Consider the following 50,359-nt stretch of genomic DNA (forward strand, 5'->3'; position numbering starts at 1 on the left):
GCCTGTGGTCCGGCTCGTACTTCGCCGGGTCGGTGGGCGGGGCTCCGCTGTCGATCGTCCGTCAGTACATCGAGCAGCAGAACCGTCCGCTCTAGCCCGCCGTCAGAGCACCGTTCAGAATCGCTTCACCACCGGGCTGAAGCCCGGTGCACTGCGATTAATCCCGGTAGCCGCCTTGAACTCCGGCCCCGGGTCGGTCCTCTTGTGCAGCGTGTAGGTGAAGTAGACGCTCGGAGGCGAGTCCTCGAGGCCCCCGTCCTTCGGCGACGCCGTGGGCGACTCCACAGTGGCCCGGCAGGACGCCAGGTCGAGGGTCGTGTGCTCGCGCGCCGCCTGCATCCGGGACTGCACCTTGCCGGGCACGGTGGACAGCGACTTCAGCCCGGTTTCGGCGCAGAGGTCGCGGCTCGCCCGGTACCCGCCGACGTCCGGGTCCTGCCTCTCGCACACGTACAGGCCGCCCGCCCACACTGCGGACGCGGCCAGTACACCTCCGACCGCCCACACCCAGGCCGGGCGTGGCCGACGGGCGGATACACCGTCGCCGGCCGCGACCGTCCCGGCCCCGGACGCGTCCGCCTCACCCGTCCGCAGCCGAAGGGGCGCGCGGGTGCCGAAAGGGAGAACGCGCGGAGGCCGCGAGGAACGAGCGGTCGAGCACGATCGACCGTCGGCAGACGCTCAAGGCGCCCCGGAGGGGAACCGAGCCGCAAACAGCCCGGCAGGCTCGGCCTCGCCGAACGGCTCGTCCTCCCCCACCAGTTCCGGCTCGGATATCACACCTGTGCCTCTCCGGCCCCGGCGGACGCCGGCGCCGGGGTCAGCCCGGGGGCCGGCGTCGGCGCGGACTCGACCGCCGCAGCGCCGTGCGGCGGGGGCGGTGAGTCCCGCCGAGCCTGCTCCCTGCCGTACGCGCGCAGATAGCCGACCACCGTGTTGGTCACCGCCACCAGCGGGACCGCCACCACGGCGCCGCCGATCCCGGCGGTCAGTCCACCGGCCGCGACCGCGAGGACGACGGCGAGCGGGTGCACACGGACGGCGCGGCCCAGGATGAAGGGCTGCAGCACATGGCCCTCGAGCTGCTGTACGGCGAGGACGACGATCAGCACCATCAGCGCGGTGAACACGCCCTGGGTGACCAGTGCGACGACCACCGCGAGCGCGCCGGAGACGACCGCGCCGACGAGCGGGATGAAGGCGAACAGGAAGATGAAGACGGCCAGCGGTACGGCCATCGGGACATCGAGGAAGTAGATGCCGAGGCCGATGAAGATCGCGTCGATCAGCGCCACGATCACCGTGCCGCGCACATACGCGGTCAACGTGCGCCAGGCGCGCGGCCCTGCTCCGGCGACTCCCTCGCGCGCCTGCGCCGGGACCAGTTTGAGCACCCAGTGCCAGATGCGCTTGCCGTCGTACAGCAGGAAAAGCGTCGAGAACATCGCCAGCAGGATGCCGGTCAGTATCTCGACCATCACCGTCACACCCTGCAGGCCCGCGGAGGTGATCTCCTGGGTGTTGGTGCCGATGGTGTCGCTGAGGTTCTTGGCGACGTCGCTGATCTGCTGCTCGGTGACATGGAACGGGCTGTCGAGCAGCCAGCGCTTGAGTTCCTCGATTCCGTCCCTGACCCGGTCGGAGAGGTTGTCGAGGTTGTCCATCACCTGCCAGACCACGAACCAGCCGACCAGGCCCATGATGATGAAGCCCGCGATCGCGGTGACTGCGGTGGCGAGCCCGCGCGGCAGGCCCAGCTTCTTCAGCCGGGCCACGGTGGGCTGGAGCATCGCGGTGACGAGCAGCGCGGCCACGAAGGCGAGGACCACCAGCTGTACGGCGCTGATGATGCGCATCAACACCCAGAGCGTGCCTGCCAGTACGAGCAGCCGCCAGCCGGCCTCGGCCGCGACACGCATGCCCCAGGGAATCGCGGCGACCGGGTCGGGCCTGGCCGCGACGGCGGGGGCGTAGGCGGGCGGCGGCGGGACGCTGTCCGGAGTGGGCCCAAGGACGACCGGCACATCGTCGTCCGCGTCCTCGCTGCGTTGCTCGTCCAGGCGCTCGCTTATCCGGGTCAGCCCGGCGCCCAGGCCGGCGAGCCATCCTGGCAGTCTCGACATGATCTTCCCTCTTCCCCCCACCACTCCCCCCGGGAGCCCTTTCCGACCGACCGTACACGCACGGAGCCCCCCACCGTAGGACGGTGGGGGGCTCCGAAAAGTTGAGCGCCGGCAGATCCTAGTACCAGCTGTTGGCCTGCCAGAACGACCACGCGCCACAGGGGCTGTCGTAGCGGCTGTTCATGTAGTTCAGGCCCCACTTGATCTGGGTCGCCGGGTTGGTCTGCCAGTCGGCACCGGCAGACGACATCTTGGAGCCCGGCAGCGCCTGGACGAGACCGTAGGCACCGGAGGAGGCGTTCTGCGCCTGGTAGTTCCAGCTGGACTCGTGGTCCACGATGTTGCTGAAGCACTGGAACTGGTCGGCAGGGATCATCTGCCGTGCGATCGCCTGGACCTCGGCGACGGAGTAGGAGCTCTTCGCGGAGAAGGTGGAAGCGTCCCGCACCGAGTCACGGTTGGCGCGTGCTTCCTTGGCCTCGCGATCGCGCTCGGCCTTCTCCTCGGCGGCTTCCTTCTTCGCCTCGGCAGTCTTGGCAGCGGAGATACGGGCCGCTTCCTCGGCGGACTTCTTCGCGGCCGCGTCTGCGGCAGCGGCCTGCGCGTCGGCCTGCTGCGTCAGGGACGAGACCTGAACCTGAGCCTGCTGGCCCATGGGGATGTCTGCGAGGAGCGTCGTGTCGGCGGCGGACGCCTCAAGGTTGTCGTTCGAGGGCAGGGTGTTGCCCGAGGCAACGCCCACGACGGCGCCAACGGTGGTGACCGCAGTAGCTGATGCCACTGCGAACCCCCGGACCGAGATCCGGCTCACACGGTTTCCTTCCAGCAACGCCCGCATGGGTGACCTCGCGAGCGCAATCGTGCCCCTGACGCTGGCCTCCCTACTGCTTGGGTCACGGGAGGCGCGGGCCCGGTGGGCAACCCCCTTGACGGGAGTGCCGCATGATGCTCGCGGGCGGCATACGACGGCAAGTCTTGAGTTGTGTGGTGCTGTGCACCTCTGGAGGTGCGGATGTGCCGTATGCGGGGCCTGACGGAAGCAAGACTCTGCCGGAAGCCGACGCCGCAAGGCAATTCTTCGTTACGTGTGAAAGCTCACACCCCGTTTGCGCCAGGTGTTTTACGGAAACCGGCGGACAGCACGGCGCCGCCCGGCTACGCTCTTGCGCTCTGCCGGGCGGCGCCAACTGCCTTATTCCGTATTAGATCTGGCCTTCCTCCAGCATTTCGGTCACGAGCGCGGCGATCTGCGAACGCTCGGAGCGAGTGAGGGTGACATGCGCGAAGAGCGGATGCCCCTTCAACTTCTCGACCACGGCAACGACTCCGTCGTACCGGCCGACGCGCAGATTGTCCCGCTGTGCCACGTCATGAGTCAGAACGACCCGGGAATTAGCCCCGATACGGGACAGAACGGTCAACAGGACGTTCCGCTCCAGGGACTGGGCCTCGTCGACGATGACGAACGCGTCGTGCAGCGAGCGACCTCGGATATGGGTGAGCGGCAGGACCTCGAGCATGCCGCGTCCGAGCACCTCCTCGATCACTTCACGGCCCGCCACGGCCGAGAGCGTGTCGAAGACCGCCTGGGCCCAGGGGCTCATCTTCTCGGCCTCAGTGCCCGGCAGATAGCCGAGCTCCTGCCCGCCGACCGCGTACAGCGGCCTGAAGACCATCACCTTCTGGTGCTGCCGGCGCTCCAGGACCGCCTCGAGGCCCGCGCAGAGCGCGAGCGCCGACTTGCCGGTGCCGGCCCGGCCGCCCAGCGAGACGATGCCGACGTCCGGGTCGAGAAGCAGATCGAGAGCGATGCGCTGCTCGGCACTGCGGCCGTGGATACCGAAGGCCTCCCGGTCGCCGCGCACCAGCTTCACATTGCCCTCGGCCGAGATCCGGCCCAGCGCCTTGCCGCGCTCGGACTGCAGAACGAGGCCGGTGTGGACGGGCAGTTCCGCCGCTTCGGCGACGTACAGCGTCTCCTCGCTGTACAGCAGATCCACCTGTTCGGCGGAAAGGGGCAGTTCGGCCATTCCGGTCCAGCCGGAGTCGGTGATGGCCAGCTCCGCCCGGTACTCCTCCGCCAGCAAACCGACGGACGAGGCCTTGATACGGAGAGGCAGATCCTTGGATACGACCGTGACGTCGTACCCCTCGGCCTGCAGATTGCGCGCTACCGCCAGAATCCGTGAGTCGTTGTCCCCCAATCGGAAGCCGGCCGGAAGGACGCCGGGATCGGAGTGGTTGAGCTCGACACGGAGCGTGCCGCCGAGGTCGCCCATCGGGATGGGGGCGTCGAGGCGGCCGTACCGGATACGGAAATCGTCCAGAAGGCGCAGCGCCTGGCGGGCGAAGTAACCGAGCTCCGGATGGTGCCTCTTTGCCTCCAGCTCCGTGATCACCACGATCGGGAGCACGACTTCGTGCTCGTCGAAGCGGGTCAGGGCGTTCGGATCGGCCAGCAGGACGCTGGTGTCGAGAACATAGGTGCGCCTGTCGGGCATGCGGCGCTTTGTGCTGTTCACCACGGAAGGACGTACCCCCTCGAATGAGGTCGGCAGTGCGACGGCGTCGCGGGCCATGGGGTCTCCCCCGCCGAAGGCAGGGGACGGGCCGGACTCGGCCACGATGCGCGGGCCGAACTCCGGCCCTCCGCGGTGTCCGCACGAGGAGTGCGGTCCTTCGTGTGCAAAGGGCCTCCCGGGCGAGCGGTCTCGGCCGCTCACTGAGATACGACGTTCGTGGATCGGACGTCGACCTGGAAGGGGTATTCCCTCGAACATGCGCAGCCATGCCATGGCATATGACGACGCGTGGATGAACAGAGGGTGATCCGCGCTACAGGGGACCCGCGGGGGCCTCAGCTGCCGTAGCGGCGGTGGCGCGCGGCGTAGTCGCGCAGCGCACGCAGGAAGTCGACCTTGCGGAAGGCCGGCCAGAAGACTTCACAGAAGTAGTACTCCGAATGGGCACTCTGCCAGAGCATGAATCCGGACAGCCGCTGCTCGCCGCTGGTACGGATGACCAGGTCGGGGTCGGGCTGGCCGCGTGTGTAGAGGTGCTCCGAGATGTGCTCGACATCGACGATCTCGGCGAGCTCCTCGAAACTCGTGCCCTTGTCGGCGTGTTCCAGAAGGAGGGAGCGGACGGCGTCGGCGATCTCCTGGCGGCCGCCGTAACCCACGGCGACGTTCACGAGTATCCCGTCGATGCCGACCGTGGACTGCTCGGCTTCCTTCAGTACGGACTGGGTACGGGCGGGCAGCAGATCCAGCGTGCCGACGTGGTGCACGCGCCAGCGGCCGTCCGCCGCGAGGTCGCGGACCGCGTTCTCGATGATGCCGAGGAGCGGGATCAGCTCGTTCTCGGGGCGGTCCAGGTTGTCCGTGGACAGCAGCCAGAGGGTGACGACCTCGACATCGGTCTCGGCACACCAGCCCAGCAGCTCCTGGATCTTGCTGGCGCCTGCCTTGTGCCCCTGCTCGGCCGTGCCACCGGAAGCCTTGGCCCAGCGACGGTTGCCGTCGAGGATGACTCCGATGTGCTTGGGCACCTGGGCGTGGTCGAGGCGGCCTTCCACCCGGCGCGCGTAGAGCCCGTACACCAGGTCGCGCAGGTTCACTTTTCCAACCCCTCCATGCGGCAGTCCCCGAGGGCGCCACACTACTGCGCGCTGGCCACAGCGGCCCAACCCGGCCTGTCACAAGTCCGTGATAAGGAGGGATGCGTGACTGATTCCCCCTCCTACCGAGCAGCCGCGGACCGCTACGAGTCGATGGAGTACCGGCGTACCGGCCGCTCCGGGCTGAAGCTTCCCGCGCTCTCCCTCGGCCTCTGGCACAACTTCGGCGACGACCGCACCCTCGACTCACAGCGCGCGATCCTGCGGCGCGCCTTCGACCTGGGTGTGACGCACTTCGACCTGGCGAACAACTACGGGCCGCCGCCCGGGTCGGCCGAGCTCAACTTCGGCAAGATCTTTGCGGAGGATTTCGCCCCATATCGTGATGAAATGGTCATTTCGACCAAGGCGGGCTATCTGATGCACCCCGGGCCCTACGGCGAGTGGGGTTCGCGGAAGTACCTGCTGTCCTCGCTCGACGCGTCCCTGAACCGGATGGGTCTGGACTACGTCGACATCTTCTACTCCCACCGCTTCGACCCGGGCACCCCGCTCGAGGAGACGATGGGTGCGCTGGCCTCCGCCGTGCAGCAGGGCAAGGCCCTGTACGCGGGTGTGTCGTCGTACAACGCGGAGCAGACCGCGGAGGCGGCCCAGCTGCTGAAGGAGATGGGTGTACCGGCTCTCATCCACCAGCCCTCGTACTCGATGATCAACCGCTGGATCGAGGCCGACGGACTGCTCGACACGCTGGAGAGCGCCGGCATGGGCTGCATCTCCTTCGTGCCGCTCGCACAGGGACTGCTCACCGGCAAATACCTCAAGGGCATCCCGGAGGGCTCGCGGGCCACGCAGGGCAAGTCCCTGGACCCGAATCTGCTCTCCGACGAGGTCGTACGGCGGCTGAACGGGCTGAACGACATCGCTGTCAGGCGGGGTCAGTCCCTCGCCCAGCTGGCGATCGCCTGGGTGCTGCGGGACGAGCGGATGACCTCCGCCCTGATCGGCGCCTCCAGTGTGAAGCAGCTCGAGGAGAACGTCTCGACGCTGGCCGGACCGGCCCTGAGCGACGAGGAGTTGAAGGAGATCGACACCTTCGCGGTGGACACCGAGGGCACCAACATCTGGGCCGGGCGGAACTGAGCCGCCCCCCGGAGAAACAGCCGGAGAAATAAAACGGGCCGGTCCGTGGGGGGGGATACGGACCGGCCCGAGGGGGGGTTTCCACCATAACCCTTCGTAAGTCTGCCGAGCGCCACGCCATGCCGTAACTACGCTCCGAATCCGGCGTACGGCGGGGAGGCCGTCGCGCGGGCCGGGAAAGTGGCTGGTTCCGGACCGACGCGCACACTCGGGGGCCGTCCCTCCCACGAGGGACCCCCGGTCACAGGCGTGACATTGACGGCGCGTCGGCCCAAGGGCCCGTCAGGCTGCGGGCTCCCTCGACATATTGGCGAGAATCGGCCCCCATGGGAGTTCGTCACTGTGGGGGAGCTGACGACTGGCCAGGGACTGACCCAGGGACTGCCTCAGGACCGTTTCAGAGATTGGCCGAATGCGGACAGAAACTGTCCTATATAAACCCTAGAGTCATCCGTATGACGACGCGACGTGTGACATGGACCCAGGCCAACGCCCGCCGGCTCGCACGACAGGGGCTGACCGCCCCGGCCAAGGCCTCCCCCGCCGAGATCGCCGCCGCGATGCTCGGCGCGCACGCGCAGGTGCTGTCCGCCGCCGAACTGTCCGTCGCGCTGCGCCTGGAGGGCGGTGCGACGCGCACCGACGTGCGCCAGGCGCTCTGGACGGACAGCAGCCTGGTGAAGACATACGGGCCACGCGGCACCATCCATCTGCTGACGGCGGCCGATCTGCCGCTGTGGACCGGCGCACTGTCCGCGATCCCGGCCGGCGCGAGCCCGATGCCCGCCGCCGTACGGATGACGGCGGAGCAGACCGAGCAGGTCGTCGCTGCCGTCGGCGACGCTCTCACCGGCGCGGAGCTGACGATCGACGAGCTGACCGAGGCGATCGTCGAGCGCACCGGGTCCTGGGCCGCGGACCCGGTGATGGAAGCCTTCCAGGGCAAGTGGCCACGCTGGCGGCAGGCGATGCACACGGCCGCGCACCGTGGTGCGCTCCGTTTCGCGCCCAACCGCGGACGCAAGGCCACCTACACCAGCCCCGGCGTCACGCCGATGGACGGTCCCGCCGCGTCGGCGGAGCTCATACACCGCTATCTGTACGCGTACGGGCCCGCCACCCCGGCGCACTTCGCCAAGTGGCTGGCCGCGCCCAAGGGCTGGGCCGCAGAGGTGTTCGCCGCGTCGGCGGGCGAGGGGAGGATCGAGGAGGTGGCGTTCGAGGGCGGCCGGGCGTGGGTGGCGGCCGGCGACACCGAGTTCCCGGAAGAGCCGCCGCGGGGTGTGCGGCTGCTGCCGTACTTCGACGCGTACGCCATCGCCTCGCAACCGCGCGAGCTGCTCTTCCCCGGCCCGGCGTACGAGCGGGCGCTGGCGGGCGGGCAGGCCGGGAACTTCCCGGTGGTGCTCGTCGACGGGATTGTCGCCGGGGTGTGGCACCAGCGGCGGTCCGGGCGTCGGATCGCGGTCACGGTGGAAGCGATCGGCGACGCACTGGGCACCGCCCGGCACCGCGAGCTGGAGCAGCAGGTGGAGCGGGTCGGTGAAGTGCTGGAAGGACAGGCGGAGTTGACGGTCGGGAAGGTCACGGTCGGGCCGCACGCCTGAGTCGTAGCAGAGTGACGCCGTCGCGCTGGGCGATGCGCTCATAGCCGTACTTGTGCTGCGCGGCGTCGAGTTCGGCCGCCTGCTGCTCGAGCGGGTAGGGCCAGTGCCCCGAAGGGTACGGCCAGGCCTCCGGCGCCCTGCTGTCATGGATGATCCACTCGGCGGTGGGGCGGGGCAGCCGCGTCCTGTCGTACTCGTACAGCCGCGCGTCGACCGGGAACGTCGGGAAGAGAACGACCTCGCAGCGTGAAGTGAGCTGCGGAACAAGGCGGTTGGAGGCGGCGACGGTCGCCCCGTCCGGGATCCTTGCGAGCAGCGAGCGGGCCGCCTCGATATGGGGTGTCGAGCGCCACGTGGCCCGCTGGGCCAGCTGGGCGAGCGGGAACGACGGCAGCATGACCAGGGTCACGGCAAGCACAGTGATCAGCGAGGCGCGGACATGGCGGGCGGCGAGCGGATGGTCCGCGCCGCGCCACTGCCGCAGTGTGTCGATCAGACCGACGAAGACGATGGGCATCAGGACGGCGCTGTAGTGGAAGGACGTGCCCCAGTGGAAGCCGATCCGCGACAGCATCCGCCAGGTCAGGGTGGGCACCGCGAGGATCGCGAGTGGTGAGCGCAGCGCAAGCAGCGCGGACGGGGCGAAGACCAGGATCACCGTCATGGCCTTGATGTCCGGGCGCAGCGCGTCGAGCGGGGCGAAGGCGATGGTGGACAGCAGCGAGCTGTGGGCGCCCTCGGTGAGGTTGCCGCCGTGCGCATAGCTGCCCGCCGGATTGAAGGCGGGCAGCAGGAACTTGATCTCGACGGCCGAGGCGAGCAAACCGGCCGCGGCGGTGACGACGCCGAGACGGCGCGGGCCCTTCCAGGCGACATAACAGCCGAGAGTGGCGAGCGTGAAGCCCAGGTCCTCCTTGATCAGGACGAGCGGAGCAGCCCAGGCGACGGCGGGACCCCAGCGGCGGCGGCCGAGGGCCTCCAGGGCGAAGGAGAGCAGCGGTACGGCGAGGACGACCTCATGGAAGTCGAAGGCGGCGGCCGAGGCGATGCCCCAGCTCAGCCCGTAGCCGACGGCGACGGCATGCGCCGAGCGGCGCCCGAGCTCCCGCAGCGCCCAGCGGGCCGGCGGTACGACAGCGAGGGCGAGCAGCGCCGACTGGGCGAGGAGCAGACAGAGGGCCGACGGCCAGAGGCGGTAGAGCGGGGCGAGCACGGCGAGCGCGGGATGGAAATGGTCGCCGAGCAGATTGAAGTGGTCGCCGCGCAGGGGGACGATCGGCGGCCGCAGTTGGGAGTAGGCGCGTACGGCCTGCTCGAAGATGCCGAGGTCGTAGCCGGTGGTGCGGAGCAGCATATGACGGCGTACGGCGACGGTGGCGTAGAGCAGAAAGAGCACCGCCGCCCAGCTCCAGGGGAGGAGGGCGGCGGGGAAACGGGCAGTGGGGCGCGATCGGGGTTTTGGCGCCGGAGCGGGGATGAGGGACCGCAGTACGCCTCGCCGAATCACCGCATTGTCAGAGAATGTCCGCATGCGTCCCGATGCTAGATGGGCATCCTGACGCCGTACGGCTTGACCGCCTCGATGAGCGAGCGCGTCGTCGTGGCGATGAAGGGCCCCTCCGACCGCATCCGCTCAGGAGAAGTCCCAGCCGTCGGCGGAGACGGCTTCCGCGTCGGCGACGAGCTCGTCGAACGTACGCGCTGTCATGACAAGGCGTGCCCGGTGGTGCTGTCGACGTGGTCGGGGATCTCGCCGTCGTGCCGGTCACCCGTCGACTTCGTACCGGAAGGCTCGAACATGAGGATCGAGCCGCCGGGCGACGAGGGCTTGTGCTCGATGCCCTTCGGTACGACGAAGGTGTCGCCCTTGTGGAGCTCGACGGTGGACTCGGTCCCGTCGGCGGCGCGCAGCGCGATGTCGAAACGGCCGTCCAGGACGAGGAAGAACTCGTCGGTGTCCTCATGGACGTGCCAGATGTGCTCTCCGGCGGTGTGGGCGATCCGTACGTCGTAGTCGTTCATCCGGGCCACGATGCGGGGGCTGTAGACATCGTCGAACGTGGCGAGGGCTTCGGTGAGGTTGACCGGCTTCGCGTCAATGGAATCCATGCGAACGATTCTTGCGGGCGGGACGGGTCGTGTCTTGTACGTATGTCGCTCCGCGGCCTTGGGTCCTCTCAGCCCGCCGCGAGGCCGCCGAGCAGCAGCCCGGCCAGCGCGCCCACGATCATGAACGGCCCGAACGGGATCGCGGTCTTACGGTTCGCGCGCCGGAGGACCATCAGTCCGACCCCGTACAGCGAACCCAGCAGAAAGCCGGCGAAGGCTCCGGTGAAGAGGACCGTCCAGCCGTACCAGCCGAGGGCGACGCCGAGCGAGAGGGCGAGTTTGACGTCGCCGAAACCCATGCCGTTCGGGTGGATCAGGAAGAGCACGAAGTAGGCGGCGCCGAGGACGAGTCCGCCGAGCAGCGCGGTCGGCCAGGAGCCGGCGTCGGCGGGGAGCAATGCGGCGAGCCCGAGAAGCACGGCGGCCGCGGCGGCGAGCGGGAGGGTCAGCTGGTCGGGCAGGCGGTGGACGTTGCGGTCGACTTGGGCGAGAAGTACGGCGAAGGGCGCGAGCAGCAGCCAGACGGCCAGTTCGGGGCGGAGGCCGGTGGCGGCGGCGAGGGCGGCGCAGGAGAGAGCGGTGACGAGAGGGACAAGAGGGGCTTGCAGGTGGCGTTGGGTCGTGGCCACCGCGGCGGCGCAGGGCGCGCACCGCGCACCACCGAGCCAGCCCTGCGCGGGCCCGGCGAAGGAGTGCCCGGCGGGGCAGGTGTCGCGCCACGCCTCCTCCGGCTCGACGGAGAGCCGGTATGCGGCGCGCGGGACGAGCAGCCCGGCGGCGGCACCCCAGAAGGCGGCGACGGCGATCAGCGTGGCGTACACGGCAGCGAGCGTAAGGGGCTCGGCGCGTCGGGTCATGGGCCCTGGGGCCCACTCCTGGTGATCCGGGGTTCATGGCCGGGCGCCGGGCGCTACGGTCTAGGGCCATGGGCCGAAGGCGTCAATGGCGGAATGGCACTGGGTCGTTGAGGATCGCCGAGCGGGGCGGTGCGGCGGCGGAGCCGGTGATGCCGCCGGTTTCGGCGAGTCCCGTGATACCGGTGATACCGGTGATACCGGTGGAGATCGCGGCCTCGTACGGGACGCGGCGGCGCGGTCTGCTGGGGCGGGACGGTATCGAGGGCGCGATCCTGCTGACCCCGTGCAACAGCGTGCACACCTTCAGGATGCGCTTCACGATCGATGTGGCGTATCTGGACATGGAGTTGAGGGTCGTGGACGTCCACACGATGAAGCCGGGCAGGCTCGGCAAGCCGCGGTTCGGCGCACGCCATGTGCTGGAGTCGGAGGCAGGAGCCATGGCGGGCTGGGGCGTGCGCCGGGGCGTACAGCTGACGATTGAGCCCTGAAGCCGACCGTTCCGTGCCCTGTGGCTGCTACGGCCGCGTCGGGCGCGTTGGCCGCTACTTGAGCTTGGCGATCTGAGCGGCGAGGAGAGTCGGCGGAATCGTCGGGGTCTGCGGCCCCTCGAGGTTCGCGGTGTAGAAGGTGGCCAGCGTGCCGCCGGAGCGTACGACCTGAAAGACCAGCGGTACGGAGTCGCCCTCGAAGTCGCCCGTCACCTGGTAGGCGAACGCGTCGTCCCCGACCTTGGCGACAGGCAGCGTCTTTACGCTCTTGTACGTCGACGGCCCCTCGCCGCCGCTCGCCTTGAAGCCGCCCTCGCACGCCTCGACGGCGGTCCGCAGCCGACTGAGCACCGTCGCCGCACCCTGCGCCCCATGGGCGGTGAGGAATTCGGAGACGGCGGGCCGGCCGTCCTTGGCGCCGGTGAGCTGCCGGTACACGGAGGCCTGGGCGACGGGCTCCGGCTTGCCGTTGATGACGGCAGTGATCGGGATGCACTCGGTCTTGTCAGCGGTCTCACCCTGGAGCGGCGGAGGGTCCATCGGCCCGACGTTGAAGCCGGACACATCACCCTTGGCGAGTACCGCCTTCTCCAAGTCGGCTTTGGAGAGATCCTTTTGGGGAGCGCGGGGAGCTTCGGGAGGGGGCGTCGCGGAGGCAGTGGTCTTCTGCGTCGGCGACGGTTTCGAGGCGTGGGCGGCGTTGTCTCCGCTGTTCCCGCTCTTTTCGTCGCAGGCCGCCGTAAGCCCCGCCGCAAGGGCGAGGACCGCTGCCGCCGCTGCCGTGCGCTGCCGCCTCATCCGTGTCCCGTCCCGCCGGTGTGAATGGTGCCGTTGACGCACGCTAACAGCGGTGTTCACGCCCTCGCATGGGCCCACGGACCCAATCGGCCACCTCTACTGCCGCCTCTACGGGCGCCGTTCCGGCGCCGCTTTCAGCGCAGGCCAGCGTTCGAGCATGCGCCGCCGCACCTCGGCGCTGAGCCGACCGAGCCCGCCCAGGGATTCGCTCCCGTCGGCCATCCGCGCCACGACCCCGAGCCGGTGCAGCAACCGCTCCCGCGCGCTCACCGTCCCCCACTCCCAGTCCTCGTCCATAACCCGGGCCAACTGGTCGACAGTCCCGCGGTGCGCGCGCTGGACCAGTGCGTCGCCCCGGATCAGCCACCCCGCGCAGGCATCGACGAGCTCGCCCTCGACTTCCGCACCGGTCGCCGCCCGCCAGGCGGTGCGGTACGCCGCCTCGGCTTCGGCCAGCAGCGGTTCGGGAGCGGCGGTCACGCACCAGCAGGTGGGGAAGCCGATGCGGAGATACGCGAGTTCCATGAGGCCATTGCCGAGGCAGGCCTGCTCGAAGTCGATGAAACGTATGCCGTCCGGCGTGTGCAGATCATTGCCGGGGCACGGATCTCCGTGCAGCAGCGCACGCGGCCCGTTCAACGTGCCCAGTCTTGGCAGCAGTTGGTGAAGTTCGTCCTCGACACCGTCCGGAACCCCGGCACCGAGCGCCTGTGCGAAGCCGAGAAACGAGCCGACATCACCCGCATCGGGCCCGACCCAAGCCGGCAGCCCCTCCCCGCCCTCGCTCCCGCTCGCCGCCGCATGCAGGCGGGCGAGCCCAGCCGCGTACTCGACCTCCCACCCCTGGCGCGCCGGCCCGTTCTCCACGTACTCCAGGACGACCACCCGCTCGTCGGCGTCCACGCCGAGCACCCGCGGCACAACGGCCGGCCGGACCCGCGCGGCAAGCCGCAGCGCGGCCACCTCCCGCCCGTACCGCTCATCGGCCTCCGCGCCGGCCACCAGATGCTTCACGACGGCAGGCGTACCGTCGCCCAGCTCGACCTGCCAGACGGCGGAACGCGGGCTGCTGTCGAGCAGCCGGGCCCTGCGCGGCGCACCCAACTCGGCCCGCAGTCGTTTCCCGAACGGCATTCTCACCCTCAACTCCCTTCCGGAGGACGGTCAGCCCTTCCCCCCACGGGACGGCTCCGGCAACTGTTTCAGACCTGTGAGCCTCTTACATCGACCGCGCCAGCGCCTGCTTCTCCTCCCACAGCGACTTCTCCGCCTCGGTCTTCGGCCGGATGACGGTGCCCGTGCGCTCCAGCACCACCAGCGAGGCAAGCAACAGGCCCTTGATCAGGCCGTGTTGAACCGGGTGACGGGTCGAGAAGTAGACCTCGTACAGGCCCTCGACGAAGCCCTGGAACGCCCTTGGGTCGATCTCGCACGTGTCCTGCTCGGACGGCGTGAGACCGGTCGGCACCTGCATCAGCTCCGCCGTGCTCTCGGCGAGGGCGAGGTACCACTTCGCGATGCGCAGGGCCGGATCCCAGACGGTTTCACCGGAGATTTCGAAGTAGTAGCTCATCCGGTGAACTCCAGCCTGATGTCCAGCCCGGGATTCTCGTCCCTGAGCTTCTGAATGCGCTGCTCGAGTGCGGCACGGAATCGAGGGTCGACCTTGGGATTCGTGAACCTGAATCCAACGGGGGCCTGCTCGTAGCCCTCCATATGCTTACGGGCTTCCAGATACTTCGCAAGCTTTCCGTCCACCTGCTTGGTGAGCCACGACTCGTCACCGAAGAGTGCGCTCTTTTCTTCCCACAGGACTCCACCATCGATGTGGTCGATATCGGTAATCCTGTTCTTGGTCTTCGGATCGTACACGTCGTACTCACGCTCACCGTCGAGCGGACCGCAGCCGGTCGGGTCCTCGTTGTGCACCAGAACGGGGGTCCGCCCGGCGAGCACGTAATAGGTGTGTGTCTGAGCGACGGTCAGGTCATGGGTCGTCCGGCGCTGGGTGTAGCGACGAGCGGTGAGCACCTTCAGGTCCGTGCCGTCCAGCGCGCGCAGCCCGTCTCCGGCCCTGATGTCGCCGGCGTCCGCCCAGCGCCGCTGCCCGGTCAGCCAGAAGGGGTGGGTGTCGGTCGCCTCGACCACGGCGGTACCGGACTTCGTACGCACCGTGAGCCGGGTGAAGTCCTTGTCGTCGTAGGTGGTGATGGTGTTCGTCACGAGGCGCGTCGCGGTCTTCCCGGTGTACGGGTCGGTGGCCTCGACCCGGTCGCCGATCCGTACCTTCTCGATGGGCATGCGACGCCCATCGGCGAGCAGCACCGGCGTACCGGGCGGGAAGCTGTGCCGTGGGCACGTCCTCGGCTTGTCGTCCGGCTTCTTCTCGCCGTCCTTGGGTTTCTTCTTCTCCACGTCGAGCTTCTTCTTCGCGTCGGCGAGCTTCTTCTCGGCGTCGCTTACGCGTTTGCGGTTCTTGATGAGCCCCTTCAGCCCGTCGTACAGGTCACCGCCGTGCTTCTTGAGCTTCCTGACGAGCTCGACGGCCTTCTTCCATTTCCATGGCGCGCCGTACTTCGCGGCGAGTTTCCCGACCGCACCGCCGATAAGGCTGAGGAGCACATTGATGAGCGTCTCGGTACAGGCGCCCATGTCGCCCTTGGTGATGCAGTCGAGGGCGTCGGTGATGCCGAGTTCCTCGGCGAGGATCTTCGCGAGCTCCTTCGCGGCCTCGATCGCCTTGTCCTGGTCGGACTTCTCCGCGGTCTGGGCGTCCTGGAGCTCTTTCAGCGCCTTGTCGTAGTCGAGCTGGGTCTGTGTCTTCTGACCGTCGCCGTCGTCGTCGGAAGCGGGCCGACCATCTCCGGGATCCCCCGGGTCGGGATCGTCCTGGTCGCCCTGTGCCTGGGGGTCTCCCCCGCCGTCGACACCACAACTACCGCCGACCGCCTGGCAGATCTTGTTCCCGAGGGCCTTGCCCACCTCGGGCACACCACCGGTCGCCACCAGCGCGCCGATGATCGCGATCACCACTACGACCAGACCGATGTACTCCACCGCGGTCTGCCCCGACTGCGACTTCCGCAGCCCCAATGCCCGGGCATCCGTGCGCGGCAATAACCTACGCACCCGCCGGCGAAGCTGACGCACAACCCCCATACGCGACATGCACACGACGCTAGGGCCGGGTGCGTGTGCAGTCGTGGGCCCCAGGACCCAAAGTCGGGCTCACCTTGCGCGGGCACAAGCAGTGGGCCCCGCCGCAAAGGAGACTGCGACGGGGCCCACTGCGCGCTCACATCAGCGAAGTGATCCAGAACAAGGAAACTACGAAGCCGTGCCGCGCGGGAAGGAGACCTCCACGCGCCGGTTTTTCCTGCGGTTCTCCTCGGAGGTGTTCTCCGCGATCGGGAACTGCTCGCCGTATCCCCGGATCTCATAGGTGATGCCTACAGCGGCAAGTTCCTTGGAGAGAACCCCGTGCACCGCGTCGGCGCGCTGCTTGGAGAGCACATCTCCGTGTGCCGCCGACCCCAGATCGTCCGTGAAGCCGAACACCCGGACCTTCGTGGCGTTCTGTTTCTTGATCTCCTCGGCGATCGCCTTGATACGGGAGTTGGCATCGCTGCTCAGTTCGGCGCTGTCCTTGCCGAAGAGGACTTCGGCCTGCAGGCTGAACTTGACCTCGGAATTCGAATCCTCACGCTGCTGGTCGCCCGCCTCGTCACCGACGACCTGTTTGATCTCCAGAACCTTGCCCGGAGCGAGCGTCGCTCCGTCGACCATCTTGAGGTCGGGGTCGCTGACGTCGATCTTCCCCTTGTACACAGAGGTGGCCTTGGGGCGCGGTCCGTCGTCGGCGCCTGCCGACGGGACGGCAACGACAGTCAGAGCGAGGGCGATGGAGCCGATGAACACGGCCCTGCCACGCACGAAAGCTGAAAGGACTGGCATACCCTCACTCGCTTCCGAGCCGGAGCGTCACGGCCTGGAAGGTAGGCAGCGAGAACGTCACTTGATTAACGGTCTCCGGCGGGGCCGGGAACTGCATGAACACGGGAGTCGACGACTTAGCCTTGACGCTTGCGAGCGTGGTGACCAGTGGCCGGTTCTCGGTGTCGCGCAGGACGTAGTAGCGCTTCTTCTCCTTGGCGTCCACCAGCGTGGCACCGGCCACTGAGCCGCCGCCGACCGCTTGCTTGATCTCGAGCTCGGACCCGGACCAGTCGGAGGTGTGGTTGAAATCTGCATCTGCGGTGTTCCGCATGTTCCCCTGGACCGTCACAAACCCGCCGGAGTCGCGGACCGCAGCGGTGATGTCCAGCTCCATCCCGTTCTGGCCCTTGAGCGTGGTGAGGACCTTGTCCGGCTGTGGATTCGCACTGCCCGGGTTTCCCTTGCCCCCTTGATCGGCCGCGCCCCCGTTGTCCGGAGTCGACGACTGGCCGGCCTTGGATGCCTGGTCGGGTTTGTCACCGTCGCTGCCACATGCGGCCAGCGCGAAAGTGAGCGCCACCGCCGCGGTGACGGCCGCCGCCGCCCTGCGCGCCTGTGAGATCTGCCGCATGCTCATCACTGCATTCCTCTGCTAGTTGTCACTCGGTCAGTTCGCGTCGATCAGACGAACGGTGAAGAGATCAGCCAGGTCCGGCACGCTACCGAGGTCGTCCGGGTCGATCAACGAAGCCATGCCGTCGCAGTCGAGCTTCGCGCCACTCAACGAGCATTCGGGCACAACGACGGCCCTGGCCTTTGCTTCGCCCTTCTTGTCCGCCGTGCCCGGGATCACCGAATCGCCGATGGTTTTCTTCGTTTTGACTCCGACGGTGAACCCCCAGTACTGCCCGTAATAGGGATTGCAGCCGTTACTGTCCGAGTCGTTCTTCTGCGCGTAGTCGTCGGCGATGTCGCATGCGGCGCCGGTTTCGAATCCCCTGCCGAGGATGAGCTCCACCCAGTTCTCCGGCAGCTTCGGTCCGAGCAGCTCGTCCACGATCTGATCCCGTGCGTCCTGGGCTGCGGCCAGCGCGGCGGCGTCGGCAGCACCCTGGGCGCCATTTCGCTGATCGGCGTACTCGCCGACCACGAAATACGCGAACGCGAGGAAGAGCAGGCCCGCCACCACCGTGATGTAGATGGGGAAAGCCTGCCCTGCCTCGCGATGCCGGGTGAGCACTCCAGCGAATGGTCCTACTTGCCGGAGGTGCCGATCACGTCCTTGATCTTGTTGCCGATCGCCTGGCCGATGTCCTGCTTCATCGTCACGATGATCGCGATGATCGCGATGACCGCCACCAGCATGCCGATGTACTCGACCGAGGTCTGACCCTTGTCGGCCCTGCGGCTCATGCGCTCGATCGCCGTGTTCCTCCAGCCGCTCACACGAAGCTGAGTCGCAACGGCGGCCTTGAGCGCGAGGTCCTTCGACATGGTGTTCCCCTCCGGGTCCGGCCGGCCGCACACCGGCCGGTTCGTATGTCTCCTGAGCGCCTTCCGCGTTACCGGCTTCCTCCTGGCCGGTGCCGCTTTCGACACGAGAAACGTACGCCGGACCGATGGCTCCGACAGAGGGTCCCAGGGCCCAATCCAAGGCCCAAAGGAAAGACTGGGCCCGGCCGTTCGGAGGGTGGGTCCGAAGGCCCGAATCGCGCATCGTGGCCCTGTCAGCCATGGCCGACCGCCCCCCTCGGCGCACCGCCGCCGTATCCCCGTGCGGTGCCGAGCCATACCGCGATGGCTTCGCTGCGGCTGGCGCTGTGCAGCTTGGCGAAGATGCGGTTGATGTGGTTCTTGACCGTCTTCTCGCTGATGAAGCAGGTGGCAGCGATCTGCTGATTGGTCATGCCCGACGCGATCAGGTCCATCACCTCCGCCTCCCTCGAGCTCAGCCCGAACTTCGGCCTGGATCCCGCCTGTTGAGGCGAGTCGTGGCCCGTTGCATGCCGCGCTTCCGAAGACTCTCCCACATTCGATTGCATACGCGAAGAGTCATGCAGCGACTGCAATGAGTTTGATACATAGGAGCCGGGCTGGTGGCCGGAGTTGGGACTCCAGTACGGATCCACTCGCGGCGTCTCAGTGTGTGCAGTCGCACCATCGCCTGTCTGCGGAGCGCCCTGACCCCCTGCATACGGAGCACCGGCGGTGAACGCCTGCCCCAGCCCTTCCGGTAACGGATGCGGCTCCGCCGGCGCGGGTTCGCCCCGCATATGGGCCAGCAGGGCGTTGGCGGCAGTGGCCGTGAAGTAGGCCCTGCCCTGCCTTATGTCCCGTACGGCGTCGACGAGTTGGTCCGCGCTGAACTCCCCGTGGACCAGGTAGCCCCCGGCCCCCAGGCGCAGCGCCTCCTGCACGATCTCGCTCTCACGGCTGTACGTCAGCATCATCACCGGCGCGATACGCACCAGGTGAGGCAGCGCGGAGATCCCGTCGACGCCGGGCATCCGCACATCGAGCAGAACCACGTCCGGGCGGTGTTGCTGGGCCATCTCATAGGCCTGCCGTCCGTCGGCGGCCTCGGCGACGACCGCGATGTCCTCGCGGCCGGAGAGCAGTACTTGGAGCCCGGCCCGTACTACGGGGTTGTCATCGGCGACGACGACCCGCAACGGTGCCGGTGCCGCCGGAGTGGGGAGGGCGGGGAACCCTCCGGATGCCGCGGCCGGCGGGGGAAGTGGCACTTGGGCAGGAGTGTGCTCGGAGCGGATGGGTGTGCTGTGCGACGACGTGTGCTGGGACACGTGCGACCTCGGCGTCTGCTGTCCGGATGTGTACGACGAATCGTCCGGCATGGTGCGGCCTCCTTTCAGAGTGTGTGGGGACTGTTGTCGGCCGGGACCGGCCAGCTCGTGGGCGATGGGTGTACGGCGGCCGGCAGGCCGCTGGGCAGTAGGGCATTGACGGGGATCTCGAGGCGGACTTCGGTTCCTCTGGTCGCCCGTCCACGTCCGATGCGGATGCGGGCGCCGATTCCGGCCGCGCGCTCGACCATGCCGACGAGTCCGAAGTGACCCGCCTTTCTGAGGTCTTCGAGCGACGTACCCGGCGGCAGACCGCGCCCGTCGTCGTAGACACTGATCCGTAAGGCTCCGTCCACGACGCCCACGGACACGTCGAGGCAGGTGGGTCGGGCATGGCGATGGGCGTTCTCCATCGCTTCGGACGCGATGGTCAGCAGGTGGCGGGCGACGGCGTGCGGGACATCGGGGACGGGGGCGTCACCGAGGGTGCGCCAGGTGGCCCGCAGTCCGGTCTTCCGGGCGAAATCATCGGTACGGGCGCTGAGCTCGGCGACGACATCCACCCCGGTGGCGCCGAGGTCGGTCTGACGGCGCAGGTCGGAGAGCAGCTCACGGGACTCGGCGGCGGCACGGCGGGCGGATCTGGCGACCATGCCGGCCTGGTGCTTGACGGTGAGCGGGTCCATCCGGTCGGCGGAGGACGCCAGGCCGTCGGCGGCCATCGCGACGCCGTGCAGGGTCTTGGCGACAGAGTCGTGCATCTCCCGCGCCAGTCGGGCACGTTCACCTTCGACGGCCTCGGTCACCGCGAGCCGTGAGCGTACGTCGCTGAGCGCCTGGGTCGCCGAGCCGAAGCGGAGCATCAGCTGGCGCAGGCTGACTCCGACCGCGCCCAGCACGGCGCACAGGCCCGGCAGCAGCGTGGAGCCGGCGATCGAGACCCTGAGCTCGGTGTTGGCTCCATAGGCGGCGAAGATGATCAGGATGGTCAGTGCGGCGAAGACACCGGCGCCTCGCCAGCCGTAGACAAGTCCCGCCAGCAGCGGCGTGCAGATGGTGACGTAGCTCAGCGGGCTGGCCGGGGTCGCGGTGATCAGCAGCAGCGCGCCGAAGAAGGCGTCGATGCCGAGCAGCCACGGGTGCCGCAGCAGCAGCGGGCCGAAGCGCTCCCAGTCGCGGAAGAGGACGTACGACCCCATGAAGGTGACCAGGATCGCGATGCCGACCAGGAGGGTCGGCCAGCCCGATGCCGTACCCATGATGGCGAACGGGGTGGCCAGCGCGATCATCGCCAGCCGGAATCCGAAGACCTGCCGGCACATGGCCTGCAGCGCGCTCAGCTGAATCTTGAGCGCGGGTTCGGCCGGGGCGCCGTCGCCGGTTGCCACGCCGAGCATGCCGTCCGCCGTCACGATGCCGGCCGGTCCGGTGGACACCGGGTGAAGCACCATGTGCCTTTCCCCCTTCCTCGGGATCCGCTGCTCATCCGCCGATGCTCATGCCCGAGCCGAGGAACATGCCGGCTCCGATCAGCAGGATGGTGGCCGGGACCATGAGCATGGTCACGATGCCCGTCGCCTGCGGGACGGCCTTGGACGCTCTGCGGCGGGCGTTCTGGGCGTCCGTACGGCGCATGTCGTTGGCAATGGCGATCAGGGTGTCGACGATGGGCGCGCCGAGCTCCTCGCCCTGCTGGAGCGCGGTGACGAACTGGGCGACCTGCTCGGAGGCGTTGCGCTTGCGCAGCTGCTCGAAGGCGTCGCGACGGCTGACACCCATGTCCATCTGGCGCAGCGTGATCTTGAGTTCATCGGCCCATGGCCCCCGGTACCGTTCCGCCACCCGGTCGAGTGCCTGGCGGAAGCCGAGGCCGGCGGAGACGACGACCGCCAGCACATCGAGGAAGTCCGGGAGCGTGCGCTCGATGGCGGCCTTGCGCGCGCGGGTGGCCGCCCAGATTCCGACCTCCGCCCACCAGATGCCGAAAGCCACGAACAGCAGGGCGAGAAATGGATGGGCGTTGATGAGCAGGGCGAACGCCCCCAACGCACCGATGAATCCGTAGACGGCGCGTCGGGCCGCATAGCGGTCGACGGTCAGACCGCCCGGGTTGCCCGCCTTGTCGAGTCTCTCCCGCAGCTTGTTCACTCGCTTGGGGCCCATCATCCGCAGCACCGCGGGCGCATAGCGCATGCCGAGGCGGTCGATGCCGCTGCCGACGGCGCTGGTGCGGGTGGAGCCCACTTCGAGGGCGAGGGCGAGATCCGTCGGCAGCTTGGCATCGGCGCGGTAGAGCCTGATCCCGTAGAAGATGCCGGTTACGCAGAGCCCTGCGGCGAGTGCGAGCAGCAGTTCCATGGCGCCTCCTCAGACTTCGATCTTGGCCAGGCGACGGACGAGGAAGAAGCCGACGAGATACAGGCCCAGGGCGAGCAGGACGACCGCCTGCCCCATCGTGTTACCGGTGATCTTGTCCAGCGCGCCGTCCCAGACGCTGTCCATGAGCATCAGCATCGCGAGGCCCATCCCGGGGACGATGTAGGCGGTCAGCGTCACTTGAGAGAGCTGGGTCCTGACCTCGCGCCGGGTCTCCTTGCGCTCTTCCAGCGTCTCCGTGAGATTGCGCAGGGAGCTGACGATGGCGCCACCGGAGCGGTTCGAGAGGACAAGGGTCGTGACAAGAACGACCAATTCGCGGGAGGGCAAGCGGTCCGCCAGCTCGCCGAGAGCGTCGTCGATGGAATGGCCCAGAGCGAGGGCGTTGGCGACCTTGGCCAGTTCGTCTCCGGCCGGCTCCTCCAGCTCCTCGGCGGCGAGGCTGATCGCCATCCGCAGGGCGAGGCCCGCCTGAGTGGCGTTGGCGATGATGCGGGAGAGCTCGGGCAGCTGGTTGATGAACTTCTCGATGCGCTTCTGACGCTGCCAGTTGAGGAAGGCGAACGCGGACCAGAGCGCAATCAGTCCCGCGATCGGGCCGAAGAAGGAAGCGAGTATCGAGCTGGCGAGGAGCCAGAACCCGGCGACGGCGGCGACCATGTAGACGAAGAACTCTCCCGGGGTGAGATCCAGGCCCGTGGCGGCGAGCCGTCGCTCGATCTTCTTGCCCAAGCCGGTCTGCTTCAGCCTGCGGTCCAAGCCCCTGAAGCGGCGCCGCCGCCCGGTCGTCGTGATCTGCTGCGTCGACGACAGGCGCTGTTCCAGCGCCGCGCGCTGGGCCTTGCCCGACGCGTAGGTATGGACGCCCGCGATCAGGAGCGCACTGAAGAGCAGTGTGGCGCCGATCGTCAGCTGATCCAGTCGATTCATTTCCTGGCACCTACTCGCTACTTGGCTTCTCTGGAGGCGAGTTGTTCGTCGGACTGTGCGATACCGAAGGCCTGAGGGACGGGCTGGCCGGCCATGTAGAAGCGGTCGGCGACCCGGCGGGTCAGCGGGTAGTACTCGAAGTGCCCGTGGATCTTTCCGTCGGCTTCCATCGGCTGGGCCAGGAAGCGGCACACCGAGACGATCTTGAAGGGTTCGCGACCGTGCGAGTCGAGAATCGCGATCTCGGTGATCTTCCGGGAGCCGTCGGCATGGCGGGTGAGCTGCACGATGACATCGAGGGCGGAGTTGATCTGGTCCTGCAGGGCGGCGAAGGGGACTTCCACCTCGGACATCGAGGCGAGGGTCTGCAGCCGCATCAGCGCGTCCTCGGCACTGTTGGCGTGGACGGTGGCGAGAGAGCCGTCGTGACCGGTCGACATCGCCTGGAGCATGTCAAGTGTTTCGCCGCCGCGGACCTCGCCGACGATGATGCGATCCGGGCGCATACGCAGCGAGTTGCGTACGAGGTCGCGAATGGTGATCCGCCCCTTGCCCTCGACGTTCGGAGGGCGGGACTCCAGACGGATCACATGCGACTGCTGCAGCTGCAGCTCGGCCGAGTCCTCGATGGTGATGACACGCTCGCCCTCGGGAATCAGCCCGGACAGGGCGTTGAGCAGTGTGGTCTTACCGGTACCGGTGGCGCCGGAAACGATGATGTTCATCTTGGACTGCACCAGCGCCGAGAGCAGATAGAGCATCGGCTCGTCGAGCGACTCGAGCCCGATCAGCTCCCGCAGGGTGAAGGCTCTGGGGAAGCGTCGGATGGTGAGGATGGCGCCGGTCAGCGACAGCGGAGGGATGATCACGTTGACGCGCTCGCCGCTGGGAAGGCGGGCGTCGACCATCGGATTCGACTCGTCCACCCGGCGGTTGACGGTGGAGACGATGCGTTCGATGGTCTGCATCAACTGGTCGTTGGAGGCGAACCGCATCGGGAGCTGCTCGACCCGGCCACCGCGCTCCACATAGATCTGGTCCGGGCCGTTGACCATGATCTCGGAGACCGACGCATCCTCCAGAAGGGGTTCGAGGATGCCGAGGCCGAGGGCTTCGTCGACGACCCGCCGGATCAGCTGAGCGCGCTCGACGGTGGAGAGGACGGGACCTTCGCGGCTGATGATGTGGCCGAGTACGCGCTCCAGCCGGACGCGACGCTCCACCGCGGCGAGCGCCGACATCTCCGCGAGGTCGATCTCCTGAAGCAGCTTCGCCCGGTAGGTCGCGACGAGATGACCGTCTTCGCGGTTCCCGCCGTTCTCCTCGGGGGCGCCTCGGCGCTCCAGAAGGCTCATCAGTACTCCCACTCCTTCGCTGTGCGGGTCTGTTCGTCAGTCGCGCGGCATGATGGACGTACGTTTCACCGGGTCGAACGAGAAGCCCGGAATGACCGAGGGAATCCGAACGGTGGCCGTCGCCTTGGCGTCATCGGTGGAACCGCCGCTCATGTCGACGTCGGTGCCCTCGTGGAGGAGGTCGCTGACGGCTGCCTCGCCCGCCGCCTTGGCCGCGGCGTCATTGCTCTGGGATCCGATACGGGCGGCGGTGCGGGCGGCCGTGCCGGCCTGCTGCATGGCGTACGCGGCAAGACCGAACTGCAGCAGGCAGATCCCGATGAGAATCAGGATCGGCAGGAATCCGATGTACTCGACCGCGGTCGCGCCCCTGTCGTCTCTGCGCCTGGTCATCGCTTCAGCCCTCCAGCGGCGAACTGGCTTTGCCGGTCACCGGGCCGAACGAGAAGTCGATCAGACCCGGTATGAGCACCGGGACCTTCACCTCGACGCTCGCCCGCATGGTGTTGTGCGCCAGATCCGGACTGCAGTTCTCCCTGAACTCGTAGTCCGGGTCGGCCACGCCCAGGCGCGCGCCCTCGTTGCACTGTGCTGCCGTGTCCAGCTGCCCGTAGGTGACGCCTGCCTCGTGCGCCGCCCGGTCCGCGCCATTGCCCGCCAGGGTGTACGCGTATCCGAACAGCACGGCCTGCCAGAGCAGCACACACGTCATGAGAATGATCGGCAGCATGCCGATGAACTCGACGGCTATCTGGCCGCGGTCGCCTGCGAGTCCCCGTTTTCGGGCCCGCGCGCCGACCCGTACATGCCTTCCGGGCCAGTTGGTTCTCATCCTCCTGCCCCTCACTTCCCGTCACTCGATGCGTCGCCACGTGAACGGCGTCCGAAAGCGAGCGACCCCCGGTCGTTCGCGGCCCTTCCGCCCCTGGCCCTGCCCTTGCCCTCGTTCTCCGCCGTTTTCACCAGGCCGAGCTCTCCGGCCAGGCCCCACAGCGCCTGTTTGACGGTGCTCTTGGCCTCCAGGTCCTGCATCCGGCCGGCGTCGACCGCGCCCTGGAGCTCCTTGAAGTTCGACGGAACGGCGATGGAGGCCACCCGGGTGCCGGTGATCCGTTCGATCAGCGCCGGCTGGATCTCGGTGTTGCGTATATGCCGGTTGACGAGAGTGACGGTCTCCTCCGCCTTGCGGATCTGGAGCCTGTCCCAGAGCCGGACCATGCGCTTGGCGCCGCGCACCGCGACCACGTCCGGGGTCGTCACCAGCACCGCCCTTTCCGCCATCTCGATGGCGGTCGCATTGGCGCTGCTCATCTGTGAGCCGCAGTCGATGACCACGACCTGGTAGCGCTGGCGCAGCGCGCTGACGACCTGTCGTGTCACCCGGTCGGTGACTTCTTCGCCGCGTTCGCCCTCGCCGGGAGCGAGCAGCAGGCCGAGCCCGGTCTCGTGGTGGAAGACCGCGTCCTGGAGCACGCGGGGCGAGATGTCCTGGATGCCCGCCAGGTCCACGATGGAGCGCCGGAACTGCACATCCAGATAGGAGGCGATGTCACCGGCCTGCAGATCCATGTCGACGAGTGCGGTGTGGTGGCCCGATGCCTGTGCCGCCAGGGCCAGTTGGACCGCGATCAGTGTGGTGCCGACGCCACCCTTGCCGCCCGCGACGGCGACGACTGTGCCACCCGGACCGGAGAAGACCTCCGTGCCCTGCCCGAGGTGGCGGCGTACGCCGACGGACCAGCCGGCCGCCGCCTGGACCCGGGTGACCAGCTCCTCGTAACTCAGTGGCAGTCCGATCAGACCTCGCGCACCCGAATCCATGGCCGCCGAGAACAGCCCGGGGCTGGCATCGGTGGTGATGAGCACGACCCCGACCGCCGGAAAGCGCAGTGCCACTTCCCGGATCACCTCGAGCGCCGGTACCGGTCCGATCCGCTCGTGCACGAGGACGACCTCGGGCAGCTCGTCGATCGACTCGCCGGCCAGTCGGGCCAGTGTGTCGAGGAGCGTGGTCGAGTCGCCCACCGGGCCGGCCGGCTCCGCGTCCGGGAGCTGGCTGAGCAGGGTGGCGATGGATCGGGCGGCATCGGCGTCGCCGACGGCCGGGATGATTCGCGTGGTCATACAGCCCTCACTTGTTCTTGTCTTCGTCGAGGGTGTAGGTGCCGTCTCCCGGGCGCAGCGTGGTGGGGCTGCCATTGCCGAGGAGTGCCAGGCGGACGTGCTCGGCGAAGGACTCGGCGTAGGCCAGACGCTGGGCATCCGTGGTGTTGAGGGCGAAGGTGATCGGCACGGCTTGGGTGAGTCCGCTGCCCCGGTCGTCCTTGTCGGGCTTGAGGGCGGTGATCCGGCCGACGTCGATGACCTTGGCGTTGGGGACGATGATGCGGGACTGGTCCACGTCCCCTTCCTTCTTCCCGGCGAAGGTGGCGAAGATGTTCACCAGCGAACCCGGCGTGATCTTTCCTGCCACACCGGTGGCCGCGTCGATCATGATGGCGATCTCCTGCTCGCCATTGCCGACCGCGGGCTTCCTCACCATCATGTCGTCCTGCAGCAACGAGCCCTTCTTGAGCTGCGTGACAGCGATCTTGTCCTTCACCACCGCAAGATCGGTGACCGCATTCTGCGACAGCCAGCGTTTGGGCATGGAAATCTTCTCGAACTGCCCCGGCTCCAGCACCGTGTAAGGGGCCACGTCGGATTTGATCCGGTACGCCGTGACCTCGGGCCCGACCTTGGAATTCACATCACTGATGACGGACAGAACGCCGGCGAACACACCGAAGGCGCAGAGAACCGACAGGAGCAGAAGTATGACGCCACGGCGCTGACGTGAATTCATGGGCAGGAGAACCTCGTTCAGAAGCGTTGACGGAGTGGACAGAGTCGGAACTGTGCACGTACCTGAGCTGCTGCGGCTGGGCCGTTGAGGTGGAGCGTCCGGGGAGCAGCCCCAGTCGCCGGTTACGGCCTCTGGTGCATGGGAGTCCCTTGGTTCAGGACACCAGGCGTGCGTGTTTGGTTCTCGGCAGGGGCGAGCGGCGCCGAGCAGAAGCCGCAGCGATCACCGATGAGTTCAATTCCGCACCAGGTGCACACCTCTCGCCGTACGGACGAAACCAGTTGGTAGAGCACGGAGATATCGGGCAGGTAGGCGGCGAATTCGATCAGTCTGGACGTGCCCCACCAGCGAGGGGAGTCGGAAAGAAGTGCGGTCTCCTGCACTGCCTGCACCTGCCATGCCGGAGCCAGTGTCGAGGTCACCCACTCGGTCTGCAACTGTCCTTTGGCGAACAGCAGTTGTGTACTGAACTCGGGACCGGCGAGCTGACCCGCGCCAATCCTGATCAGCTGCGGACCGGGGTTGGCGAGTACGGCGAACTGGGAGCCCGGAACCCAGGACTTGGCATGGGACTTCAGGCTCACCGGTACTCGGTCGAGCTTGGTGACGGAGTTGAGCAGCGCACCCGCGTAGATGTAGTGGGAGAGCAGGCGGGCGGCGGAGGCGACGATCCCCGCGCTGAAGTCGCAGATGGATAACTGACGTAGCTGGCGCCCCAGTACAGCCACGCCCAGCGGCGGCAGATCCAGCTTGAGGAGCGCGATCCGGTCGCTCTCCAGGACCGACCGGACGGTGTGCAGCCGGCGTTCGTGGGCGACGGGTATGGACGCGGGATAGAGCGCGATCACATAGCCGTGCTGCTCCAGCAGGACGGTCATGTCGGCAAGGGCGGCACCCAGGGGCTGAGCATCCGGCGCCTGCAGCAGAGCCGCAGTGGGGGTCTGGTGGTCGGTGGGCGGCAGCACAAGATCGGCGCTGGTGACAGCTATTGCGGTCGGCACGCTGGTTCCCCGTTCAGCTCCGGACGCCGGGGTTCCGGCGACCGCAGATACCTACAGCTCCGTGCTTCTGCTCCAGCACTTTATCCACGTCATACGAGGCAGAGAACACCTTTCAGATCTCTGGGCCACAACCCGCACACGCTCCGCACAGGCGAAAACGGGCGAAGGCGTCAGAGGTTAACTCTCGTTTCATGGGAGTGAATTCGTGCCGTAGCAGCTCCGTTTTGGGCCCGCCTTGGGTCTCCGGGCCCAAGCCACCCCGGCGCGCTCCTTCGTACGCTCCACTTCCGATTCCTTGTGCGAGAGGCATGGGGTCACCGAGGGGGACGTCGGATGAGACGGCACCGAGAACGGAACCCGGCACGCGACCGGGGCACCACGGCCGTTGAGTACATCGGAGTGCTGGTGGTCCTCATCGCCGTGATCGCCGCGGTGACGACGCTGGACGTGGGCCGCGTGATCGGCGACAAGATCCGCTGTGTGATCACGGGCGGTTCCTGCAGTTCGGCTCCCGGGCCCGAAGCCGAACCCAAGACCGACGCCGACTACGAGCCCCCTCTCTGCCAGATCTCCTCCATCACCGACAAAGCCGGCGCCAAAGCCAAGATCCTGTTCATCGAGTGGGGCGAGGAATACGGCTTCCAGCAGCAGAGCTTCAAGGCCAACACCGACGTCAACGGCGACGGCGCCGTCGACGATCGTGATCAGCGGGTGATGATGACCTTCACCGACGCCGCCTCCGTCGCCGCCAAGAAGGACTGGAAGCCCGGCGCCAAGATCGGGAAATTCGGCTCGGACAAGGTCGAGCTCGGCGCCGGGATCAAGGTCACCAACGGCGACACCTGGGTCTTCGACAGTGAGGCGGACGCCGCCGCCTTCCGTAAGGACCTCGAGGAGCTCAAGACGTACGAGCTCACCAATCGGCACGCCAACGCGCAGGGTGGCGGGCTCGGCAACAGCATCCTCTACTTCCTCGGCAAGGGGCCCCTCGCCGAGGAGGAGAAGCTGCGCAAGCGCATCGAGGAGAAGCTCGGCAACCGTCACATCAGTTACGGCAAGGTCGCGCTCGAGGCCAGTGCCGCCGGTGGGCTCAAGCTCTCCGCCGGCGACGAGAAGAAGCTCGGCGCGACCCTCGGCGGGGCCTTCAAGTTCACACCCGAGGCGACCTGGACCGACAACGACTTCAACGGCACCAAGTCGTATACGTACAGCGCGTCGATCGAGTACGGGACCAAGGCCGGGTACGAGGCCGGGCCGCTCAGTGGTGAGTCGTCCGCGTCCACCACGCAGACCGGCACCATCACCGTCACCCACGACAAGAAGACCGGCAAGCTGCTGCGTATCGACATGACCCGCACCGTCGAGAAGGGCGGGACCAAGGACGGGGCGAAGGTCGGCGGCGACAACGGCAAGTCGGGCACGGACAAGCGGGGTGGCAGCGGCGGGGTCAAGGGCAGCGATCAGACCACCGGGATCGAGGTCGTCACCAACTCCATGACATTCGCGCCGGGGGCCGAGGGCGATGCCGGACGGGCGATCGCGCAGGACTGGCTGGACGGAAGCGGGCAGTACGGCGCGCCCTTCGCCTATATGTTCAACGCCCACGCCCCGACGCAACGGCCCGGTGCCGACGACAGATTCGGGCAGCTGCTCTTCGACGAGGGCCTGTCCAGCAAGACGACATACACAGGGCAGACGGAGGCGGCCGAGTACGGCTTCGAGCTGAATCTCGGGCTCAGCCTCGGCTTCTCGGTCTCCACCGAGAAGAAGGAGGAGACCCTCAATGCCGCGGAGTTCCTGGGCGCACCCCATGGGAACGGTCGCCATTATGTGCCGTACACCTACTGCGCCAACTGACCAGTCCGAGGGAGCACCTGCGATGCGTAGCCGGAAGAAGACCGCCGCCGCGTGGCTGCTCGCAGCCGCCCTGTTCGCCGCCGGATGCGGTACGGACAAGGCAGGCCGGGCCCCCGAGGACTGGGGCACGCTGCGGACACCTGCCCTCACCGTCGCCCGTCCGCCCGCCTTCAAGCCGCAGAGCGACGCGGAACGCAGCAAGTACAACGCGGCCGCCGCCACCCTCACCGCCGACGGCAGGGCGGTCGGCATGATCACCGTGCAGCTGGACTTCACCGAGGCCGATACGGCGGAGGAGGCCGCGATCGGCGCGGAGGCGGGCATCGCGCTCGGCTCGAAGCTGCACGGGCAGCGGGACGTCAAGGTCACGGGCCCGGACGGCAAGGATACGGAAGCCCGGCGCGTCGACTTCGAGTTCGTCCAGCAGGGGACGCGGATCAAGGGCGTGATCGTCGCCGGGCTGGACGCGCAGAAGAAGGCGTACGCCGTACGGATCGACGCGGCCGAGGGACGGCTCGCGGACGGCGACCTGAAGAAGATCATCAGCTCGATCACGGTCACGGCGCGATGACGCGATACGGCTATCAGCGGGCGCACCAGGAGCGGCGTGGTGCGGCGTTTCTGGCGCTCGTACGGGCCTGGGCCGCCGGAGTCGTCGTCCTGGTCTTCACCGAGTACGCCCAGGCAACACTCGTTTACGACTACGTGGCGACGGGCCCGCGCCTGGAGACCTTCGGCGGCCGGCTGCTCCTGATCCATCTGCCGAACGCGCTCTGCATCGCGTCGGCGGCCTGGGCGGCGGCGCGGATCCACCACGAGCCGTACCGGGCGTCGACGCCCCGGCATCTGACGGCTGCGTTCGCCGTACCGGTCGTGGCGCAGCTGCTCAACATGGCCGTGCAGTGGGAGGAGTTGGCGGCGGAGGGCCTTCTGCTGTCCAACGCGGTGCTGGTGGTGGGGTGCGTGGCGGGATACGCCGGGGACCGGCTGCAGGACGGGGACTGAGCGCGGCCGTCCCGCACACACGCCGGATAAGCGGTGCGCGTCCGTATACGAATCATCGCCAGAGGTCTTGACAACCCTATTGGTCTGGACCAGTTTGTACGCCCAACGGTGGCCACCGTTCCCTACCCCTCCACACCCCCCAACTCCCCCACCGGAGGCAGCAAGTGGACCGCACCACACGCTCACGGAGATGGCTCGGTGCCGCCCTGGCTCTCGCCGTCGGAACCGGGCTTTCCCTCATGGGCATCGCCGGTACCGCAGAGGCCGCCGACATCAACGTCGCCAAGAACGCCGGCTTCGAGTCCGGGCTCACCAACTGGACCTGTTCCGGCGGCAGCGGCGTCACCGCCTCCTCCCCCGTACACGGCGGCGCCTCCGCGCTCAAGGCCACGCCCGCCGGGCAGGACAACGCCAAGTGCACGCAGACCGTCACGGTGAAGCCCAACTCGACGTACACCCTCAGCGCCTGGGTGCAGGGCGGCTACACCTACCTCGGCGCGAGCGGCACCGGCACGACGGACGTCTCCACCTGGACGCCGGACTCCGCCGGCTGGAAGCAGCTGTCCACCACCTTCACCACCGGCAGCGGCACCACCTCTGTGACGGTCTACACGCACGGCTGGTACGGGCAGGCCGCCTACTACGCCGACGACGTCTCCGTCTTCGGCCCCGACGCCGGCGGTGGCGGCGACCCCTCGCCGACCGTGCCCGCCGCCCCGGGCGGTCTCGCGGCCGGATCCGTGACCTCGTCCTCCGTGGCCCTGTCCTGGAACGCCGTGTCCAACGCGACGGGCTACAACCTCTACCGGAACGGCACCAAGGTGCAGTCGGTCACCGGCGCTTCGGCGACCGCGACCGGGCTGAGCGCATCCACCTCGTACCAGTTCCAGGTGACCGCGACCAACGCGGCCGGTGAGTCCGCGAAGTCCGCGGCGGTGACCGGTACCACTTCGGCCACCGGCGGTGGCGGAGGCGGCGGATCGGTGCCCAAGCACGCGGTGACCGGCTACTGGCAGAACTTCAACAACGGTGCCACCGTGCAGAAGATCAGCGATGTGCCGGCGAACTACGACATCATCGCGGTCTCCTTCGCCGACGCGACCGGCACGCCCGGCGGTGTCACCTTCAATCTCGACTCGGCCGGGCTCGGCGGCTACACCGTCGACCAGTTCAAGGCAGACATCAAGGCCAAGCAGGCGGCAGGCAAGTCCGTGATCATCTCGATCGGCGGCCAGAACGGCACCGTCACGATCAACGACTCGGCCTCCGCGACGAACTTCGCCAACTCCGTCTACTCGATGATGCAGACATACGGCTTCGACGGTGTCGACATCGACCTGGAGAACGGGCTCAACTCGACGTACATGTCGCAGGCGCTGCGTTCGCTGTCGTCGAAGGCGGGCGCCGGACTCGTCATCACGATGGCCCCGCAGACCATCGACATGCAGTCGACGTCGAACGAGTACTTCAAGACGGCGCTCAACATCAAGGACATCCTGACCGTCGTCAATATGCAGTACTACAACAGTGGTTCGATGCTCGGTTGCGACGGCAAGGTGTACTCGCAGGGCTCGGTGGACTTCCTCACCGCCCTCGCCTGCATCCAGCTGGAAGGCGGTCTCGCACCGGCCCAGGTGGGGCTCGGTCTGCCGGCCTCGACCAGTGGCGCGGGCAGCGGCTATGTCTCCCCGACGATCGTGAACAACGCGCTGGACTGCCTCGCCAGGGGCACGAACTGCGGCTCCTTCAAGCCGTCCAGGACATACCCCTCGCTGCGCGGCGCGATGACCTGGTCCACGAACTGGGACGCCACGTCGGGCAACGCCTGGTCCAACGCGGTGGGCCCGCATGTGCACGCCCTCCCGTAACCGCCGCTCCTGACTCCCTGGAACAGCAGCGCCGCCGCTCCCCCGGCGGCGCTGCTGTACGTCGCCGCGCTCTGCTGTACGTCGCCATGCACTGCTGTACGTTGCGCCTGTGAACGCGATGGGGGACGACCTCGGCATCAGCCGCCGCACTCTGCTGCGCGGCTCGCTCGGCCTGGTGGCCACAGTCGGCGCCCTCGGCGCGTGCAGCGCGGCGGAGGAGGACGGGCCGAAGAAGCGGGCCACGGCGTGGACGTTCGACGGCAGTGTCTACGGCGAGCTCACGGTCGACGGCGGCACGGTCTACGTCGCCACGGTAGGTCCCGACCTGCTGCACGCGCTGGACGCCCGGACCGGTGACACCCGCTGGAGTGCGAAGGGCGGCGAGTCGACCGGCACCGAACCCGACATGGTCACGGTCGCCGGCGGCACGGTCTTCCGCGTGAGCCAGGACGGGCTGGTCCACGCGTACCGCACGAGCGACGGCAAGCGCCTGTGGCGTACCGGCCCGCTCGTCGAGGAGGGCGAGCCCGACCGGCCGTTCGTGCTCGGCAGTGTGCTCTGCGTCCAACTGCGCGCGCGGACCGACGACGACGGCCAGGTGCTGGAGCCGGGCGTGGTGTGCGGGATCGACACGGGCAGCGGCCGTGTCCTGTGGCGCGGCGACGCGTCCTGGCTCTTCACGCCCGACCCGAAGCGCGGTGTTCTCTTCAAGGAGACACCCGACGGCGTGGCCGCCTGCGACCCCGCCACGGGTCGGGTCCGCCGGCACATCGCGGCAGCCCGCGGCGAGTACTCCCCGTACTTCGCGCTCGGAGCCGACGCCGTCCTCCTCGTCTCGGGCCCCAAGGGCAACACCCGCCTGTACGCGTACGACGCGGCCGACGGCACCCCGCGCTGGAACGTCCCGGCCCTGGACGGCACGATCACCGCGGCCCCGGACGGCGGTACGGCCTACCTCCACGACGGCCGCGGCCATCTGCACGCACACGCCACCGCCGACGGCCGCCGGACCTGGACGGCGACAACCGCCCCTCACGCGCGCGACGAGGTGGTTCCGTACGCCGGCACGGTGCTGCTCTCGTCCGGCGACCAGTACAACGGCGAGGACGGCCGGAGCATCGGCGACGACCGCCCCGGCTATGTCCTCGCGCACTCCGCCCTGACCGGCCGCCAACTGTGGCGCCAGGACCGCGAACAACCGTCGTGGACCCTCCCGGTCCCGGTCGGCCGGCTGGCCCTCGTCGGCCACGACACGGCCTGGTGGGCGTACGACATCGCCACCGGAGAACCGCAGTGGCGGGTGCCGTGCGACGGGGCGTTGGCGGACGACCCGGTGGTGCGGGACGGAATGCTGTACGGCCCGGACACCGAGGGCGTGCGGGCCGTACGGCTCTGACGGCGTCCGCGGTCGGAAGAACCCCCGGTCCGATGTATCTCCAACTGGACGGACGTGGCTGGTTATTGGTCTCGTCCCCTTGATGACCGGCGGCGCACGCCATGAACGTGGCCGCCTTCCCCACTGGTCCCGGAGTGTGACCGGTGTCACCAAGGAGGCGTACGGGTGATCACGCGGAGGCGTCCGACGTTTCGGCTCCTCGGCGCGGTAGCGTGCCGATGGCTGAAGCGCACTCTTGACCGGGTCATGCCAGCCCCTCAAGATGTGCGCACACACCCGCACCACGTGCGTCGCAACTGAGCAACCCCCCACACTCCCCACCCAGGAGACAGCATGCGACTTCGCCCACGCGGCGGCGGCAACGGAAAGCTGAGCGGCAGGAAGACCGCCACCCTCGCGGCCCTGCTGGCGCTCGCAGTAGCCGCACCGTTCACCGCCAACGCCTCGCCCACGAATGCCGCCACCCCCGACGCGACATCCCCGGCCGCCGCCGGGGAGGAGCAGATCCTCCAGTACGAGATCCAGGGCCCGTCCACCGTCGCCGCCCGTACCGCCATCGCCGCCACCGGCGTCTCGGTCGACGAGGCCGACGCGCACTCCCTCGTCGTCAGCGCCACCGCCACCGAGGCGAAGCGGCTTCGCGCCCTCGGATACAAGCTCGTCGCTCTGTCCGCACCCCCGGCCAGAACCAGGAGCGGCGTGGCTGTCCAGCCGTTCGACTTCCCGTCGGCCGACTCGCGCTATCACAACTACGCCGAGGCGACCGCCGAGATCGATCAGCGGATCGCCAAGTACCCGGGCATCATGAGCAAGCGCGTCATCGGCAAGAGCTACCAGGGCCGGGACATCATCGCCGTCAAGGTCAGCGACAACGTCGCGACGGACGAGAACGAGCCCGAGGTGCTCTTCACCCACCACCAGCACGCGCGCGAGCATCTCACCGTCGAGATGGCGCTGTATCTGCTGCGCGAGCTCGGCGCGGGCTACGGCACCGACTCCCGGATCACCAACGCCGTGAACGGCCGCGAGATCTGGATCGTCCCCGACGTCAACCCGGACGGCGGCGAGTACGACATCGCCACCGGCTCCTACCGCAGCTGGCGCAAGAACCGGCAGCCCAACTCCGGTTCTTCGTCCGTCGGTACGGACACCAACCGCAACTGGAACTACAAGTGGGGCTGCTGCGGCGGCTCTTCCGGCTCCGCCGGATCCGAGACCTACCGCGGCGCGAGGGCCGAGTCCGCGCCCGAGGTCAAGGTGGTCGCCGACTTCGCCCGCAGCCGGGTCGTCGGCGGCAAGCAGCAGATCAAGACGGCCATCGACTTCCACACGTACAGCGAGCTGGTGCTCTGGCCGTTCGGCTGGACCAACGCCGACACCGCCCCGGGGCTGACCCAGGACGACCGGGACGCCTTCGCCACGGTGGGCAGGAAGATGGCCGCGAGCAACGGCTACACCCCGGAGCAGTCGAGCGACCTCTACATCACGGACGGTTCGATCGACGACTGGCTGTGGGGCAACCAGAAGATCTTCGCGTACACCTTCGAGATGTACCCGACGGGCTTCGGCGGTGGCGGCTTCTACCCGCCCGACGAGGTGATCGAGCGCGAGACGAGCCGCAACCGGGACGCCGTGCTCCAGCTGCTGGAGAACTCGGACTGCATGTACCGCTCGATCGGCAAGGAACAGCAGTACTGCAAGAGCTGACGGATCCGCGGATCGGAAAGCCTGCGCATCAGGGTGCCCCGGGACGGATGACGTCCCGGGGCACCCTGCTCACATCCGTACGGTCAGACGACCAGACTCAGCGCCGCCGCCACCGCGAAGCCGGCGAGCGACAGCACCGACTCCAGCACCGTCCACGACTTGAGCGTGTCGCGCTCGGTGATGCCGAAGTACTTCGAGACGATCCAGAATCCGCCGTCGTTGACATGCGAGGCGAAGATCGAACCGGCCGAGATCGCCATGATGACCAGCGCCAGGAAGGCCTGTGAGTGGTCGCCGTTCTCGACCAGCGGCAGCACGATGCCGGCCGTGGTGACGATCGCGACCGTCGCCGAGCCCTGCGCCACACGCAGCACCAGCGAGATCAGATAGGCGAGGACGATGACCGGCAGCCCGATGCCGTTGAAGGTGTCGGAGAGCGCCTGCGCGACACCGCTCGCCTTCAGTACGGCTCCGAAGACGCCGCCCGCACCGACGACGAGCAGGATGTTGCCGACCGGCTTCAGCGACGAAGTCGACACGGACTCCAGGGACTTGCGGGACCAGCCGCGCCTCAGGCCCAGCAGGTAGTACGCCAGCAGCAGCGCGATCGTCAGGGCGACGAAGGGGTGGCCGAAGAACTCGATGACCGAGCGCAGCGTGGAGGGGGCCAGCGCTATGGAGGAGAACGTCGCGGCGAGGATCAGCAGCAGCGGCGTACCGATGATGGCCAGGACCGTGCCGAGGCCGACCGGGCGCTCCTGCGGGGTGCGGCCCGCGGCGGTCTGCTCCGCGCGCACGGCGGCCTTGGCCTCCTCCGCGGCCTCCAGCATGTCCTGTGGGACCTCGACGAACAGGCGCTTGCCGATCCAGGCGGCGTAGCCCCAGGCGGCGAGGACCGCCGGGAGGCCGACGACGATGCCCATCAGGATGACCCAGCCCAGTGAGACATGGAGCAGGCCGGCGGCGGCGACCGGGCCGGGGTGCGGCGGCAGGAAGGCGTGGGTCATCGACAGACCGGCCAGCAGGGGCATCGCGTAGAGAATGATCGACTTGCCGGAGCGCTTCGCGGCGGCGTACACGATCGGCGCGAGGACGAAGATGCCGACGTCGAAGAAGACCGGGATTCCGAAGATCAGGCCGGTGAGGCCCATGGCGAGAGGGGCGCGCTTCTCGCCGAAGAGGTTCAGCAGGCGCGAGCTCAACACCTCGGCGCCGCCCGACACTTCGAGAATCGCGCCGAGCATGGTGCCGAGACCGATGATGATCGCGACGTGTCCGAGGATGCCGCCCATGCCGGACTCGATGACCGAGACGGCGGCGGACTTCTGGACGGTGCCGAAGAGTTCGGTGACGGAGAGGCCGGCGGCCAGGCCGACGGCTATGGAGACGGCGAGGAGCGCGACGAACGGCTGCAGCCTGACCTTGATGATCAGGAGGAGAAGGAGCGCGATGCCGAGGGCGGCGACGGTCAGCAGACCGGCGGTGCCGTCAATGAGCAGGAGCAGACCGCCCGTGTGGGGTGGGGTCTCCGGTGGTGCGTCAGCGGCGAGCAGCATGGCGGGGGACCTCGTTGTTCGGGGGATTTTGGGCGTGGGGGATCACGGCGCGGCGCTCGGGGGGAGAGCGCCGCGCCGTGAAGAGCGGGGTGGTGCAGGATCAGCCGCAGGTCAGCCGAGGACTGCCAGGGCGTCGATCTCGATGAGCAGGCCCTTGGGCAGGCCGACGTACACAGTCGTACGGGCGGAGGCGGCCTCCTTGAGGCCCTGCTCCTCGAAGTACGCGTTGTAGATCTCGTTCATCTCGGCGAAGTGGGCCACATCCGTGAGGTAGATGCGGGTCATCATCACGTCGTCCCAGCTCGCGCCGCCCTCTTCGAGCACGGCCTTGACGTTGGCGAGGGTCTGGAGGGTCTGCTCGCGCAGGGTCGGTCCCGCGGGCGTCGGAGGCTGCCCCGCTACGGCGGGCAGGAAGCCGACCTGGCCCGCGACCTGGAGGATGTTGCCCTTGCGGACGCCGTGGGAGAACTTCGCGGGCGGTGCGGTGTGGGTGGCGGGGGTGATCGCGATCTTCTCGCTCATGGAGCTTCCTTGGGTGGGACGGCTTGGGAATCAGGTACAGCACCGGAGTACTCCCGGCTGATGGCGTCCGCGGTGCGGCGCAACAGCGGGAGAAGGGTGAGGAGTTCCTCGGCGGTGACGACGACATTCGGCGCGGAGACCGACATGGCGGCGACGACCCGGCCGTCCGCCCCGCGGATGGGGGCGCCGATGCAGTTGATGGACTCCTCGTGGCCGCCGAGGTCGGTGGCCCATCCCTGTTCGCGGACGACGGCGAGCTCCTTGAGGAACGCGGCGCCGTTCGGGATCGAACGGGATGTGTACATGGGGTAGTCGAGCTTCTCGGCGAGAACGCGCCGTTCGGCCTCGGGGAGGTCGGCGAGCAGCAGTTTCGCCACCGCTGCGACGGTGATGGCGACGGGCTTGCCGATCCGGGAGTACATCCGGACGGGATAGCGGCTCTCGACCTTGTCGATGTAGAGGACCTCGCTCTCCTCGTACACGGCGAGGTGGACGGTGTGCCCGCACTGCTCGTTGAGGTGTACGAGATGGGGGTGGGCGATCTCCCGTACATCAAGGTTCTCGACGGCTTCCTGGGCGAGCGCGAAGAGACGGGCGCCGAGGCGGTAGCGCTGGTCCTGCTGGCGGTAGACGAGTCCGTGCTCGTGGAGCGTACGGAGCAGGCGCAGGGCGGTGGACTTGTGCACGCCGAGCCGGTCGGCGACCTGTCCGAGGTCGGCGGGTCCCTGCGCGAGCAGCGGCAGGATGCTCAGGGCGCGATCGACGGTCTGGCTCATGGCGTAGGTACCTCCTCATCCACGGCTGCGGTCCAGCCGGGGCCGAGGTGCAGTGTCTCCCAGCCGCGGGCGTCGAGTGCGACCAGCCGGTCGGCATACGCCCGCGTGGGCGGCATGGCGAGATCCGCGTCGGTGGTGAGCGTGGCGGCGGCCATGAGATGCCCGTGCCGCAGCCGGTGGTGGGCGGACAGCCCGCGGAGGGTGGCGGAGAGAAACCCGGCGGCGAAGGCGTCGCCGGCGCCGACGTGGGCAACGACATCGACGCGGGGCGCGGGTGCGTGGGTGACGGTGTCGGGGGCGGGTCCGCCACGCGGGGCTACCGGACGAGCTGGAAAATCAGCGTCGCCGGCGTTTGAGGCGCGGGGGTCCGGGGGCGGAGCCCCGTGTTCGGGCAGGGGCGGGGGGAGGACGGGCTTCGCGTCCCGTACATACGCCGTCGCCCCCTGCGCGCCCTGCTTCACGATCAGCACCTCCGGCTCCGGCAGCGCCGCGCGGACCGCCGGCGCGCCGCGCAGGCCCCATGCCGCCTCCGCCTCGTCCTCGCCGACGAACACGATGTCCGCCCCCCGGGCCAGGTCCAGGAGCACCAGCGGGTCCTCGGCCTCGCGCCACAGGTTCACGCGGTAGTTCACGTCGAACGAGACGAGCCCGCGGCCCGGCCTACATGTCGTCAGCTCGCGTATCAGGGCGAGGCAGTCCGCCGAGAGCGCCGCCGTGATCCCGGACAGGTGCAGGATCCGCCCCGACCACACGTCCTCGTCCCGGACCGTCGACCGCGACATCGCCGACGCCGCGGATCCCGCCCTGTAGTAGAGGACCTCATGCGCATCGGCCGCGCGGTCGCCGGCCGTACGGAAGTAGATCCCCGTCGGCCGCTGCGGATCGCGCTGCACCGCCGACGTGTCGACGCCGTACGACGCGATCGCCGCGACCAGGTGCTCACCGAAGCCGTCCGCGCCGACCCGCCCGACCCACTTCGCGCTGTGCCCGGACGCCGCCAGACCGCACGCCACGTTGGACTCGGCTCCGCCGATACCACGTACGAACGACGGCACATCGGCGAGGCGCCCCTGCCGCGTGGGCAGGAACGTGACCATGGACTCGCCGAGACAGACGACGTCGACGGGTCCTGGCACGGTCGCGGTCACAGTCGCTCAAGCTCCTCGCTGGTCGGTCGCCGGAGACTCCATTGACCCGGCGTGGCTCGGATGTTAGACAGCGGTAAGCGAAGTGCGCAATGGGTGTTGCAGAGAATGCAACGCGACAGAATGCACGTACTGTACGGCAATCTCCCGAGGAGGCCCCATGGCTGCCGACGCCACCGACACCGCCGACACCGCCGCCGACGCCGCCGACGACATCGCCGCCGGACGACTCGACCGGCTCGCCGACGAACCGGTCGACCACCGCTTCAAGGCCCTCCCCCCGGACGCCGAAACCGCGGGCCTGACCGTCGGCGCCCTGGCCGCCGAGCGCCGCAACCTCTTCACCGGCGGCTTCACCACCCCCGTACTCGCCCTCTCCGCCGAGTCCGTCGAGCACAACCTCGCCCTCCTCGAGACGTACTCCGAGCGCCACGGCCTCGTCTTCGCCCCGCACGGCAAGACCTCCATGTCGCCGCAGCTCTTCGCCCGCCAACTGGAGTACGGCGCCTGGGGCATCACCGCCGCCGTCCCGCACCAGGCCCGCGTCTACCGCGCCTACGGGATCCAGCGCATCTTCCTCGCCAACGAGGTCGTCGACCCGGCCGCCCTGCGCTGGCTCGCGCACGAGCTGGACACCGACCCCGGCTTCCGCTTCATCTGTTACGTCGACTCCGTGCGCGGAGTCGAGCTGATGGACGCGGCCCTCGGCGACGCCGGCGTCTCCCGCCCTCTCGACGTCGTCGTCGAACTCGGCGCCGGCGAAGGTGCCCGGACCGGAGCACGTACGGAAGCCGACTGCGCAGCCGTCGCCGACGCGGTGGCCGCCGCCGCAACCCTCCGCCTCGTCGGCGTCGCGGGTTACGAGGGCGAGGTGCCGCAGGCCGACGGGGACCGCGTCCGCGCCTGGGTGCGCCGCCTCACCGCACTCGCCGCCGACTTCGACAAGGCCGGCCGCTTCGCCGCCACCGAGGAGATCGTCGTCAGCGCGGGCGGCAGCGCCTGGTTCGACGCGGTCGCGGACGTCTTCGCCGAGATCCCCGAACTCTCCCTCCCCGTACTGAAGTTGCTGCGTTCCGGCGCGTACGTCTCGCACGACGACGGCCACTACCGCCACCTCACCCCCTTCAACCGCATCCCGCAGGAGGGCGCCCTCCAGCCCGCCTTCCGCCTCTGGGCCCAGGTCGTTTCCCGCCCCACCCCCGACCAGGCCTTCGTCAACGCGGGCAAGCGCGACGCGGCATACGACCTCGACCTCCCCGAGGCCCAGGTCGTCCGCGACGGCCGCACCGGCGAGATCCGCCCGGCGCACGGCATCACGGTCAGCGGACTGTCCGACCAGCACGGCTGGGTCCGCACGACTGCGGAGGCCGAGCTCGAGGTCGGCGACTGGGTCGGCATGGGCCTGTCCCACCCGTGCACGAGCTTCGACAAATGGCAGCTGATCCCGCTGGTCGAGGCGGACGGCACGGTCACCGACTACATCCGCACGTTCTTCTGAGGGGCCGGGCCATGGACCTCGTCATCCGCGACGTACGCGTCATCGACGGCTCCGGCGGACCCTCGTACCGCGCCGATGTCGGCCTGGACGACGGCCGCATCGCCGCTGTACGCCGTGAGGGCGATCCCGCCCTGTCCGGGACCCGCCTCCTGGACGCGCACGGCCTCGCCCTGTCCCCCGGCTTCATCGACATGCACGCGCACAGCGATCTCGCGCTGCTCCGCGACCCCGCGCACGAGGCCAAGGCCGCACAGGGCGTCACCCTCGAAGTGCTCGGCCAGGACGGCCTGTCGTACGCACCGGTCGACGACCCGACCCTCGCCGAGGTCCGCAAGGCGATCACCGGCTGGAACGGCGGTGCGCCCGGGGACACAACCGTCGACTTCGACTGGCGTACGGTCGGCGAGTACCTCGACCGGCTCGACCGGCAGGGCATCGCCGTCAACGCCGCGTATCTCATCCCGCAGGGCACGGTCCGGATGTACGCGGTGGGCTGGGACGACCGCCCCGCGACCCCCGCCGAGCTCGCCCGGATGAAGCAGCTCGTCGCCGAAGGCCTCGAACAGGGCGCGGTCGGCATGTCGTCCGGCCTCACCTACACGCCGGGCATGTACGCGGGCAACGCCGAACTCATCGAACTCTGCCGGGTGGTGGCGCGCTACGACGGCTACTACTGCCCGCACCACCGCTCGTACGGCGCCGGGGCTCTCCAGGCGTACGAGGAGATGGTCTCCCTCACCCGCGCCGCCGGCTGCGCCCTCCATCTCGCGCACGCCACCATGAACTTCGGCGTGAACAAGGGCAGGGCTCCCGAGCTGCTCGCGCTGCTGGACGACGCGCTGGCCGCCGGCGCGGACATCAGCCTGGACACCTACCCGTACACCCCCGGCTGCACCACGCTCGTCGCGATGCTGCCGAGCTGGGCGAGCGAGGGCGGCCCGGACGCGATCCTGGCGCGCCTGCGCGACGACTCCACCGCCGAGAAGATCCGCCACCATATGGAGGAGATCGGCGCGGACGGCTGCCACGGCGTACCCATCGAGTGGGACACCATCGAGATCTCGGGCGTGAGCGACCCGGGGCTCGCGAGCTGTGTCGGCAAGACGGTCGCGCAGTCGGCGGCCCAGCGCGGCGAGGCCCCGTGGGTCACCGCCCGCCGGCTGCTCATCGACGACCGGCTCGGCTCGACGATCCTCCAGCACGTCGGCCACGAGGAGAACGTCCGGGAGATCATGCGGCACCGGGTCCACACGGGCGGCAGCGACGGCATCCTCCAGGGCGACAAACCGCACCCGCGCGCGTACGGCACGTTCCCGCACTATCTGGGCCGGTACGCAAGGGAGTTGGGCATCCTCAGCCTGGAGGAGACGGTGGCCCACCTCACCTCCCGCCCGGCGGCCCGCCTGCGCCTGCCGGACCGCGGCCTGGTCCGCGAGGGATACCGCGCGGACCTGGTTCTCTTCGACCCGGACACGGTCGCGGCGGGCTCGACCTTCGAGTCCCCGCGTACGCTGCCGATCGGTATCCCGCATGTGCTGATCGACGGCAGGTTCGTGATCGAGGACGGGCGCCGTACGGATGTGCTGGCCGGCCGCTCGGTCCGCCGCACGGACCACCGACCCGCCCGGCTGCCGCCTAACGCACGCCCTGCGTCCTGAACTGGATGCTGATGCGAGGCCCCACCGAGCGCGCCGTCTTCGGCACGGCATGCTCCCAGGTCCGCTGGCAGGAGCCGCCCATCACGATGAGGTCGCCGTGCCCGAGCGGCCTCCGCACCGGGAGCCGGCCGCCGCCCCTGGGCCGCAGCACCAGATCGCGCGGGGCACCGACGGACACGATGGCGACCATGGTGTCCTCCCGGGACGCCCGCCCGGCCGTGTCGCCGTGCCAGGCCACGCTGTCCCGGCCGTCGCGGTAGTAGCAGAGTCCGGCCGTGACGAACGGCTCGCCGAGCTCGTCGGCGTAATGGGCGGAGAGGGCGGCGCGGGCCTCGTCCAGGACGGGGTGCGGCAGCGCGTCGCCCTCCCGGTAGTGGGCGAGCAGCCGGGGCACCGCCACCACCTGCTCGTACATCTGGCGCCGCTCGGCCCGCCACGGCACACCGGACGCCAGCTCCTCGAACAGCGCGTCCGCCCCGCCGAGCCATCCCGGCAGGACATCGATCCACGCCCCGTCACCGAGCACGGTCCGCCGCACGCCCTTCAGCTGACCGAGACGGATCTCGTCGGTCTGGTCGAAGAGGGAACCCTGGAGGTGTGCTGCCATGCCTCCAGGGTACCTCGGTATTCGAACATACGAACGGATCGCTCGGGGTGAGGGGAGCCCCGCCGCCAGGGCCCGGCCGGGGCCCCGTTCCGGGTCACGACACGGCGGGCGTCACCGCACCACGGGCGTCACGGCACCGCAGGCGTCACGGCACCGCAGGCGTCACGGCTTCGGCAGCGTGCAGCCCGGCCGCCCCAGGTCGATCTTGTTGTCGAGGCCGACGCACGGCACGATCCCGTACGTCTCCTGGCCGTAGTTGATGCCTGGGCGCACCGTCACCTTCCCGTTCTCGTCCACCTCGCACGGGTTGTTGTCGGTGCAGCGCTGGCCGTCCTCGTTGCCGGTGTTGTTCACCGCGACGACCTTGCCGGTGGCGTTGTCGACGACGGGCGAGCCGGACGTACCACCGATGGTGTTGCAGCTGGAGGTGTAACGGACCGAGTCCTTCCAGGTCCACTCGCCTTCCTTGAGGCGGTACGCGAAGCCGTCGATGTTGCAGCTGTAGATCCGCTTCCAGTACCCGGACACGACCTTGATGGCGGTGCCCTGCACCGGGTGCGCGGCGTTGATCTCGAGCGCCTTGATGCCGTAGCTGCTCTGGATCTGGGCGTAGGTGCGCGTGAGTTGGTAGAGCGAGATGTCGGTGTCCGTCATCGTCGCGTATGCGATCTTGCTGGCGCGCAGCGTGGCGACTCTGCTGCCCGCGGAGTTGAGAAGGCCGAAACTACGACTGGACGGCTGATCGACGATGACCTCACCGGCGGCCGGGAAGCCGCTCTCTATGCAGTGCCCGTTGGAGAGCACGAGTGCGGGGTCGTCGGGCTCCGACGCGGGCATCCGCACCACCGATCCGGAACAGTTGCTGAGCGCCACCGTTCCGGCGAAGTCGACTGCTTTGACGCCGACTTGGGGAACGGTGGAGGTGGCGGCCGGTGCCGCGTCCGCGGTGGTGACCGCGATCGCGGGTGCCGCGCCCGTCCCGAGGAGTGCCAGGGCGAGGAGCGCGCCGACGAGAGGCTTGTTCATGTGGGGGTCCCCTCTTGCGACTTCAGTGACCGAAGAGCCTTCGGTTTGTCATGCGCATTGTTGGCGCATTCACGTCGGCCGACAAGGTACGGAATCCGGTCAGCCGGGCGCGGGCCGACACCGGTGCGCCCACGGGCCGGCCCGCGTACTGACGACGAGTCACCGGCGCGGCCGGCTCGGACGCTTCGCCCCCTTCCGCGAGCCGTTTTCCGTATCATCACGGCCTCGCGAGCGAAAACATCCCACTTTGCACCCTGCCGCCGGGACGATCCTCACCGACACGCGCGAAGGGGTCGAAAAACCGTTCCTGCTGTCCCCCCGCTCCGTACCCCGGCAGTGACTTCGCCCGCGGGCGCGCGTTTGCCGCTTATGGCAAGGACTACCGCGCCTGCTCGATGGCAGCGCGTCCAGACGCTCTCAGCCCCGAATCCGACGAGCCCGCCCGCAGGCGCCAGCCCGATCTACGAAGAGCTGGAACAGGAGTGGGCCGCCGCCGGCCGCACCCTGCCGGGCCGCCCTGACACCGAGTGGACCCGCCTCGCCCACTATCCGCCGCCACCGGAGGGCGAAGCCGACGCCCGCCCCGGTCCCCCACCGCCGCGCAGGGGCTGGCTCCACGACCCGCACCCGGCCTGACACGGTCAACGATCACGGACGGGCCGCGTCAGCTCCGCCCCGGACATCGGCGGCGCGGGCGTCCCGCCAGTCGTTCAGGCGGGCACGCCACCAGCGCGCGCCGCGGAACCGTGTGTCCACGCCCCCCGCCGCCCTCGCGCGCCGGCCCACCTGCGCGGCCCGCAGCCGCAGAGCGGGCTCAAGACCGGACCGGGCCAGCAGCAGCCGCTGGTTGATGACGGCCCGCGGACGCCAGTGGCTCTTGTACGCCTCGTCGCCCCGCAGCAGGCTCAGAACCTGCCGGCCCGTGCGCGCCGCGAGCTCCGCGTCGTGTCGCAGCAGCATCGTCGCCACGTCCACCTTCTTCTCCCGCAGCCCCGGGTGGGCGCCGTGCAGATAGCCGCCCGTCAGATACCCGGACTGCAGCGCCACATGGGCCGCCACCACCTCGCCGTCCAGCCGGAACTCGGTCAGCGCGGCCTCGCCGGCCCGCACCATGCGCTGCGTCGCCCGCGCCAGATGCTCCGCGAACCGCGGCTTGAGGTGTTCCTGGGCGACCCCGCGCCCCCGCCACTGGAGTTCGTGCAGCCGCAGCAGATGGTCGACGGCCGCGGGCACCTCGTGCTCGGGCACCGCGTAGCTCTCGATCTTCAGCGCGTCGATCTCGCGCAGCTCGGCCTGCAGTCGCTGCGCCCGGACGGTCGGCAGCCGCTTGACGAGCTCCTCGACCGGGACGGCCGGGAGCTCCAGGCAGACCGAGTCCGTGAGCCGCCGTCGCGCCCCCGGCCACGCCTCGTACAGCCGCTGGGCCGCCGCCCCCGGCCGTACCTCACGCAGTTCGATCACCGCGTGCCGTGCGGCGCGGTGCAGTCCCCGCTCGAGCCCCGTGATGGCGATCTCCGCGTGCTCGTCGTCGACGAGAATGTCGCCGAAGTCGGAGATTTGGCCTCCCAGCGGAACGAGCAGCGGCATCGGACGATGTACGAGCATCAGGGGCGCGGCCGCGACGAGACGTCCGCCACGGCGTACCAGAACGACACGGAGCCGGCCGCCCCTCCCGTACGAGAGCCACCAGGAGAGCAGCCAGGCGTGGCTCTGGAAGGGCGTGGCCGTGGCGCACCGGCGCTGCAGCGCCTCCCACTCCGGCCGGAGTCCGGCGAAGTCGCGGGGATCGCGGCACAGTCTGACGGAAATGACCGTTCGCTCGCCGGCCATCACACCAGCTCCCGCTCGCGGGCGGGTACGGGCCCGGTCGGCGGGATCGCCTGCAAGCAGGCGGGCGGCGCCCACCGGTTGGGCAGTGGGGTGATCCACGCGAGGGGTGCGCCGATTCGTTGCGACGGCGATCCGGGGGTGGCGGGCTCCTGCTCGGGCGAGTCGGTCATCGGCTTGCTCTCTCGGTCGAGGGGTGGTGTCCGGGGCGGGCGCGTACACCACGAAGGCGTCGGCGGGGAGGACGCGTTGCGCACGGGTGGCGAGCCGCTGTCCGTGCTCGGCTGACGTCCTCCGTCGTCGCGAGCGCAGGCGGCGACACGGCGTCCGGCAGGTCTGCAGCGCGTACGGCCCGGCGGGCGGCGATTCCGGCCTGCTCCCCGGCCCTCCGCTCGGTCTCGCTGACGCACAGGGTCCGGGTGGTCCAACGGGTCGCGTACCGCTCCCACTTCAGCGCCCGTTCGGCGGCGTGCCCTTCCATCGCGTCGAAGGACCAGGCGTGCGGCCGGAAGACGGTCGGAACACGTCCGCGTACGGCGAGGCGGGCGGCGAGCCCTGCCTTGGCGCTGTGCGCGTGCACGAGATGGGGGCTGCTGCTGCGGATGAGGCCGGCTGCGGTCAGGACTTCCCTGACCAGGTCAGTGACGACGCGTGCGACTCCCCCGTCCACCGGCTGCACCAGGTGAATAACCGTCCGCTGGCTCTTCTCGCTCCCACTTCTCTGCAGCACGGGCGGCTCTCTTCGTACGCGGACTTCAGATGGCTCGGGCGAGCAGCGCCGCCGTGAAATTCAGCGGCGAGAATCTGCCGACACAAAGAGAACGCGGTGCCGTTCCCGTCCCGTACGCCTTCCGTGCCGCTCGGAGAGCCGGCGCAGTGGTTCGTCACTGTTCGCCCCGGCGGCGCCGTTCCGGAGCATGTTCGTGCAACGCAACAAAGCAGGAGTGCACTTTGTCAGAAAGCTAGTTGGAAATCACGTAGGACTCGCCGGTATCGAAAGGCCGCAAACCAGGGGTGCCTCCTGCGGTCGCGTGTCGTTACCCATGTCGACGGCGGCGAGAAACGCAGCCGGAGAACAGGAGTCGTAGAGATGAAGTACTCAAGGGTTGCTGCGATCGTTGCCGGCTCCGTGGCGGCGATGGGGACGGCGTCTCCCGCGGTTGCCGCGACGACGCCCATGCCCCCCACAACCCTCAAGGCCGGCCTTGCCCAGGCCCTCGGCCAGACACTGCCGAGCAGCGACGAGTCCACGGTGACCAAGGTCGCCGACACTGCGATCGGCCTGAACAATGTCAAGGGCAGCGCCCCTCAGGAGGCTCTGAAGAGCGCGGGTGAGGTCACCCCGATGCTGGGCGGCGTCCAGCTGGGCGGCTGAACGGGCCGTCTGCGGCAGCGCGTTCAGATGGGGGTGCGACCGTCGGCGGTCGCACCCCCTTCCGCTGTATGCGCAGCTCAGAACAGCGAGCAGGGTGGCGCCACCGATCGGTAACGGTGGCGCCACCCTGGTGTGGCGAAGCGCGGGGGTCAGCCGTTGGAGGCGTCGTTTCCGGAGGCCGAGTTGAGGAGGCCGACCACGTTGACGGTGTTGCCCGCGACGTTCACCGGGACGTGTACCGGAGCCTGGACCAGGTTGCCGGAGACCACGCCCGGCGAGTCCTTGGCGGTGCCGTTCGCCTTGGAGTCGGCGAACGCGGATCCGGAGGCGGCACCGGCGGCGAGACCAGCGGTGGCCAGCACCAGGGCGGCCTTCTTGGCAGTCTTCATGGGAAATACCTTCTGCTCGATGTTCTGCCCAAAATTAGGGCCCACACAGATCGAAACGGGTTCCCCATAGAGATGACACGGCCGACAATGCCGGTCCCCCTGTTCAGCCTAATTACCATACGAGCACGCCAATGCGGGCCATGCATGTGAGCCCGCAGAAACGATCCTCAAGAGTCCAGGGGTCGCTCGACAAGCCCTTGGCAGGCAGCGTCCGTTCCGTGTTGTACGGACACCTGACCGGTCGCCGTTATTTTCATATTGTTTTCATCGCCCGATTGTGCGCCGAGTGCCTACGCGGCGCCTCGATCAGGGATTGTCCGGCTGTGCGGAATTCATTCGGCAAAAGGGTGAATCCGGGGCCGGGTGGCCGCCCCGGAGTGATGGAATGGCGGAGCAGAACGTGTACGGGATCCACCCGGGTACAAACCTCCAGCCGGCGGCGCATTGCGCCGTGGAGCAGTCGTGCCACCTGTTGGCATGGCGCATTCGGGTGCGCTCGGCGATCTGCCTCGCCCGGCGGAGGACCTCTCGAAGGCCCTCCGCCGGTATTTACAACGGGCCACATATGACGCAATTGTGGCATTCGAGTGAACACGCGGAACCAAACCCTTCGAACAGAGTTGATCAGCCCGCCCCAGAGCGCCATACGTTCGAGCGGGCACTTATTCAGGGAAACAAAAGTTCCAATAAGGCGGAAAAGGCACACCGAGAAGCAAGAAAATCATTATCGCAAAGAATCTTCCCGGCAGTACGATAACTCTGCCGTGCTGCATACGAGTGACTTTTCGAGTTGGCGGCCATATTGAGGCTTCTTGACGGGAATCGAATCGTTACTAGTCCTGCAGGGGTGTTCATGAACAGGGAACTGGAAGCGCAGCGCGAAGGTCGGGCTTGCGTACAGCACCACTGCTGAAAGGATCAAAACGATGAAGCACAAGAAGGCTGCAGTGGTTGTCGCCGGCATCTTCATGGCCATGGGCAGCGCTGCCCCCGCCATGGCGGACGCGGGCGCCGATGGTACCGCCAAGGACTCCCCCGGCGTCGTGTCGGGCAACGTCATCCAGGTTCCGGTGCACGTGCCGGTCAACGTCTGCGGCAACACCATCAGCGTGATCGGCCTGCTGAACCCGGCCACCGGCAACTCCTGCTCCAACGACTGACATTCTCCACAAAGCGGCACCGAGGGGCACGAAAGTGCTCCTCGGTGCCGCTTTTCTCTGATGGCCGGTTCCGGCACATCGACGAGAGGCCGATAACGGCCCTAGCCAGCCCCCGCTTGGCTACCTACCATTCCACTCGATCCGGCTCTTCGAGAAGCACCCAGAAATGCTTGAAGGGTTGACATGGTCACGGCTAGCCATGGTCACTTCCGGATGAACCCTTCACATTTCCCCGATGGGAGAATCATGTCCCGTGCACTTTTAGCGGGTGGCGCGACAGCGGCAATTCTCGCTTCGTTGCTGGCCTCTCAGAACGCTTCCGCCATTAGCATCACGCCCCCCGACAAAATCACGATCGACATCGCGACAGTCAACGGATCGGGCTGTCGCCCGGGGTCCGCCGCGGTCGCCGTGTCCGAGGACAACACCGCCTTCACCGTGACCTACAGCGAGTACCTCGCGAAGGTGGGCGTGGGTGCGAACCCGACCGACTTCCGGAAGAACTGCCAGCTCAACCTGGTCGTGCATGTCCCACAGGGCTTCACGTACGCGATCGCCAGCGCCGACTACCGCGGCTTCGCGAGCCTGCAGTCCGGCGCCACCGCGATACAGAAGGCGTCGTACTACTTCCAGGGCTCGCCGGACACAGCGGCGAGAAATCACCCCTTCCGGGGCCCCCTCGACGACAACTGGAATGCGACCGACTCCACGGAATGGGGGCAGTTGGTCTGGGCGGCGTGCGGCGTGAAGCGCAACTTCAACATCAACACTGAAGTGCGGGTCAACGCGGGGACATCGGATCCGAAGAAGACGACCAGCTTCATGACCATGGACTCGACGGACGGTGCCATCAACACCGTCTACCGGCTGGCCTGGAAGGAGTGCGACGAGCCCTGACAGGACTGTGCTGAGGATGTGCCCTCGGACCGGCCACCCTTAGCTGGCCGCTCCCAGGCGCCCCTGGTTAATAAGGAGCCCACGGAGTGGCCGTCA

The 50,359-nt window shown here is 68.5% G+C and carries 52 protein-coding genes; 16 read left to right on the forward strand and 36 right to left on the reverse strand.

What is annotated here, in order from left to right:
- Nucleotides 1-95: transposase (locus ACFWDI_RS35300; RefSeq protein WP_383760144.1), on the forward strand; the 95-nt coding region annotated here is incomplete at its 5' end.
- 19 nt (nt 96-114) lie between these two features.
- Here the strand turns inward: ACFWDI_RS35300 and ACFWDI_RS35305 are convergent.
- The 5 genes from ACFWDI_RS35305 to ACFWDI_RS35325 all read right to left on the reverse strand — a co-directional run bounded on the left by ACFWDI_RS35305 (nt 115) and on the right by ACFWDI_RS35325 (nt 5,742).
- Nucleotides 115-450 carry a hypothetical protein gene (locus tag ACFWDI_RS35305; protein WP_385310448.1) on the reverse strand — a complete coding sequence of 112 codons (336 nt, stop codon included), beginning with the start codon at nt 448-450 and terminating at the stop codon, nt 115-117.
- A 326-nt stretch (nt 451-776) separates the two neighbouring features.
- Entirely contained in the window at nt 777-2,123 is a 1,347-nt protein-coding gene (locus ACFWDI_RS35310) for an AI-2E family transporter (protein ID WP_385310450.1), read from the reverse strand.
- A 118-nt stretch (nt 2,124-2,241) separates the two neighbouring features.
- Nucleotides 2,242-2,934: a transglycosylase SLT domain-containing protein gene (locus tag ACFWDI_RS35315; protein ID WP_385310452.1), complete on the reverse strand. Its 693-nt coding sequence runs from the start codon at nt 2,932-2,934 to the stop codon at nt 2,242-2,244.
- 391 nt (nt 2,935-3,325) lie between these two features.
- Nucleotides 3,326-4,648, reverse strand: coding sequence for a PhoH family protein (locus ACFWDI_RS35320; protein ID WP_385310523.1), 1,323 nt, complete (start codon nt 4,646-4,648; stop codon nt 3,326-3,328).
- 332 nt (nt 4,649-4,980) lie between these two features.
- On the reverse strand, nt 4,981-5,742 hold the full coding sequence (locus ACFWDI_RS35325; RefSeq protein WP_327325793.1) for an isoprenyl transferase: 762 nt from the start codon (nt 5,740-5,742) through the stop codon (nt 4,981-4,983).
- Nucleotides 5,743-5,847: 105 nt separating this feature from the next.
- Here ACFWDI_RS35325 and mgrA point away from each other — a divergent pair, with 105 nt between their 5' ends.
- On the forward strand, nt 5,848-6,885 hold the full coding sequence (gene mgrA, locus ACFWDI_RS35330; protein ID WP_385310455.1) for an L-glyceraldehyde 3-phosphate reductase: 1,038 nt from the start codon (nt 5,848-5,850) through the stop codon (nt 6,883-6,885).
- 455 nt (nt 6,886-7,340) lie between these two features.
- Nucleotides 7,341-8,492 carry a winged helix DNA-binding domain-containing protein gene (locus ACFWDI_RS35335; RefSeq protein WP_385310456.1) on the forward strand — a complete coding sequence of 384 codons (1,152 nt, stop codon included), beginning with the start codon at nt 7,341-7,343 and terminating at the stop codon, nt 8,490-8,492.
- On the opposite strand, the gene ACFWDI_RS35340 is transcribed toward ACFWDI_RS35335, so the two are convergent.
- The 3 genes from ACFWDI_RS35340 to ACFWDI_RS35350 all read right to left on the reverse strand — a co-directional run bounded on the left by ACFWDI_RS35340 (nt 8,470) and on the right by ACFWDI_RS35350 (nt 11,458).
- Nucleotides 8,470-10,023 carry a DUF2079 domain-containing protein gene (locus ACFWDI_RS35340; RefSeq protein ID WP_385310458.1) on the reverse strand — a complete coding sequence of 518 codons (1,554 nt, stop codon included), beginning with the start codon at nt 10,021-10,023 and terminating at the stop codon, nt 8,470-8,472. The two genes, ACFWDI_RS35335 and ACFWDI_RS35340, sit on opposite strands and share 23 nt — an antisense overlap.
- Before the next feature lie 173 nt (nt 10,024-10,196).
- On the reverse strand, nt 10,197-10,601 hold the full coding sequence (locus tag ACFWDI_RS35345; protein ID WP_385310460.1) for a cupin domain-containing protein: 405 nt from the start codon (nt 10,599-10,601) through the stop codon (nt 10,197-10,199).
- Nucleotides 10,602-10,669: 68 nt separating this feature from the next.
- Nucleotides 10,670-11,458 carry a prepilin peptidase gene (locus ACFWDI_RS35350; RefSeq protein ID WP_385310462.1) on the reverse strand — a complete coding sequence of 263 codons (789 nt, stop codon included), beginning with the start codon at nt 11,456-11,458 and terminating at the stop codon, nt 10,670-10,672.
- A gap of 200 nt (nt 11,459-11,658) precedes the next feature.
- Between ACFWDI_RS35350 and ACFWDI_RS35355 the strand changes: the two genes are divergently transcribed.
- Complete coding sequence (locus ACFWDI_RS35355; protein ID WP_385310464.1) at nt 11,659-11,949, forward strand: DUF192 domain-containing protein; 291 nt, start codon at nt 11,659-11,661, stop codon at nt 11,947-11,949.
- 54 nt (nt 11,950-12,003) lie between these two features.
- Here ACFWDI_RS35355 and ACFWDI_RS35360 read toward each other — a convergent pair whose 3' ends face one another.
- The 18 genes from ACFWDI_RS35360 to ACFWDI_RS35445 form a co-directional block, all read right to left on the reverse strand.
- On the reverse strand, nt 12,004-12,747 hold the full coding sequence (locus ACFWDI_RS35360; RefSeq protein WP_385310466.1) for a hypothetical protein: 744 nt from the start codon (nt 12,745-12,747) through the stop codon (nt 12,004-12,006).
- Between the two features lie 108 nt (nt 12,748-12,855).
- Entirely contained in the window at nt 12,856-13,881 is a 1,026-nt protein-coding gene (locus ACFWDI_RS35365; protein WP_385310525.1) for a phosphotransferase family protein, read from the reverse strand.
- 85 nt (nt 13,882-13,966) lie between these two features.
- A complete protein-coding gene (locus ACFWDI_RS35370) occupies nt 13,967-14,320 on the reverse strand; it encodes a DUF6086 family protein (RefSeq protein ID WP_385310468.1) in 354 nt (117 codons plus the stop codon).
- Nucleotides 14,317-15,840: a polymorphic toxin-type HINT domain-containing protein gene (locus ACFWDI_RS35375; protein WP_385310470.1), complete on the reverse strand. Its 1,524-nt coding sequence runs from the start codon at nt 15,838-15,840 to the stop codon at nt 14,317-14,319. Before ACFWDI_RS35375 ends, ACFWDI_RS35370 begins: the two co-directional genes overlap by 4 nt.
- A 234-nt stretch (nt 15,841-16,074) precedes the next feature.
- The gene (locus ACFWDI_RS35380) at nt 16,075-16,701 is read right to left on the reverse strand and encodes an OmpA family protein (protein WP_385310472.1); all 627 of its coding nucleotides are present in this window, start codon (nt 16,699-16,701) and stop codon (nt 16,075-16,077) included.
- Between the two features lie 4 nt (nt 16,702-16,705).
- A complete protein-coding gene (locus ACFWDI_RS35385; protein ID WP_385310473.1) occupies nt 16,706-17,320 on the reverse strand; it encodes a hypothetical protein in 615 nt (204 codons plus the stop codon).
- 30 nt (nt 17,321-17,350) lie between these two features.
- Nucleotides 17,351-17,923 (reverse strand): pilus assembly protein TadG-related protein, encoded by a 573-nt coding sequence (locus ACFWDI_RS35390; protein ID WP_385310475.1) that lies wholly within the window; start codon nt 17,921-17,923, stop codon nt 17,351-17,353.
- Between the two features lie 14 nt (nt 17,924-17,937).
- Nucleotides 17,938-18,177, reverse strand: coding sequence for a hypothetical protein (locus ACFWDI_RS35395; protein ID WP_385310477.1), 240 nt, complete (start codon nt 18,175-18,177; stop codon nt 17,938-17,940).
- A gap of 233 nt (nt 18,178-18,410) precedes the next feature.
- Nucleotides 18,411-19,538 carry a response regulator gene (locus tag ACFWDI_RS35400; RefSeq protein WP_385310479.1) on the reverse strand — a complete coding sequence of 376 codons (1,128 nt, stop codon included), beginning with the start codon at nt 19,536-19,538 and terminating at the stop codon, nt 18,411-18,413.
- Nucleotides 19,539-19,552: 14 nt separating this feature from the next.
- Nucleotides 19,553-20,884, reverse strand: a complete 1,332-nt coding sequence (locus ACFWDI_RS35405) for a sensor histidine kinase (RefSeq protein ID WP_385310526.1) — start codon at nt 20,882-20,884, stop codon at nt 19,553-19,555.
- An 85-nt stretch (nt 20,885-20,969) separates the two neighbouring features.
- Nucleotides 20,970-21,845 carry a DUF5936 domain-containing protein gene (locus ACFWDI_RS35410; RefSeq protein ID WP_385310481.1) on the reverse strand — a complete coding sequence of 292 codons (876 nt, stop codon included), beginning with the start codon at nt 21,843-21,845 and terminating at the stop codon, nt 20,970-20,972.
- A 9-nt stretch (nt 21,846-21,854) separates the two neighbouring features.
- Entirely contained in the window at nt 21,855-22,793 is a 939-nt protein-coding gene (locus ACFWDI_RS35415) for a type II secretion system F family protein (protein WP_385310483.1), read from the reverse strand.
- Nucleotides 22,794-22,810: 17 nt separating this feature from the next.
- Entirely contained in the window at nt 22,811-24,148 is a 1,338-nt protein-coding gene (locus tag ACFWDI_RS35420; RefSeq protein WP_385310485.1) for a CpaF family protein, read from the reverse strand.
- A gap of 36 nt (nt 24,149-24,184) precedes the next feature.
- Entirely contained in the window at nt 24,185-24,541 is a 357-nt protein-coding gene (locus ACFWDI_RS35425; RefSeq protein ID WP_385310486.1) for a TadE/TadG family type IV pilus assembly protein, read from the reverse strand.
- Nucleotides 24,542-24,545: 4 nt separating this feature from the next.
- A complete protein-coding gene (locus ACFWDI_RS35430) occupies nt 24,546-24,980 on the reverse strand; it encodes a TadE/TadG family type IV pilus assembly protein (protein ID WP_385310487.1) in 435 nt (144 codons plus the stop codon).
- 11 nt (nt 24,981-24,991) lie between these two features.
- Nucleotides 24,992-26,272: a CpaE family protein gene (locus ACFWDI_RS35435; RefSeq protein WP_385310489.1), complete on the reverse strand. Its 1,281-nt coding sequence runs from the start codon at nt 26,270-26,272 to the stop codon at nt 24,992-24,994.
- Between the two features lie 7 nt (nt 26,273-26,279).
- Nucleotides 26,280-26,993, reverse strand: coding sequence for a Flp pilus assembly protein CpaB (gene cpaB, locus ACFWDI_RS35440; RefSeq protein ID WP_362687983.1), 714 nt, complete (start codon nt 26,991-26,993; stop codon nt 26,280-26,282).
- Between the two features lie 122 nt (nt 26,994-27,115).
- Nucleotides 27,116-27,994, reverse strand: a complete 879-nt coding sequence (locus ACFWDI_RS35445) for a hypothetical protein (RefSeq protein WP_385310492.1) — start codon at nt 27,992-27,994, stop codon at nt 27,116-27,118.
- 333 nt (nt 27,995-28,327) lie between these two features.
- Between ACFWDI_RS35445 and ACFWDI_RS35450 the strand changes: the two genes are divergently transcribed.
- From ACFWDI_RS35450 to ACFWDI_RS35475, 6 genes are all read left to right on the forward strand, one after another.
- Nucleotides 28,328-29,851, forward strand: coding sequence for a hypothetical protein (locus ACFWDI_RS35450; protein WP_385310494.1), 1,524 nt, complete (start codon nt 28,328-28,330; stop codon nt 29,849-29,851).
- 22 nt (nt 29,852-29,873) lie between these two features.
- Nucleotides 29,874-30,422, forward strand: a complete 549-nt coding sequence (locus ACFWDI_RS35455; RefSeq protein ID WP_385310496.1) for a hypothetical protein — start codon at nt 29,874-29,876, stop codon at nt 30,420-30,422.
- Nucleotides 30,419-30,856, forward strand: coding sequence for a hypothetical protein (locus ACFWDI_RS35460; protein ID WP_385310498.1), 438 nt, complete (start codon nt 30,419-30,421; stop codon nt 30,854-30,856). Before ACFWDI_RS35455 ends, ACFWDI_RS35460 begins: the two co-directional genes overlap by 4 nt.
- Before the next feature lie 164 nt (nt 30,857-31,020).
- A complete protein-coding gene (locus ACFWDI_RS35465; RefSeq protein WP_385310499.1) occupies nt 31,021-32,724 on the forward strand; it encodes a chitinase in 1,704 nt (567 codons plus the stop codon).
- Between the two features lie 118 nt (nt 32,725-32,842).
- Nucleotides 32,843-34,120: a PQQ-binding-like beta-propeller repeat protein gene (locus ACFWDI_RS35470; protein WP_385310528.1), complete on the forward strand. Its 1,278-nt coding sequence runs from the start codon at nt 32,843-32,845 to the stop codon at nt 34,118-34,120.
- A gap of 333 nt (nt 34,121-34,453) precedes the next feature.
- A complete protein-coding gene (locus ACFWDI_RS35475; RefSeq protein ID WP_385310501.1) occupies nt 34,454-35,827 on the forward strand; it encodes a M14 family metallopeptidase in 1,374 nt (457 codons plus the stop codon).
- An 83-nt stretch (nt 35,828-35,910) separates the two neighbouring features.
- Here the strand turns inward: ACFWDI_RS35475 and ACFWDI_RS35480 are convergent, their stop codons facing one another.
- The 4 genes from ACFWDI_RS35480 to ACFWDI_RS35495 all read right to left on the reverse strand — a co-directional run bounded on the left by ACFWDI_RS35480 (nt 35,911) and on the right by ACFWDI_RS35495 (nt 39,778).
- Nucleotides 35,911-37,383 (reverse strand): GntP family permease, encoded by a 1,473-nt coding sequence (locus ACFWDI_RS35480; protein ID WP_385310503.1) that lies wholly within the window; start codon nt 37,381-37,383, stop codon nt 35,911-35,913.
- Nucleotides 37,384-37,494: 111 nt separating this feature from the next.
- A complete protein-coding gene (locus tag ACFWDI_RS35485; protein WP_327325764.1) occupies nt 37,495-37,905 on the reverse strand; it encodes a RidA family protein in 411 nt (136 codons plus the stop codon).
- Nucleotides 37,902-38,681: an IclR family transcriptional regulator gene (locus tag ACFWDI_RS35490; RefSeq protein ID WP_385310505.1), complete on the reverse strand. Its 780-nt coding sequence runs from the start codon at nt 38,679-38,681 to the stop codon at nt 37,902-37,904. Before ACFWDI_RS35490 ends, ACFWDI_RS35485 begins: the two co-directional genes overlap by 4 nt.
- A complete protein-coding gene (locus ACFWDI_RS35495; RefSeq protein WP_385310530.1) occupies nt 38,678-39,778 on the reverse strand; it encodes a sugar kinase in 1,101 nt (366 codons plus the stop codon). Before ACFWDI_RS35495 ends, ACFWDI_RS35490 begins: the two co-directional genes overlap by 4 nt.
- A 208-nt stretch (nt 39,779-39,986) precedes the next feature.
- On the opposite strand from ACFWDI_RS35495, the gene ACFWDI_RS35500 reads away from it, so the two are divergent.
- Together ACFWDI_RS35500 and ACFWDI_RS35505 are read left to right on the forward strand one after the other, a co-directional pair.
- The gene (locus ACFWDI_RS35500) at nt 39,987-41,324 is read left to right on the forward strand and encodes an amino acid deaminase (protein ID WP_385310507.1); all 1,338 of its coding nucleotides are present in this window, start codon (nt 39,987-39,989) and stop codon (nt 41,322-41,324) included.
- An 11-nt stretch (nt 41,325-41,335) separates the two neighbouring features.
- A complete protein-coding gene (locus tag ACFWDI_RS35505; protein WP_385310509.1) occupies nt 41,336-42,982 on the forward strand; it encodes an amidohydrolase family protein in 1,647 nt (548 codons plus the stop codon).
- Here the strand turns inward: ACFWDI_RS35505 and ACFWDI_RS35510 are convergent.
- Together ACFWDI_RS35510 and ACFWDI_RS35515 are read right to left on the reverse strand one after the other, a co-directional pair.
- A complete protein-coding gene (locus ACFWDI_RS35510) occupies nt 42,960-43,589 on the reverse strand; it encodes an alpha-ketoglutarate-dependent dioxygenase AlkB (RefSeq protein WP_385310510.1) in 630 nt (209 codons plus the stop codon). The genes ACFWDI_RS35505 and ACFWDI_RS35510 overlap by 23 nt on opposite strands.
- A gap of 162 nt (nt 43,590-43,751) precedes the next feature.
- Entirely contained in the window at nt 43,752-44,615 is an 864-nt protein-coding gene (locus ACFWDI_RS35515) for a serine protease (RefSeq protein ID WP_385310512.1), read from the reverse strand.
- 369 nt (nt 44,616-44,984) lie between these two features.
- Here ACFWDI_RS35515 and ACFWDI_RS35520 point away from each other — a divergent pair, with 369 nt between their 5' ends.
- A complete protein-coding gene (locus ACFWDI_RS35520; RefSeq protein WP_327325758.1) occupies nt 44,985-45,251 on the forward strand; it encodes a hypothetical protein in 267 nt (88 codons plus the stop codon).
- A 12-nt stretch (nt 45,252-45,263) separates the two neighbouring features.
- Here ACFWDI_RS35520 and ACFWDI_RS35525 read toward each other — a convergent pair whose 3' ends face one another.
- The 3 genes from ACFWDI_RS35525 to ACFWDI_RS35535 are packed head-to-tail and all read right to left on the reverse strand — an operon-like array spanning nt 45,264 to nt 47,172.
- Nucleotides 45,264-46,445, reverse strand: a complete 1,182-nt coding sequence (locus ACFWDI_RS35525; RefSeq protein WP_385310514.1) for a GNAT family N-acetyltransferase — start codon at nt 46,443-46,445, stop codon at nt 45,264-45,266.
- Nucleotides 46,445-46,615, reverse strand: a complete 171-nt coding sequence (locus ACFWDI_RS35530) for a hypothetical protein (protein ID WP_385310515.1) — start codon at nt 46,613-46,615, stop codon at nt 46,445-46,447. The genes ACFWDI_RS35525 and ACFWDI_RS35530 overlap by 1 nt, the downstream gene beginning before the upstream one ends.
- Nucleotides 46,612-47,172, reverse strand: coding sequence for a glycosyltransferase (locus tag ACFWDI_RS35535; protein WP_385310516.1), 561 nt, complete (start codon nt 47,170-47,172; stop codon nt 46,612-46,614). Before ACFWDI_RS35535 ends, ACFWDI_RS35530 begins: the two co-directional genes overlap by 4 nt.
- Nucleotides 47,173-47,532: 360 nt before the next feature.
- Here ACFWDI_RS35535 and ACFWDI_RS35540 point away from each other — a divergent pair, with 360 nt between their 5' ends.
- Nucleotides 47,533-47,817, forward strand: coding sequence for a hypothetical protein (locus tag ACFWDI_RS35540; RefSeq protein WP_385310518.1), 285 nt, complete (start codon nt 47,533-47,535; stop codon nt 47,815-47,817).
- A gap of 149 nt (nt 47,818-47,966) precedes the next feature.
- On the opposite strand, the gene ACFWDI_RS35545 is transcribed toward ACFWDI_RS35540, so the two are convergent.
- Nucleotides 47,967-48,206 (reverse strand): chaplin, encoded by a 240-nt coding sequence (locus ACFWDI_RS35545; RefSeq protein WP_385310519.1) that lies wholly within the window; start codon nt 48,204-48,206, stop codon nt 47,967-47,969.
- A gap of 926 nt (nt 48,207-49,132) precedes the next feature.
- Here ACFWDI_RS35545 and ACFWDI_RS35550 point away from each other — a divergent pair.
- Nucleotides 49,133-49,366: a chaplin gene (locus tag ACFWDI_RS35550; protein WP_385310521.1), complete on the forward strand. Its 234-nt coding sequence runs from the start codon at nt 49,133-49,135 to the stop codon at nt 49,364-49,366.
- A gap of 246 nt (nt 49,367-49,612) precedes the next feature.
- A complete protein-coding gene (locus ACFWDI_RS35555) occupies nt 49,613-50,263 on the forward strand; it encodes a DUF4360 domain-containing protein (protein WP_385310522.1) in 651 nt (216 codons plus the stop codon).
- The last annotated feature ends 96 nt before the right edge of the window (nt 50,264-50,359 follow it).

Origin of the sequence: Streptomyces sp. NPDC060064 (genome assembly GCF_042736455.1) — a bacterium.
In the GTDB taxonomy this organism is placed as follows: domain Bacteria; phylum Actinomycetota; class Actinomycetes; order Streptomycetales; family Streptomycetaceae; genus Streptomyces.

Bases quoted from the DNA above. Each gene is read 5' to 3' on its own strand.
- ACFWDI_RS35310 (WP_385310450.1), bottom strand. From the start codon at position 2,123: ATGTCGAGACTGCCAGGATGGCTCGCCGGCCTGGGCGCCGGGCTGACC.
- ACFWDI_RS35335 (WP_385310456.1), top strand. From the start codon at position 7,341: ATGACGACGCGACGTGTGACATGGACCCAGGCCAACGCCCGCCGGCTC.
- ACFWDI_RS35340 (WP_385310458.1), bottom strand. From the start codon at position 10,023: ATGCGGACATTCTCTGACAATGCGGTGATTCGGCGAGGCGTACTGCGG.
- ACFWDI_RS35345 (WP_385310460.1), bottom strand. From the start codon at position 10,601: ATGGATTCCATTGACGCGAAGCCGGTCAACCTCACCGAAGCCCTCGCC.
- ACFWDI_RS35350 (WP_385310462.1), bottom strand. From the start codon at position 11,458: ATGACCCGACGCGCCGAGCCCCTTACGCTCGCTGCCGTGTACGCCACG.
- ACFWDI_RS35360 (WP_385310466.1), bottom strand. From the start codon at position 12,747: ATGAGGCGGCAGCGCACGGCAGCGGCGGCAGCGGTCCTCGCCCTTGCG.
- ACFWDI_RS35365 (WP_385310525.1), bottom strand. From the start codon at position 13,881: ATGCCGTTCGGGAAACGACTGCGGGCCGAGTTGGGTGCGCCGCGCAGG.
- ACFWDI_RS35370 (WP_385310468.1), bottom strand. From the start codon at position 14,320: ATGAGCTACTACTTCGAAATCTCCGGTGAAACCGTCTGGGATCCGGCC.
- ACFWDI_RS35380 (WP_385310472.1), bottom strand. From the start codon at position 16,701: ATGCCAGTCCTTTCAGCTTTCGTGCGTGGCAGGGCCGTGTTCATCGGC.
- ACFWDI_RS35385 (WP_385310473.1), bottom strand. From the start codon at position 17,320: ATGAGCATGCGGCAGATCTCACAGGCGCGCAGGGCGGCGGCGGCCGTC.
- ACFWDI_RS35395 (WP_385310477.1), bottom strand. From the start codon at position 18,177: ATGTCGAAGGACCTCGCGCTCAAGGCCGCCGTTGCGACTCAGCTTCGT.
- ACFWDI_RS35400 (WP_385310479.1), bottom strand. From the start codon at position 19,538: ATGCCGGACGATTCGTCGTACACATCCGGACAGCAGACGCCGAGGTCG.
- ACFWDI_RS35405 (WP_385310526.1), bottom strand. From the start codon at position 20,884: ATGCTCGGCGTGGCAACCGGCGACGGCGCCCCGGCCGAACCCGCGCTC.
- ACFWDI_RS35410 (WP_385310481.1), bottom strand. From the start codon at position 21,845: ATGGAACTGCTGCTCGCACTCGCCGCAGGGCTCTGCGTAACCGGCATC.
- ACFWDI_RS35415 (WP_385310483.1), bottom strand. From the start codon at position 22,793: ATGAATCGACTGGATCAGCTGACGATCGGCGCCACACTGCTCTTCAGT.
- ACFWDI_RS35420 (WP_385310485.1), bottom strand. From the start codon at position 24,148: ATGAGCCTTCTGGAGCGCCGAGGCGCCCCCGAGGAGAACGGCGGGAAC.
- ACFWDI_RS35425 (WP_385310486.1), bottom strand. From the start codon at position 24,541: ATGACCAGGCGCAGAGACGACAGGGGCGCGACCGCGGTCGAGTACATC.
- ACFWDI_RS35430 (WP_385310487.1), bottom strand. From the start codon at position 24,980: ATGAGAACCAACTGGCCCGGAAGGCATGTACGGGTCGGCGCGCGGGCC.
- ACFWDI_RS35435 (WP_385310489.1), bottom strand. From the start codon at position 26,272: ATGACCACGCGAATCATCCCGGCCGTCGGCGACGCCGATGCCGCCCGA.
- cpaB (WP_362687983.1), bottom strand. From the start codon at position 26,993: ATGAATTCACGTCAGCGCCGTGGCGTCATACTTCTGCTCCTGTCGGTT.
- ACFWDI_RS35450 (WP_385310494.1), top strand. From the start codon at position 28,328: ATGAGACGGCACCGAGAACGGAACCCGGCACGCGACCGGGGCACCACG.
- ACFWDI_RS35455 (WP_385310496.1), top strand. From the start codon at position 29,874: ATGCGTAGCCGGAAGAAGACCGCCGCCGCGTGGCTGCTCGCAGCCGCC.
- ACFWDI_RS35460 (WP_385310498.1), top strand. From the start codon at position 30,419: ATGACGCGATACGGCTATCAGCGGGCGCACCAGGAGCGGCGTGGTGCG.
- ACFWDI_RS35470 (WP_385310528.1), top strand. From the start codon at position 32,843: ATGGGGGACGACCTCGGCATCAGCCGCCGCACTCTGCTGCGCGGCTCG.
- ACFWDI_RS35475 (WP_385310501.1), top strand. From the start codon at position 34,454: ATGCGACTTCGCCCACGCGGCGGCGGCAACGGAAAGCTGAGCGGCAGG.
- ACFWDI_RS35480 (WP_385310503.1), bottom strand. From the start codon at position 37,383: ATGCTGCTCGCCGCTGACGCACCACCGGAGACCCCACCCCACACGGGC.
- ACFWDI_RS35485 (WP_327325764.1), bottom strand. From the start codon at position 37,905: ATGAGCGAGAAGATCGCGATCACCCCCGCCACCCACACCGCACCGCCC.
- ACFWDI_RS35490 (WP_385310505.1), bottom strand. From the start codon at position 38,681: ATGAGCCAGACCGTCGATCGCGCCCTGAGCATCCTGCCGCTGCTCGCG.
- ACFWDI_RS35495 (WP_385310530.1), bottom strand. From the start codon at position 39,778: ATGGTCACGTTCCTGCCCACGCGGCAGGGGCGCCTCGCCGATGTGCCG.
- ACFWDI_RS35500 (WP_385310507.1), top strand. From the start codon at position 39,987: ATGGCTGCCGACGCCACCGACACCGCCGACACCGCCGCCGACGCCGCC.
- ACFWDI_RS35505 (WP_385310509.1), top strand. From the start codon at position 41,336: ATGGACCTCGTCATCCGCGACGTACGCGTCATCGACGGCTCCGGCGGA.
- ACFWDI_RS35510 (WP_385310510.1), bottom strand. From the start codon at position 43,589: ATGGCAGCACACCTCCAGGGTTCCCTCTTCGACCAGACCGACGAGATC.
- ACFWDI_RS35515 (WP_385310512.1), bottom strand. From the start codon at position 44,615: ATGAACAAGCCTCTCGTCGGCGCGCTCCTCGCCCTGGCACTCCTCGGG.
- ACFWDI_RS35520 (WP_327325758.1), top strand. From the start codon at position 44,985: ATGGCAAGGACTACCGCGCCTGCTCGATGGCAGCGCGTCCAGACGCTC.
- ACFWDI_RS35525 (WP_385310514.1), bottom strand. From the start codon at position 46,445: ATGGCCGGCGAGCGAACGGTCATTTCCGTCAGACTGTGCCGCGATCCC.
- ACFWDI_RS35530 (WP_385310515.1), bottom strand. From the start codon at position 46,615: ATGACCGACTCGCCCGAGCAGGAGCCCGCCACCCCCGGATCGCCGTCG.
- ACFWDI_RS35540 (WP_385310518.1), top strand. From the start codon at position 47,533: ATGAAGTACTCAAGGGTTGCTGCGATCGTTGCCGGCTCCGTGGCGGCG.
- ACFWDI_RS35545 (WP_385310519.1), bottom strand. From the start codon at position 48,206: ATGAAGACTGCCAAGAAGGCCGCCCTGGTGCTGGCCACCGCTGGTCTC.
- ACFWDI_RS35550 (WP_385310521.1), top strand. From the start codon at position 49,133: ATGAAGCACAAGAAGGCTGCAGTGGTTGTCGCCGGCATCTTCATGGCC.
- ACFWDI_RS35555 (WP_385310522.1), top strand. From the start codon at position 49,613: ATGTCCCGTGCACTTTTAGCGGGTGGCGCGACAGCGGCAATTCTCGCT.